Here is a 57671-nt window from a genome sequence, read left to right on the forward strand (position 1 = left end):
CGACAGATGCCGAAAAGGCATCAATGCGCACGAATTTTGATGCTTTTCAAAGCGCAACGCAATGGCTCAAATTCCCTTAAAAGGGAGCCGACCAAGGCTTCCTTCGGTTAAAAAGGGGAACTGCCGACCATGTTGAAAGCACTGACGAAGACGCAATTCCTGAGCTGCCTCGGCCTTGCCGCGATGCTTGCAGCCGCCTCGCCGGCGCTTGCCCTCGACAAGGTGAGCTACGGGACGAACTGGCTTGCCCAAGCTGAACATGGCGGCTTCTACCAGGCCGTCGCCGACGGCACCTATGCGAAATACGGCCTCGACGTCACCATCGTCCAGGGCGGCCCGAATGCGGCAAACAGCGCGCTCCTGATCTCCGGCAAGCTCGATTTCTACATGGGCGGTCCGCAGGGAGAAATTTCCGCCGTGGAGCAGGGCATTCCGCTGGTCGATGTCGCCGCGATCTTCCAAAAGGATCCGCAGGTGCTGATCGCCCATCCGGATAACGGCGTCGACAAGTTCGAGGACCTCGCCAAGCTGAAGACGCTGTTCCTCAGCAAGGACGGCTACCTCACCTATTTCGAATGGATGAAGGCCAACTTCAAAGGCTTCAAGGACGAGCAGTACAAACCCTATAACTTCAGCCCCGCCCCCTTCCTCGCAGACAAGGACTCCGCCCAGCAGGGCTACCTGACATCGGAACCCTACGAGATCCAGAAACAGGCAGGCTTCGAGCCGAAGGTCTTCCTGCTCGCCGACAACGGCTACTCGCCCTATTCGACGATGATCACGACGACGCAGGCGATGATCGACGGCAAGCCCGATGTGGTGCAGCGCTTTGTCGATGCCTCGATCGAAGGCTGGTACAACTACCTCTACGGCGACAACACCAAGGCGAACGAACTGATCAAGAAGGACAATCCTGAAATAACGGACGGCCAGATCGCCTATTCGATCGCCAAGATGAAGGAATACGGCATCATCGAATCCGGCGACAGCCTCGACAAGGGCATCGGCTGCATCACCGACGCCCATTACAAGAAGTTCTTCGACGAGATGACCGCCATCAAGGTGTTCAAGACCGATACCGACTATACCAAGGCCTTTACGACGAAGTTCGTGTGCAAGGGCACCGGAATGGCGCTGAAGAAATAAGCCTCCCAGGCCAGGTCCGCCGCCTGCCTGGCGGCGGACCGCATCCCTTCGACAAACGAGCGAGAATATGTCCCTAGCCGAAATCAAGGCGGTGCCTTCGAAGGAAACGAAAAAGCGGCCGCTGGTTGTCATGCAATCGGTGTCGAAGGTCTTTTCCAGCGGCACGACAGCCCTTTCAGGCATGTCGCTGACGGTCGAAAGCGGCGAGTTCGTCAGCCTGCTCGGCCCTTCCGGTTGCGGCAAGTCCACGGCGTTGCGCATCATCGCCGGCCTTGGAGACATCACCGCGGGCAAGATCGACTGGCCGAGTTCACGCATCAATTCGAAAGGCCTGCCCGAGGGCGATATCGGCTTCGTCTTCCAGGAGCCGACGCTAATGCCGTGGAAGACCGTCTTCGGCAACGTCTACCTGCCGCTGAAACTGCGGGGGATTTCAAAGGCGGAAGCCCGTGACCGGATTGTGGAAGCGCTGGCGACCGTCGGTCTTCAAGATTTTGCCGATGCCTATCCACGAGAACTTTCCGGCGGCATGAAGATGCGCGTATCGATCGCCCGTGCGCTGGTGACGAAGCCGAAGCTGCTGCTGATGGACGAGCCTTTTGCGGCGCTCGACGAAATCACCCGCCAGAAGCTCAACGACGACGTGCTGCGGCTGTGGCAGACGACGGGTATCACTGTGATCTTCGTGACGCATTCGGTGTTCGAATCCGCTTACCTCTCCAACCGGATCGTGGTGATGAAGGCGAGACCCGGCCGCGTGCATGCCGATTTTCCGCTGATGACCAGCCTCGAGCGGGATTCGCATTATCGAACCTCGGAACAATATCGGCAGGCCTGCGAGACGGCATCGCGTTCGTTGATCGAGGCGATCGGCGGATCGGAGGAGCACTGATGAGCGTCGAAAGCATCCAAACTGCCGAAGTCGCATCCCTGTCCGTCGCCAAACCGGCGAACGTCGGGCGGCGCGACCTGGCACTGCGCATCGCCGTGCCTTTCCTGGTCATCACCGTGCTCATCATCATCTGGGAGCTTTACGTGGTGCTCTCGGGCGTACCGCCTTACATCCTGCCCGGACCCGGCGCCGTGGCGGCAGCCTTCGTCAATGATTGGGGTACGCTTGCGCCTGCCCTCTGGGTCACGACCCAGATTACCTTCATCTCGCTGATACTGGCGCTGATCGGCGGCGTGGGGTTTGCGATCTTTCTCGTGCAATCACGCTGGATCGAGATCGCCTTCTATCCGCTCGCCGTGATCCTGCAGGTGACGCCGATCGTGGCGATCTCGCCACTGATCCTGATCTACGCTCCCTCCACGCAGGTGGCGCTGCTCATCTGCGCCTTCCTCGTCGCATTCTTCCCCATCCTGTCAAACATGGTGCAGGGCCTGAAGAGCGTCGACCATAACCTCATCAACCTCTTTGAACTCTACGGCGCCTCGCGCTGGCAGACGCTGATCCATCTGAAGATCCCAGCCGCCCAGCCCTATTTCATGACCGGTCTTCGCATCGGCGGCGGCCTTGCGCTGATCGCCGCCGTCGTCGCCGAATTTGCCGCGGGCTCCGCCGGCGCCGGCTCCGGCCTCGCTTTCCGCCTGCTGGAAGCGCAGTACCGGATGAACATACCGCGGCTCTTCGCTGCGCTCTTGATGCTCTCCATGCTTGGGGTCGCCATTTTCGGCCTTACCACCCTCATCGCCTGGCTGAGCCTCCACCGCTGGCATGAAAGCAGCATCAAACGGGAAAACTGATGACCTATTCCTTCATATCCCCGCCAAATGCGGCCCGCTTCGTGCTGAGCAATGCGACGGTGCCCGCCGTCACCGTCGAGCCTGTCGACGTGCCGGTTACGGAAGGACTCGCCACGGTCGATATCGTCATCAGCGACGGTACGATTGCCGCCATCCGGCCGGCTGGCGCCGCACCCGCCGATTATGCCAGGATCGATCTCAAGGACGGCATGGTCTGGCCCTGTTTTGCCGATATCCACACCCATCTCGACAAGGGCCATATCTGGCCGCGTCAGGCTAATCCCGACGGCAGTTTCATGGGCGCGCTCGATGCCGTCAGGGCCGACCGGGAAGCCAACTGGTCGGCCGCGGACGTGAAACGGCGCATGGAATTCTCGCTGCGCTCCGCCTATGCCCACGGCACCAGCCTGATCCGCACCCATCTGGATTCGCTGGCGCCCCAGCACCGCATCTCCTTCGAGGTCTTTGCCGAAATCCGCGATGCCTGGAAGGAGAGGATCGCGCTGCAGGCCGTCGCCCTCTTCCCGCTGGACGCCATGGCGGACAGCTCCTTTTTTACCGATCTCGTCACCGTCGTCCGGCAAACAGGCGGCCTGCTTGGCGGCGTCACGCGCATGGGGCCGGAGCTCATCTGGCAGCTCGACACGCTCTTCAGGACTGCCGCAGAGCATGGGTTGGATGTCGATCTGCATGTCGACGAGACGGATGATCGCGGCGCCGAGACGCTGAAGGCGATCGCCGAGGCCGTGCTGCGCAACGGGTTCGAGGGCAAGGTGACCGCCGGCCATTGCTGCTCGCTCGCCCGCCAGGACGAAGACACCGCCGCGCGCACGGTCGAGCTGGTCGCCAAGGCAGGCATAGCGGTCATCGCGCTGCCGATGTGCAACATGTATCTGCAGGACCGCTATGCCGGCCGCACCCCGCGCTGGCGCGGCGTCACCCTGTTCCACGAGCTGGCCGCCGCCGGTGTCGCGACCGCGGTCGCCTCCGACAATACCCGCGACCCCTTCTATGCCTATGGCGATCTCGATCCGGTGGAGGTCTTCCGCGAGGCCGTGCGGATTCTGCATCTCGACCACCCGCTCGATACCACGGCGCGTGTCGTCACCACCTCGCCCGCCGCCATCGTCGGACGGCCGGACAAGGGCCGCATCGCCGCCGGCGATCCGGCCGATCTCGTGCTCTTCAGCGCGCGGCGTTGGAGTGAATTCCTTTCCCGTCCGCAGTCTGACCGCGTCGTGCTTCGTCGCGGCAAGGTGATCGACCGCAGCCTGCCGGATTACCGTGAACTCGATAGCGTCGTTGGAGCCTGACATGGCCGATTATCAGAAGATCAAAAAGGAACTCGAAGGCATCGCCGTCGAAGACAATCCGGCGCTCGTGCGCCAGAAGAGCCGGGATTTCTATTGGTACTCGCCGATCCTGAAGGCGCAGCTCGACAATGTTTCCGCCGATCTCGTCGTCACGCCGAAGACCGAGGACGAGGTCATCCGGACGCTGAAGATCGCCTATGCCCACGACGTGCCGGTCACGCCGCGCGGCGCCGGCACCGGCAATTACGGCCAGGCCATGCCGCTTTCCGGCGGCATCGTGCTGAATCTTGCCGCCATGGACAAGATCAAGGAGATCCATCCCGGCCGCGTCGTCTGCGAACCCGGCATCGTGCTTGCCCAGCTCGACAAGCAGACCAAGGCCCATTCCGGCCAGGAGTTGCGCTTCCACCCCTCCACTGCCCAGACGGCGACGGTCGGCGGCTTCATCGCCGGCGGTTCGGGCGGCGTCGGCTCGATCACCTGGGGCGGCTTGCGCGACCTTGGCAACATCCTGCGCCTGCGCGTCGTCACCATGGAGGCCGAGCCACGTGTGCTCGATCTCACCGGCTGGGATCTCCAGAAAGTCAGCCACGCCTACGGCACGAACGGCATCATCACCGAGATCGAGATGCCGCTTGCGCCTGCCTATGACTGGGTCGATGTGCTGGTCGGCTATGACGACTTCATGGACGCGGTGCGCTTTTCCGACGCGCTGGCCAAATGCAACGGCATCCTCGTCAAAGAGATCGCGCCGATCGCGGCTCCCATTCCTTACGACTATTTCACCCGCCACAAGCCCTACATCCGTCAGGGCCAGTCGATCGTCGTGCTGATGATCGCGCCGCACTCCCTGGATGCCTTTCTTGCCTTCACCGCGGCGCAGAAGGGCGAGATCATGTTCCGCTCCGACACGGTGGAAAGCATGCGCGGCATTCCGCATGCCTATGAGCTGGCCTGGAACCACACGACATTGCGCGCCCTCAAGGTCGATCCGAATTTCACCTATCTGCAGGTGCAGTATCCGGGACCGGACCATGTCGCCAAGGTGCGGAAGATGGTGGAGATCTTCGGCGACGAAGTGCCGGGTCATCTCGAATTCATCAAATTCGACGGTCAGATCCAGTGCTCCGGCCTGCCGCTAGTGCGCTATACCACCGAGGAGCGGCTGGAAGAGATCATCAAGATCCACCAGGACAATGGATGCCCGATCTTCAACCCGCACCGCTATACGCTTGAGGAAGGCGGCATGAAGCGCACCGACACGGTGCAGCTTGCCTTCAAGCAGGAAACCGATCCGAAAGGCCTGCTCAATCCCGGCAAGATGATTGCCTGGGAAAATCCCGATTTCGATTTCAACGCCGGCAAGAACTATCTCTTCCCCGGTCTCGCGGCCCTGATGGAGGCTTCATGAGGGTTCTCGTCCTCCACTCTCACCCGGTCGAGGAAAGTTACGGCAAGGCGCTCTACCGGCAGACCGTCGAGAGCCTTGAGAAGGCCGGGCATACGGTGGATGGCTGCGACCTTTACGAAGAGCAGTTCGATCCGGTGCTCTCACGCCGCGACCGGCTCGTCTATCACGACTATCCGGAAAATCTGAAACTGGTGGAATCGCATGTCGAGCGGCTGAAGGCGGCCGAGGGGCTGGTGATCTGCACCCCGATCTGGAATTTCGGCTTTCCGGCAATCCTGAAGGGATATTTCGACCGCGTATGGCTGCCGGGCGTTTCCTTCGAACTGGTCAATGGCAAGGTGGAATCGCGGCTGCGCCACATCCGCAAACTCGCCGCCGTCCTGACCTACGGCGCAACGCCCTTCCGCGCTTTCGCCGCCGGCAACCCGCCGAAGAAGATCGTCAAGAGAGTGCTGAGGGCGCAGATCAATCCGGTAAGGCCGGTGACCTTCCTCGCCCATTACGACATGAACAATTGCACGCCGGAGACGCGGGCAAAATTCCTCACCCGCGTCGGAGACGCGATGGAGCGCTTTTAAAAAATCTTCGCCGCCGTCACCTCGACCTCCACGAAGAATTCCGGCCGCGTAAAGCCGCCGACGACGATCAAGGTGGAAACCGGCTTCGGATCGAGGGTATAGCGATCCCGCACGGCCATATAGGCCGGAAAGTCTTCGCGCCGGGTGACGAACCCCGAAATGCGGATGACATCGGCAAAACTCATCTCCGCCTCTTCGAGGATCGCCTTGATCGCCTCGAAGCAGAGTTCCGCCTGCGCGGCCACGTCGCTCGGAACAGTATCGTCGAGACCGATACCTAACTGGCCCGAAGTGACCAACAGCGATGCGCCGGGCGGCACGAGCAGGCCGTGATTGTAATTCCCGAAAGGCCGGCGCACCGAGGCCGGATTGAAGGTCTTCTTCATCGATCGCTCTGAAATTTTCTCATAGGCCTGCAAATACCGCACCCTACAGGACGCGGCGGGATATGAGAATATCGCCACCGCCCATTATGTCTTGTGACAAGGCAGGATGAATGCCTTGAACGGATACTAGCCCTTGACAGCACCCGAGATCATCGAGCCGGAAATCTGCCGATACATGAGGAGGCCTAGAAAGGCTGGAGGCAGCGCGCCGAGGATCATCACGGCCGATGCCGTCCCCCATTGTACGCCGCCGCCGCTTGCCGCAAAAAAGAAGGAAGCGCCAACGGTCATCGGCACCGCCTTGTTTGTCGTCAGCATCAGACCGAAGAGGAACTCGTTCCAGGCGGTGATAAAGCCGAAGATAAAGGTCGTCACCAGTGCAGGACGCACGACCGGCCGAATGATGCGGATCATGATCTGAAACGAATTCGCGCCGTCCACCTTTGCCGCTTCGTCCAGTTCGAGCGGGACGTCGGAAATCGCATTGACGAGAATGACAAGCGCCAGCGGTGTGTTGACGATGGTCAGGATCAGGCCGAGACCGAGCTGGGTATCGAGCAAACCGAGCCATTGGTACATCATGTAGAGCGGGATGGCGAAAATGATCAGCGGCACGGCGCGCAGATTGACGATGATCGGCAGCAGCGTGTGCTTGCCCGCTTCGCTCCTGGCGATCGCATAGGCCGCGGGAAAGGCGAGCATGATCGCAAGCCCCGTGCCGATCAACGAAGCGACGGTGCTGTTCCAGAGGTAGGAATAGATATTGAAACGGTCCGTCTGCGTTAAAACCCGCAGGTAGTTTTCGAGAGTCGGCTGGCTGATCCACAAACCAGGATTGACCGACAGTTCGCGGGCGCTTTTGAACGACGTAACGAGCGTGACGATGATCGGAAAATTCATCGCAAGAGCTGCGGCTGCAAAAACAATCCAGCGGAGTGTGTTCATCATCGCTCACGTCCTCCTGCGGCCGGCCAGCCAGTTGAGGCTATAGAGCACGAGCAGCGAGGCAAGGAAGAGAACAACGGAAGCCGCCACCGCCTTGCCGATCGCACCCTCCTTGAAAAATGCCTGATAGATATAGATCGACAGCGACATGGTCGAGCCGCCCGCACCGCTGCCGGTCAACGCGTAGACGTTGTCGAAAACACGAAAGCCGTCGATGAAGCGAATGAAGAAGGCGATCATGAGTGTCGGCAGCATCAGCGGCAGTTCGATAAACCAAAGCAGCTTGATTGCCGACGCGCCGTCGAGGGCGGCCGCCTCGCGCACGTCGAGCGGCACGGCGACATAGGCCATGTAAAACAGCAGAAAGGCAAACGGCGTCCATTGCAGCGTTTCGACCACGGTCAGCGTCCAGAATGCGTGAGCGACGTCGAGGAAGGCCGGGCTGTCGCCGAACCACTCGAAGAGATAATAGGGCACCGGCCCGGCAAATTCGTGCAGCACCAGACGATACATCAGTCCGATCATGGCCGGCGCCACCATGAGCGGCAGCATGAGGGGCGCCATAAGGACCGAGCGCTTTGACAGAAGAGGCGCCAGAAAAATCGCAAGAAACAGGCCGAGCAGGCATTCGATAAGCGCCGTCAAGATGCCGAAGCGCAGCGAAAAGAAAATGGCGCGCCAGAAATCCCGATCGGCAAGCACCGCCAGGTAATTGCCGAAGCCGCTCAGCGTCGGACTTCGCAGGGTCTGGAAATCGACCGTCGAGACGGAATAGATGATGTTGATGACTGCGGGAAATCCGAGGAACAGCAGCAGGAAACCCACGAGCGGCGTGAGATAGGCTCTTCCCTCGGCACGTCTTACTATGGCCATTTCGATCCGCCGGCTGGGGCCGGATGCCCTGCAAAAGACAGGGCATCCGGCGAATATCACTTCTTCAGGAGGTCCTGCATGCCAGCCTTCGCATGAGCCAGCGCGTCATCAAGGCTCTGCTGGCCCGACCAGTAGCCGGTGAACTCTTTCGCCTGCAATTCGTAGACGGAGAGTGCGTTAGCCGAAGTCGCACCGTTCATCACGTAGCCGTACCTGCTGGCAAACTCGCCGAGTTTGACGAGATCAGGACGTTCCTTGGCGACTTTCGCCACCACGTCGGGCGCAAGAGCCGGAGAGCCGCCGCTGCGTGCATAGAGCAGGGCCGCATCCTCGGTCGCCAGCCACTTCAGGAATTTGACGGCGCCGTCCTTGTTCTTGGCGTTCTTGTTGAGGCCGAGACCAAGACCGTGAATATGGTCGGCGCGTCCGTTCGGCCCGGCCGGCGGTGCCACAATACCGGTGACGTCGCCAACTGCGGGGGTTTTCTCGGCATTGGTGAGATCCGCCGCAGCGGCATTCCACTGAAGTGCCGTGGCAGCCTGCCCGGCACCGTAGGCGGCATTGGTCTCGGCATATTCATAGCTCAGCGAATCCTTAGGCGAAGCGCCGGCGTCGTAAAGCTTCTTGTAGAGTTCAAGGCCAGTCTTGTAGGCATCGGAATCAACGGTGACATTGCCGTCCTTGTCGGTCCAGTCTGCGCCATAGGAGCGCGGCAGCGACTGGAACACCATCATGTTGAAGAGCAGGTTCTTCATCTGCAATACGGTGCCATAACGCACGGGGCTTTCGGAATTCACCTGCTTCGAGAAGTAGAGAGCCGTTGCCGCCCAGTCGTCCCAGGTCCAGTTATCCGGGTCCTTCGGCTGCAATTCCTTGCCGAGATACTGCTTGGAGATTTCAGCATATTTCGCCTTTGCCGCATCGTCCTTCATCAGCGCATCGATCAGATCCTTGCGATAATACATGAAGTGCAGCGACAGATCTGTCGGCACTCCATATTGCTTGCCGTCGAACTGCATGGTCTTCAGCACGGATTCGCCAAACGTCTTTGCGGCATCGCTACCGAGGTCGACTGGCTCCATGTACGGCGCATAACGGCCGATCGAGTAGGTGGCAACGAGGTTGATGTCAAAGGCAGTCGACCCCGCTGCCATGTCGGCCTGCAGCTTGTCGTAGAAGCCCTCCCGGTTGAAGAATAAGAGTTCGACCTTGTCGGCGTCGCTGATGCCTGCAGTGGCGTTGTAGGCTTCGGCGGTCGCACGAAGCGCCGTTTCTTCCGAACCACCCGGCCAGCCAAGAACGGTCACTGTCGCATTCGAGGTGCCCGGCAAAGCAACGCTTGCGAGAAGCAGGGCAAGGGCTGATAAGGACGTTCTGTTCAATGTCATCGTAGTTCCCTTTCTCTTATTGTTACGTCTGAATCCATGTTTTCTGGAATTATTCAGTCACGTCGCACTGCCAGGCTCGCCACGCCGACGATGCCGGCACGGCTGCCCAGCCTGGCAGGTACGAGAACGGGCGTCAGCCGGGCGTCGATACCCGCAAGGCAATCACGAATCCGGTCGAGGTAACCCGCTGCAAGGCCGATGCCGCCACCGATGACGATATGCTTGGGATCGAGCATCATTTGGATATCGCAGCAGAGCGTCGCTGCGCGGAATGCCGATTGCGAGATGATCGCCTCGGCCCAGGCCTCACCGCTGTTGGCATGCTCGAAAACCTCGGCGGCGGTCGCCTGATGCCCGGCCTTTGCAGCCTCGGCCGCTATCCAGCGGCCCGACGTCTGGTCTTCCAAAGGCGACTGCCCGGCGGACGGACCACGGATCAGCCCGAAATGACCGGCAAGCCCGGCAAGTGGGCGCCCGTTGACGATGATGCCGCCGCCGATGCCGGTCGAGATGGTGAGGAACACCAGATCGCCGCCATCGCCGGCACCAAACCTGTATTCTCCCCAGGCGGCCGCCTGCGCATCGTTGACGGCAAAAACCGGTTTACCGAAGGTCGCCGTCGCCTTATCGACCAGCGGATAGCGATCGGGAATGCCGAGCGTCGCCGGATTGAGCGCCGACCAGCATCCATCCTGAATGAAGCCCGTCACCGCGATGCCGACACGCGAATAGCGATCCGTCCATGATCGGATAGAGTCGGCGATCATGGCAAGCCAGGCATCGGGGCCCGTATCCCGCACCGTCGGCACCGTAATTTCAGCCAGCACTTCGCCGCCCCTGACCAGAGCCACCATCGTCTTCGTGCCGCCGATATCGATTGCAAGCGCCGTTTGGGTATCGTCGGCATCATAGGCCGCAGCGACGGCGTCGCGAAACCACGACGTCACGTGCTCGGTGCGCGTGATCGCCGAGCCTACGACGACGGCAAAAGCCCCGGCCTTGGCTGCGGCGGCAGCCTGCTCCACCGTGCGGATACGACCCTCGGCTATGACATAAGGCGTCAGCGCGTGCATGGCTGTGATCAGGCCGATATCCGGATCGACAGGCTCAGGCCCGCCGACATAGCCGGACAGCGTGGTGCCGACGAAATCGACGCCGGCCGCCAGGGCGTTGCGCGCATCTTCGAGGCTCGAACAGTCGGCCATCGTCAGCTTGCCCCTTGTCTTAATCGCCTGCACCAGCTTCTGGACGGAGACGGGACGCAGGCGATCCGTGGCGTCGAAGGCGACGATATCAGCGCCCGCATCGAGCAGCGCTTCGGCATCGGCAACGAACGGCGTGATACGCACCGGACTGTCATCGAGATCGCGTTTGACGATGCCGATGATCGGCACGTTCACGGCCGGACGAACGGCCTTCACATAGGCGATGGATTCGATCCGCAACGCTCTTGCGCCGGCATCGACGGCGGCCTTGGCGAACCCCGTCACGAATTCAGCCGTGTCCGTAGGACCGCCCGGAACCGGCTGGCAGGAAACGATAAGGCTCTTTTTGATGTCGTCGCGCTGCAATCGTGACACTCCATTTCGGCATCACGATAGTTGGAAAATACCAGATTACAACCAGTTTATAACTGGTATTATCGCCTCAATTCGAAGACGAAGTCGTAAACGTCGCCCTTATAGCGGCTCTCGCAGTATTCGACGATCTGGCCATCGCCGAGGAAACAACGGCGCTCCGTCATCAGCAACGGCGCTCCGGCGTCGCAGTGGAGATGCTGCGCATCCTCCACCGAGGCCGCGCGTGAACGCATGCGCTGTACGGCGCGTTGCGGCAGGAAGCCCCGCGTTTCCAGCGTCTCGTAGAGAGAGTCGCCGACCATGTTGGCCGAAGGTATGAAGCGAACCGGCACCGTTGAGGTCTCGACCGCAATGGGCACGCCATCGGCGGTGCGGATACGCTTCATGCGCAGGATATTGCTATTGCCAGCAATGCCGAGCGCCATCATCTCGGTCGGAGACGGGCGGCTTATCTGCTTGGAAAGCCATATACATCCTGGAACGAGCCCCCGCGCGAGGATGTCTTCCGAAAAGCTGGTGAGCGTGGAAAGGGATTTTTCGACGCGCGATCCGACTTCCGTCTTGAAGCCGTGGCGGCGATTGAGGAAACCCTCTTCCTCGAGCAGCGCCAGCGCCTTGCGTATTGTCACCCGGGAAAGCGACAGCGTCTCGGCCAGAACACGCTCTCCAGGCAGAACGGCGCCGGCCTTAAGTGTATTCGAAAGGATCGCGGTTTCGATCGCCGCTTTCAGTCGCTTGTAGAGCGGCAGACCGGATGCTGACACCTGCAATTCCTTACCAATCGCTTCGATCAGTTCATCTGTCGCCATGAGTTCTCCCGATACCGTCCGCGGCACATTCAGTTTTTTCTGTGGAATACTCCTGGATCTATACTGGTATTAGAATGAAAGGGCAATCGCCAGGCAGCGGACCAGTTCCGCACTGCGATGCAAACCTGCCCATTTGACAGATATCCTACAAGTGGATATGTAGACTTTATCATATGGGCGAAACCAGAAGAAGACCGGGGTAAATGACATTGAAATCGATGAAGCCGCTGACGCGCGCCCCGCTGTTGCACGTATCGGTCCAGGAAAGCCTGCGCGCCTATATCGATGATAATGGCCTGGCGCCCGGAACCCTGCTTCCGGCCGAAGGAGAGCTCGCTACCCAGCTCGGCGTCAGTCGCAATTCGCTGAGGGAAGGCATCAAGGCGCTGGAATCGGTCGGCGTGCTGGAGACGCGGCGCGGCGTCGGCATCTTCGTCAAGGCCTTTTCCTTCGAGCCGCTTCTCGACAATCTCGCTTACGGCCTCGGCGGCGCCCTGCGGCAGATCGAGGAGGTCCTCGAAATCCGGCGCACCTTGGAAGTGGGCTTGATCGGCAAGACGATCGAGGTGATCGCAGAGGAGGACATCGCCGAACTGCGCGCCACCGTCAACCGCATGCGCGCCCATGCCGAGCGCGGTGAAACCTTTGCGACAGACGACCAGCTGTTCCACCGACTGCTGTTTCGCTGCCAGGACAATGAGACGCTCGTGCGGCTGATCGATGTCTTCTGGCTCGCCTTCTACAAGGCATCGGATTTCGTCAACCTTGAAAATACCGATCCGATGGCGACGTGGCGCGATCACGCCGCGATCGTCGATGCGATCGAGGCAAGGGATCTGGAGGAGGCGCGCAGACGCCTGGATCGTCACTACGAGGGCATTGCCCGGGTGATTGCCAACAACAAGACAAGTTCAAACATGGGAGGAACACATGAAAAGACTGTCTAGATTATCCGCCATCGCGCTTGGCGCCATGCTGTCGACGGTTGCCGTGCCGGCTCTTGTCGTCTCGGGCGCTGCAACAGAGGCTCAGGCCGCCACCCTGTCCGGCGGTTTCGATGTCGGCCCCGGCGGCTTCCAGGGCAATTTCAATCCGCTTGCCGCGACCGCCGGCTTCACCTGGCTCAGCATCTACTACGAACCGCTGGTCAGCTATGACGAGACGCTGCAGAAGGTGGTTGGCGCACTGGCAAGCTCCTACGAGGTCAGCCCGGATCAGATGACCTACACGTTCAAGCTCGCCGATGCCAAATGGCATGACGGCAAGCCCTTCACCGCCAAGGACGCCAAGTTCACCATCGGCCTTGCGATGGATGTGAAATCCGGCTCGGTGCTCGCCGCCCGACTGAAGGGCATATCGTCCGTCGAGGCGCCGGACGATCACACCGTCGTCATCAAGCTCAGCGCACCCAGCAGCAGTCTTCTCGACACGATGACCAAGGTGATGATGCTGCCCGAGCATGCGCTCTCCTCCATACCGGCCGACCAGCTGGCGAAGAACACCTGGTGGTCCACCACCCCGATCGGCACCGGCCCGTTCAAATTCACCAAATACGTCTCGGACCAGTATGTCGAACTTGCCGCAAACACCGATTATCGTGGTGGCAAGCCCGCCCTGGAACGCGTCATCAATCGCTATTTCGCCAACCCGGCCGCAGCGATCGCAGCGCTGAGATCCGGTGAAATCCAGTTCACTTACGTCGATTCCAACGATGTGCCGACCTTCAAGGACAACAAGGACTTCAAGGTCATCGAAGGTGACTCTTTCGTCGTCAACTATCTCGGCTTCAACCACGATTCCCCGCTCTGGAAGGACGTGCGTGTCCGCAAGGCGGTGATGCACGCGATCAATCGCGATGCCATCATCCAGAGCCTCTACGGCGGCGCGGCAAAGCCCGCCAACTGCGCCTATGTCGCCGAACAGCTGATACCGCCTGATATCGACACCTATGCCTATGATCCGGAGCAGGCCAAGCAGTTGCTGACGGAAGCCGGCTGGGATCAGATCAACGGCGCCAAGCCGATCACGCTTCTGACCTATTACACCACCCCGCTGGCGACCAACGTCCTTGCGGCAGTCCAGGCAATGCTTGCCCAGGTCGGCATCAACATCGTCCCGCGCGCCGTCGATGCCCCGACCTATAACAGCATCGTGCTCAATGCGACGCCGGATATCGCCCAGTTCCAGATGGTCTATGCCGGGCTGCAGAACGGGCCGGATGCCGGCAGCATCAACGTCGGCCTCAACGAGAAGCAGATCCCTCCGGCCGGACCGAACGTTGCCAGGGTTCGCATGCCCGACCTCACCAAGGCACTCGATAGCGCGCTTGCCGAGCCTGACAGCGCCAAGCGGAATACGGCCTACCAGGACGTCTGCAAGGTGATGAACACGAACCTGCCCTGGGCCACGCTCTGGGTGGCAAACCGCTACGGCATCGTCTCGACCAAGGTGAAGGATTTCGTCTGGACGCCGGCTCCGGGCGGCGGCCCCTACCAGGCCGACCCGCAGAAATGGTCGATCGCCGAATAGGCGTTTTCCGCAAAGCCTTGAGGGTGGCTTCGGCCACCCTGACAAGACGGCCTGACAAACGGCCCGACAATACGGATTGCCGATGCTCCGATACAGTCTCAGACGCCTGATCATGGGAATGGGCATGCTCGTCGCCCTGAGCATGCTGATCTTCCTGCTGCTGCGCCTGACGCCAGGCGATCCGATCGATGCCTATATCGATCCGAACCTGCCGATGTCACCGTCGGATCTTGCCGATCTGCGCAGAAGCCTCGGGCTCGATCAGCCCTTGCCCGTTCAGTATCTGGGCTGGCTGCAGCAGGCGGTGACGGGCAATCTCGGCTATTCGATCAAGCGTCTCGACCAGCCGGTTCTGGGTCTGGTGCTATCGCGGATCGGGCCGACAGTGCTGCTGATGGGCACAGCCCTTGTCTTCGCCATTGTCGTCGGCATCGCCTGCGGGGTGATCGGCGCCGTTCGCCGCAATTCGCTCGCCGACCTCTCCCTATCGGTGGCTGCGCTTGCCGGCATTTCGAGCCCGGCATTCCTCAGCGCACTGCTCGGCCTTTATCTTTTCTCCGTCCGCCTGCACTGGATGCCGTCTGGCGGCATGCTGACGCCGGGCGAGACGTTCTCGGTGGGCGATCTCCTCCACCATCTGATCCTGCCGGCGGCACTTCTATCCGTCGCGCAAGCTGCATTGATCATGCGCTACATGCGCGCTTCGCTGCTCGAAGTCCTGAACCAGGATTACGTGCGCACGGCCCGCGCCAAGGGCGTGCGCGAATTCTGGGTCATCACCAAACACGCGTTGCGCAATGCGCTGCTTCCGATCGTCACCCTGATCGGCTCCACCATCGGGCTTGCCATCGGCGGCGCCATCTTCATCGAGAGCGTCTTCAACTGGCCGGGCATGGGTCTTTTGCTCGTCGATGCCGTGCAGACCCGCGACTACCCCGTCATCATGGGGGCGACGCTCGTCATCGGCACTTGCGTTATCGTCATCAATCTTCTGACCGACATCACCTATGCGGTCGTCGATCCGCGCATCAAGGTGGGCTGAGCATGCTGGCACGCTCCCCGCAACGCCGCAGCCCGGGGCCGCTTGCCCGCGCTTTCGACCGCTTTCTGCTCAACCGCGCCGCCGTTGCCGGCGTCGGCATTGCTCTTCCGATGCTGCTGTTGATCCTTTCCTATCCGCTGTGGTGGGCTTTCCGCCCGAACGACATCGATCTTCTGGCGATGAACAGCGGCCCGACGGCAAAGCACTGGTTCGGAACCGACGGCGTCGGCCGCGATGTCTTTGCGCGCGTGCTCGAAGGCGGTCGGATTTCGCTTCTGGTCGCCGTCGCATCGACCACGCTTTCCGCGATCATCGGCTTTCTCTTCGGGGCCATCTCGGCGCTTGCAGGGCGCTGGGCGGATGCCGTCTCGATGCGCTTCGTCGATCTGGTGATGACGCTGCCGCCCGTCATCTTCCTGCTTGTGCTCGCCTCGATTGCCGGCACCGGCATCTGGCCGACCGTCCTCGTCATCTCGCTGCTCTCCTGGCCGCTGCTTGCGCGCATGATCCGCTCCCGGCTGCTGGAATTGCGTGAGCGCGACTTCGTCTTGGCCGCCCGCGGCATGGGCGCCGGCATCGGACATCTGCTCTTCCGCCACGGCCTGCCGAACTCGATTGATATCCTCGTGGTCTATGCGACGCTGCAGATCGCCAATGCCATCCTGCTCGAGGCGGGCCTGTCCTTCCTCGGTCTCGGCATCGCTCCGCCGGCGGCAAGCTGGGGCAACATGCTGAACGCGGCCCGATCAACGGCCGTGCTCGAACAATATCCGTGGCAATGGCTCTTCCCCGGCGCCGCGCTGATCCTTGCGGTGCTTGCGATCAACTTCATTGGCGATGGCCTCAGAGATGCCTTCGACCCGCGTGCCGAACTGAACTGACAATCGAGAGAAGCGAAAATGACCAAATTCAAGGGGGTCGTCCCTCCCGTCGTAACACCGCTCAATCCGGATTTTACCGTCGACTATCCTTCCTATACACGCGTGCTCGAACATCTGATCGGTGCCGGCTGCCATGGCGTATTCGTCCTCGGCTCGACGAGCGAGGTGATCTTCCATGACGAGAAGACCCGGCGCGAAATCATCGAACATTCGGCCAAGGTGGTGAATGGCCGCGTGCCGCTCATCGTCGGCGTCATCGACCCGACCACGGATCGCGTCATCGCCCATGCGAAAGTCGCAAAGGCCGCCGGCGCCGACGCGGTGGTGGTGACGGCACCATTTTATACCGTCACCAGCCAATCCGAGATCCTCGATCATTTCTGTTATGTCAGAGACGCGGTGGACGTTCCGCTGGTCGCCTACGACATTCCCGTTTGCGTTCACGTCAAGCTGCAGCGCCAGACCGTCGTCACGCTTGCCAGGGAAGGCGCCATCATCGGCCTCAAGGATTCCAGCGGCGACGACGGCAACTTCCGCTATGCGCTTCTCGACCTTGCCAAACACAAGGACGTCTTCCTGATGACCGGTTCCGAGATCGTTGTCGACAACGCCCTGCTGATGGGCGCCCACGGCGTCGTTCCCGGCATCGCCAATGTCGATCCGCACGGCTATGTCCGCCTTTGGGATGCTGCGCAGCGCGGCGACTGGGTCGCCGCGAGGAAGGAGCAGGAGCGTCTCTGCCGCCTCTTCGAAATCGTTTGGGTTGCACAGAGCCGCGTCAGCGGCGGCGCCGCCGGCATCGGCGCCTTCAAGACCGCCATGCGAAGCCTCGGCATCATCGACACCGCCGTCATGCCGCGGCCGCGTGCCTCCCTGAACGATGCGGAAACGGCGCGGATCGACGAGATCCTGCGTGCGACCGGCCTGCTGAACTGAGACGGCTGATGGAACAGACCGCCGAACCCGTACTCGACATCAGGGGATTGCGAACGATCTTCCGCGTCCGCGGCGGCGAGATCACGGCGGTCAACGATATTGACCTCAGCATTGCCGCAGGCGAGACGCTGGCACTCGTCGGCGAATCCGGCTCCGGCAAGTCTGTCACCAGCCTGTCGGTCATGCGGCTGCTCACCCGCGGCATCGGTGCGATCGCCGCGGGTAGTATCCGCCTGACGACGCGCGGCGGCGCGGCCCAGGATCTTGTTGGCCTCGACGAAGAGAGCATGCGCAGGATCAGGGGCGACGACATCGGCATGGTGTTCCAGGAGCCGATGTCGAGCCTCAATCCCGTTTTCACGATCGGCGACCAGATCGCCGAGCCGCTCCGCGTCCATCGCGGGGCGGACCGCAAGAAGGCGATGGACGCAGCCGTCGCGCTCCTTGAAAGCGTCGGCATTCCGGACGCCCGACGCCGTGCCGGCCAATATCCGCACGAACTCTCGGGCGGCATGCGGCAACGCGCCACCATCGCCATGGCGCTCGCCTGCGATCCGGCGCTGCTGATCGCCGATGAGCCGACCACGGCGCTCGACGTGACGATCCAGGCGCAGATTCTCGATCTGCTTCTCAAATTGCAGCGTGAGCGCGGCATGGCCATGCTCTTCGTCACCCACAATCTCGGCGTCGTCGCCGAAATCGCCCATCGCGTCGCGGTGATGTACGCCGGCCGCATCGTCGAAGAAGGGCCGGTCGGCGAGGTTTTCCGCAATCCGAAGCATCCCTATACCATGGGTCTTCTCGCCTCCATGCCTCGCCTCGGCGACGCCGCGCGGATGAAACAGGCCGGCGAAAAGCTCGCCGCCATTCCTGGCATGGTCCCGAGCCTGATGAACATGCCGAGCGGCTGCGCCTTTTCCCCGCGCTGCACATTCGCGATCGACGCCTGTCGCGCCGTCGTGCCTGGGCTCGAACAGGTCAATCCGCAGCACCGCAGCCGCTGCATCAGGTGGCAGGAGATCTAGATGAGCGCACCGCTGCTCTCCGTCCGCGACCTTTCGAAACACTATACCTCCCGCGGCACGCGACTGAACATTCTTCAGGGTATTTCCTTCGACATCGGCAAGGGTGAAGTCGTCGGGCTTGTCGGCGAATCCGGCAGCGGAAAGACCACGATCGGGCGTTCCGTCCTGCGGCTCGTCGAACCGTCTTCCGGCAGCGTCCGCTTTGACGGAACGGAACTCACCACGCTTTCGGCCTCGGCGCTCAGACGGCAAAGGCCGCGCATGCAGTATATTTTCCAGGACCCCTTCGCCAGCCTGTCGCCGCGCATCACGATCGGCGAAATCCTGACGGAGGGACTGAAAATCCAGGGGATCGGCAGCGTCGGCGACAGGCTCGATCGGGCGCTGTCGGCCTTGGCCCAGGTCGACTTGCCTGCCGAGGCGATCAATCGGTACGCGCATGAATTTTCCGGTGGTCAGCGCCAGCGCATCGGGATCGCCCGCGCTTTGACCTTGTCGCCCGAATTCATCGTCGCCGACGAGCCGGTTTCGGCGCTCGACGTGTCGATCCAGGCGCAGGTGATCAACCTGCTGCGCGACCTGCAGCAGCGGCTTGGCCTTACAATGCTGTTCATCTCGCATGACCTCGCCGTCGTCGAATATATCTGTAACCGGGTGATCGTACTCTATCTCGGCCGTATCATGGAGATCGCGCCGAGCGCCGATCTCTATGCGAGACCACAGCATCCCTATACGCGCGCCCTGCTCTCGGCGATCCCATCGCCCGATCCGGATGCCCGTCGCGACAGGCAGATCCTGAAAGGCGATATTCCAAGTCCGGCCAATCCGCCGAGCGGGTGCGTCTTTCGCACGCGCTGTCCCAGTGCTCTCGAGGCCTGCGCCGGCGCCGTTCCGCAATTGCGTGAGGTCGCGCCCGGCCACTTCAAGGCCTGCATCCGCGACGACCTCGATTGATCCGTCATTCATTGGGGAAAACAGATGAACGCAAAGATGCCGCGTGCCGCCATCGGCGGAAACTGGGCGAGCCTGCTTCTGCCGATTGCGGCCGGTGACAGCATCGAATTCGACAAACTCGCCGAGGAGATCGACATCCTCATCGAGGCCGGCGTCGACGGCATCTATTCCAACGGCACAGCAGGAGAATTCCACAATCAGACGGAGGAGGAATTCGACAGGATCCAGGAGATGCTGGCTGGACGCTGCAAAGCATCCTCAACCCCCTTCGTGATCGGGGCCTGCCAACCGGACCCATCGATCATGCTCAACCGCGTCCGCCGTGCCGCCTCGCTCGACCCCCGCGCCATTCAGGTCATATTGCCGGACTGGTGGCCGCTCACCAATGCCGAAGCGATCGACTTCTTGAATCGCGCTGCCAATGCTGCCGACGGAATTCCGCTCATCCTCTACAATCCGCCGCATGCGAAACGCGTGCTGACGCCAAAGGAACTCGGCGCGGTCTGTGCGGCCGCCCCTGACGTGATCGGCATCAAGCTCGCCGACGGCGACGGCCTCTGGTACGCAGAGGCGCGCCGGCATCTTTCCGCTCTGTCGCTTTTCGTTCCCGGTCATCATCTCGCAACCGGCATCAAAGAGGGCGTCGCGGCCGGTTCCTTTTCCAATGTCGCCTGCCTTAGCCCCCGCGGTGCGCAGAGCTGGACGACATCGATGCAAACCAATATCGATGCCGCACTCGATCTGGAACGGCGCATCCGCGCGTTCATGGACCTGCATATCGTCCCCTTCCGCCAGGAATTCGGCTATTCGAACGCCGCTCTCGACAAACTGTTGTCTGCCATCGGCAATTGGGGACCCGTGGGCACCCGTCTACGGTCTCCTTATCGCTCGATAGACATGGCGGAAGCGATCAGGCTGCGGGACATTGCACGCTCGGAACTTCCCGATCTTTTCCGCTGAGTGTGCTTAAGCAACCGGGCATGGGCGGTTTCGCCCACTGGATTGAAATCCTTCTTCGCGCTACAGCGGGGAAGATATTTTGGTTGCCGAGCCCATCCCTTTCAGGTGCAATTTCATGACGAAAAAAGTCTATCTCGCCGGTCCGGAAGTCTTCCTTCCCAATGCCCGTGAAATCCTCGACCGCAAAGCGGCACTTGCCCGTGAGGCGGGACTTCTCCCGCTCTCGCCCGGCGATCTGGAAATCCCGCAGACGAACTCGAAGCGCGAGCGGGCCGCGGCGATCAACGCGGTGGACGAGAAGATGATGATGCAGGCTGATGCGATCATCGCCAATCTGACGCCCTTTCGCGGCATTGCCGCCGATACGGGGACGGCTTTCGAACTCGGCTTTATGTGCGCAAGCGGTAAGCCGGTCTTCGCCTACACGAATGTGGCCCGCGACCACAGCGGACGCGTGAGCGATCTTTATGGCGGCGCCGTCGCCTATGATGCGGAAGGCCGATTGCGAGACCCGAACGGGATTGCGATCGAGGATTTCGGCCTGGCCGACAATCTGATGCTGCATGCCGGAATTGAGCGGCGCGGCGGTGTCCTGATCATCGGAGACGCGTCGCCGGATGCACTCTATACCGACCTTGCCGCGTTCAAGACATGTCTTGCCATCGCCGTTGAGAAACTGCGCTAAAGTCATCAGTTCCGGCACTTGATGGAGGCGAACCGTTGGACAAGGCCGGCAAGCACCTGCCTGCTTGCCAATCGGTCCGGGGGACAGATACTGGATCCATGCAGCAACCAGAAAACCAACCTGCCGGCATCGAAATCACGCTCTGGCCGTATTCCAGGAATGAAGGCGACTGGAACCGCTGGCTGCAGTCGCTTTCGCAGGATGAACAGGAGCGCGCCGCGACCTACCGGTTCGAGCGGGATCGCGCCTCGTTCATTGCCGGCCGCTATCTCTTGCGGCGGCTATTGAGCGTGCATACCGGGACAGCGCCGGGCAAGGTCGCATTGTCTCCGGACAAACACGGCAAGCTGAGAATTGAGAGGCGTGATAGCCCGCAATTCAGCCTTGCCAATGCCGACGGACTGGTGACGGTCGCTGTCGCGTCAGGATGTGATTACGTCGGAATAGACTGCGAGCGTGCCGACGCCGAGATCGAAGAGGCGGCATGGGATAGCTATTGCAGCGCAGACGAACGGCGCTGGCTCGCGCAATTGCCTGCGCAGGAACGCGCGCGCGGGGCCATTGCACTTTGGACGCTCAAGGAGAGCCATCTGAAGGCACTCGGCGTCGGGCTGCGCGAGGATCCCTGCAACATCGCCTTTTCCTGGAAAGATGGCATCCCTGTCATAACAGGCGGCGATCGCGATCGGCGATGGCAGCACCGTCTGATCGAAAGCGGCAGCCAGCACGTCGTCGCGCTGGCTGCCTGCTCTCAATCCGGCCTCCCTGGCATTTCTACACGGCTATTTCAGGACGATAGCAGGCCATCCGAATAACCGGCCCGGAACTGATGAGGCATTGCGGAAGCGGTCTCCGTCGCCCAGGCCAGTTGCGCATTGTCGGGTTCCGCATCGAAATGCTGCCGGCCGAGAAGCGTATTGACGATCATTGCACTGCGCCAGGCCATGAGGCTGAGCTGGGAGTCGGCGATACCGTGCGAGTACCGGCCCGCATTCTGCGCGAACAGCCGGTTGCCCCTCGGCCCCGTCCACTGCATCGTGTAGTCGTCGTTGAGAATGGGATAGCCGTTTCTGTCGAGCACTATCCGTTCACCCAGCGAACCGAGAGCCTCCGGCAACCGGAACCGGTAGCCGGTTGCCAGAACCACCGCATCTGCATGCAGCACCTCGATTCCGCCGTCGAATTGGTTCCTGACGATGAGCCGGTAGGCATTGCCGTTCCTCTCCATCTGGATCACATCGCGATTGGGCGCCAGAGATGCGTTGAGCGTGCCCGGCTCGAGATAGCGCAACGCATAGAGGCGGCGGTAGATCGAATGAATCGTCGAAATCGACAGGCCATCGCTGGTCAGGATCGAGTTCTTCAAGGCTGCCTGCTTCTGCTCGCCGCCGAGCTTCAGATAGGCCTGCACGTATTCCGGCGAGAAAACCTGGTTCGAAAACGGGGTGTCGTTGATCGGCTCGAAATTATGACGCCGGCTGATCCATGTCAGCTCATTCATGGAACCGGGATCGGCAAGCAAGGCTTCGACGACCTCGCCGCCGCTTTGACCGCCGCCGACCACGACGATACGGGCAGCACCGAGACCACTGAGACGCGATTTGGCCTCGCTGTTGTGAAAGCAATCGGCGCCCAGAAACGGTTTTGCCCAGTCGGGCACGAAGGGCGAAGATCCGGTGCCGATCACGAGATTGCGGGCTTCTTCCTGCCCATTGTCGAACCGCAGGAAGAAGCGGTCGTCGCGGTGCTCGACGTCGCGAATCTCGGTTCCAAAGCGCAGGCCGTCCAGGCCGTTGGCGACCCAGGCGAGATAACGTGCAAATTCCTGCCGGGGAACGGCGTCATAATTGGCGTTGAGGAAGGCGTAGAGCCTCTTGTGCGCCACCAGATAGGAGACGAACGACCAGCGGCTGGTCGGCAGGACCGGGGTGACGAGGTCCTTCAGAAAGGACGATTGCAGCTCGACGCCCGGCATCATCATGCCGGGATGCCAGTCGAAGGAGTCGCGCCGTTCGAAGAAGCGGCTCCTGATCTCCGGCACCGCCTCGAACAGGCAGGCGAGGCTCAGATTGGAAGGGCCGATGCCAATGCCGGCGATATCGAGCGGCTCGTTTATGGCATCCCTGCGGGCAAAAGCGACGGTCATGCGATATCCTTCTCTGTTTCCTTGAGACGCAGGGCAAGCCTTGAGTGGAAGGCGGGAGACCCGATCATATGCAGATGGTTGGTGCCGGTAATGATTTCGGCGGCACGCGCCCGTGGCGACAGGCGGCGCCAGTCGATCAGGTTGAGGCCGCGGTTGAGGCTGTCGTCGGCAGCCCAAGGATAGATCGGCACATCGTGGGGAACGAGCCGGTGCTTGCGGAAGATCAGGGCATTGTCGATCAGTACCCAGAACGTATGTTCGCGGCTACTGATGTCAGGCCCGTCGTTCGGAAGCGGATCCTTTTCGTCGCCGACGAAGCGCAGGAACTGATCGTAGGTATCCGCATCCATCGTCGACAGCAGCCGGTCCCATTCGGGACGCATCGCGGTTCGTCCAAGCCACGCCTGCACATCTTTATGAAGCGCGTCGCGCTCGCCCGGCCGGAAGCGCGGCTTGGCGCCGATCGCAAATTCCGATCCGAGGTCGCAAACGTCGACCATCGCCATCATCCTGACGTCGACCTCGTTGCCGAGGGTGCGGGCGGCCTCGTAGGCCAGAAGCCCGCCCCACGACCAGCCGAGGAAATAGCAGGGCGCGCCTTTGTTATGCGTCCTGATATAATCGACGTAGCTCTCGATAATCTCTTCGATCGGAGCGCCGACTTCCTTCTTCTCGGACAACGAGTGGCAAATGAAGCCGGTCGCCGGTTGATCGGCGCCGAGATAATCGACGAGCTTCACATATTCGCGGGTGCTGACGAGAAGCCCCGGGAAGCAATAAAGCCGCGGCTTGGCGCCGGAAGCGCGCAGCACGATCACCTCAGACAGATCCCGCTGATCCCCCTGCTCCATCACGCCGGCAAAGGAGCGAATGGTCGGGTTGTTGAAGATATCGGCGACGATGAGCGGGGTTTTCGGCCGGCGCTGCCGGAGCAGCGAAAGGATGCGGATCGCCCCGAGCGAATTGCCGCCGATCGCGAAAAAATTGTCCTCGACGCTGATCGCTTCCAGCTTGAGAACCTGACGCCACACATCCAGCACCTCCTCTTCGAGAGCCGATGCCGGTTCCACGATGGCGCGCTTGATCGGTTGCGGCGCCGGCAGCGCAAAGCGGTCGAGCTTGCTGTTCGGATTGGTCGGCATTTTTTCCAGTTCGACCACCGCGGCCGGCACCATATAGGAGGGCAGGCTGCGTTCGAGGCCGGCGCGGACCATCTCGACGTCAAGCGTCTCGTCCTTCTTCGGGACGACGTAGGCAACGAGCGCCTTTTCGCCGCCGGCATCGTCATCGCGCAGAACCACAAGGGCCTCGCCGACGCCGGGTTGCTGCAGGAGCGCCGCTTCGATCTCGCCGAGCTCGATCCGGTAGCCGCGAAGCTTGACCTGATGGTCGACGCGACCGACGAATTCGACGGTTCCGTCATCACGCCAACGCGTCAGATCGCCGGAACGATAAAGCCTGCCGCCCTCCGAGGAGAACGGGTCGGGAATGAAACGGTCCGCCGTCGTGTCCGGCTTGCCGAGATAACCGCGGGCGACGCCCTCGCCGCCGATATAGAGCTCGCCGGTGACGCCGATCGGGCACGGATTGAGGTCGGGGTCGAGCACATAGACCCGCCTTAGCCCGACGGCACGGCCGAGCGGAGCATAGACCCCCTGGAATTTCGTGCCGGCCCTCACCTTCCAGACCATCGGCGTCATGATCGTTTCGGTCGGCCCGTAGCCGTTGATCAGCCATTCCGATTTCAGCGCCCGCGACAATAGATCGAAGGTTGGCTGCGCCAGCCCTTCGCCGCCGAAGGAGTAAAGCCGCATCGGCGGCGCCCCATCTGTTATATCGGCCCACTCCGCCAGCTGCTGCAGATAGGTTGTGGGAATGCTGGCATTGTTGGCGCCATGCTTGCGCATGGCCGTCAACGTCTCTTCCGGCGTCCACAACGGCTGATCGGGAAGAATGATACTGCCGCCTTCCATCAGCGGGTTCATCCATCGCTCGTGCCCGCCATCCGAACTGAAAGGCAGGAACGGCAGCTCGCGGGACGCCGAGCTCATGCCATAGACACGTGAGGTGTTTTGCAGATGGTGCGTCAGCGGCCCGTGCTCGACGGCCACGCCCTTCGGCAATCCCGTCGATCCGGAGGTGTACATGACATAGGCGAGTTGATCCTTGTGGATCGGCACATCAAGCGGTGTATCCGGCTCGCCGTCGAGATCGATCTTGTCGAGTTCGAGGATAATGGTGTCGAGCTCTTCCGGCAGCCGATGGCGAAGCCAGCTGTGGGTCAGAACGATCTTGACGCCGCCGTCGCGCAGAATGTGATGGTTGCGCACCGGCGGGTGGTCGGGCTCGACCGGGATATAGGCGCCGCCCGCCTTCAGCGTCGCGAGAATCCCGACGATGGCCTCCGGCGAGCGTTTGATGAAGATGGCGACCGTCACCTCGGCTCGAACGCCGAGATGCCGCAGCCGATGTGCGAGACGGTTGGTGTTGGCTTCCAGCCAGCCATGGCTCCATTCCTCGTCGCCGTAGACGATCGCCGTCTTGTCAGGCGTCTGGCGCGAATGGGCTGCGATCAACTCGTAGACCGGCCTGTCATCGTTGATGACGTCGTCTTCGTAGGGCGCAGACAACCAGTCGAGCTCGCCGCTGCCGACGAGTTCGATATCCTTGATCCGCACATTGTCCCGCGCGACGATCTGCTCGAGCACCAGGCCGAAATGCCGGGAGACACGGGCAATCAGGGAGCTGTCATAGAGATCCTGCGCATAATCGATCAGCCCGGATGCGGCCCCATTCAGATCTGCCTCGATCACCAGGGAAAGCTCGCTGTCGGCGCGCGCACCCAGTGGCTCCAGATTTGTTGCGTGCGCGGGGATCGGATACGGCTCGCGGAATTCGAACAGGGCCTTGACCACGGCTTCCTGGGCAGCCGCTTCGTCGACCACCAATTCCTGCGTGATTCGCTCCAGCGGCACGAGCCGGCGAAGCCCCTCCTCGGTCGCCGATGAGATCGCAGCAATGACATCGTCGAGAGAATTTCTCGACGTCAGCGACAGGATGAGGGGAAGGACCTGTTCGGCACGGCCACGGTCGGCAAGGTGCTCCATCTGGGGCCGCGCGATGAGCAGCCCGGTCAGCAAGGCATAGTTGCCGCTATAGCGTGCCAACAGGGCGCAAAAGGCGGCATGAAGCACGCGCTCGACCGGATATCCCTTTTGCTGCGCATGCTGCTCGAGCTTTTCCCAGAGATCGGGCTCGATCGAAAATTCGTGCTGAGCACGTGCCACGCCTGCCAGTCCACCACTGTTGAAGCGGGTGGGAAAGGTCGAGGCTGCGTAATCGAGACCGATCGTATCCCGCCAATAGGAGAGGGATTGCTGCGCCTCTTCCGTCTGCAGCCACTCAGCCTCCCGCGTTCCGGCCAAGATTTCTGCCGGCTGCGTCTCACCGGCGGGCCTGCCATCGAGAATTCGCGTCAGGGAGCCGGCAAGAACCGACTTCTCGCGGTCGTCTGCGATAATCGGATGAAGCACGATCGTCAGAAGCGATTGGCCGCCGGCCAGCAGGGCAATCTGAACACGCGCCGGCGGACCGGCAAGAAGATCGAAGCGTCTGTCGCGAAAGGCTTTCTGTGCGGCCAGTGCATCCGGCTCGTCAAGAACAGCACCTTCGCCGACAATCTCGATCGGCACAGCATTTGGTGTGCCGCGGTACTGCTCGACGCGGCCGCCCGCAAGCCGCCGGAAGCGGATGGCGAGAGACGGATGTTGCGCCGCGAGCGCCCGGCAGGCGCCGGCAATCGTCTTGACGTCGACCGCAGGGCTCAATCGCAGCCCAATGAGCTGATCGGGAAAGACCGTGTAGTTGCCGATCTGCTCCAGTGACCAGATACGCTTCTGTGCGATCGTCAGTGGAAAGCTCTCGAAGACCGCGTCCGTTGCCGCATCGGTCGGGTGGGCATCTGCAAAGTTTGTGATCTGCTTGTTCATCCGTGCCATCCAGCCGTTTCAGAGACGCGCATCTGCTGATATCGCCAAGCGCAAGGAGAGCGGACGCGGATCCGCCCAGACCTCACGGATATGCGCCAGGCATTGCTGGCGCGAACCGGCAAAACCCGCGGGCTCCCAGCCGATGGGAATCCGCTTGTCCTGCGGCCAGACCGAGTAGCGACGCTCGGTGTCGATAACGGCGATCCAGAGATCGTCGTGGGGCTCAAGATTATTCATTCGCAGCTCCTGCGGTGATGATGGTCATGCGCAAATGACGGATCCGGCAGGCCGCAGTTTAGAAAATTGATGAGAATTTTTTTCTTCGCTTATCCCTAAATTCGGCGGGAGATGGATCGTCATTCTACCAAATCGGCGCAAGAGCTCGCTTCATGCTCACAGCGCCAAAGGCCCGACTCGGCAAGGAGAACATCATGGATTTCGACGCCGACAAACAAAGGCGCGCTCTGCAGTCGCGCAGCTACGTCAGTCTCGCGCCCAATCTCATTCACCTCAAGACCGCCTATGGCCACCACGAAGCCGCATTCGAGGTGGAGGCCGGCGTAGCGTCGGTGACCTTCTACCATGGGGATCCGGTTCAATCGCCGGAGCTTCTGATGGCGGCGGCCGAAGCGGTGACGGCAGAAGATCGCTCGATCACCTCAGTCGTCTTCGAAGGGCATCAGACAAGCCTTCCCGGACACCTTGCGGACGCAGGCGGAGGGCTCGATTCGGCGATCCTGTGGCAGTGGCCCTCGCTCTGGCTGCCGCAGCTATCCTATCCCCTGCCGCCCGTGCAGGAGATGACTGCGGGCCGCTATCATCCGCGCCGGCCGGCAAAGCCGAAGGGCACCATCTACAGGCGGTTCATCCCCTGGCTGGAGCGGGATATCACCTTCACGGTGGCCGATCCCGAGACCGATCTTGCAGTCTTTCATCGCTGGATGAACGACGAACAGGTCAACACGATCTGGGAGGATGCCGGCTCGATCGACAAACATCGGGAGATCCTGGAAGAGAGGATCGCCGATCCACATGTCCTGCCGCTGATCGGCAGTTTCGCAGATATCCCCTTCGGCTATTTCGAAGTCTACTGGGCCAAGGAGAACCGGCTCGGTCCCTTTTACGATGCCGACGACTATGATCGCGGTTGGCATGTCGCTATCGGCGAGCCCGATTATCGCGGCAAGAAATGGATCAGCGCCTGGCTTCCGTCGCTGATGCATTTCATCTTCCTGGACGATCCGCGCACCAAGCGCATCGTCGGCGAGCCGCGCGCCAGTCACGAGCAGCAGATCCGCAACCTCGATCGTTCCGGTTTTGCCAAGGTCAAACATTTCGATTTTCCACACAAGCGGGCGCTGCTGGTGATGCTCGGCCGCGAGCGTTTCTTCGGTGACCGTCTCTGGGTGCCTGCGTCATGAACGACATGAGCGACGCAAGCGGCAGCTTCCGGAGACGGCGGCGCCTCGCACCGGAGGACCTGGCCAATCCCCAGCTTCTCAGGCTGCTGCTTCGGTTGGGACTGCCGGCCATGTTCGGCCTGTCGATCAACGCCGCCCATCACACGATCAACATGGTCTTCGTCGGAATGATCGGGGAAGACCAGATCGCGGCGATCATGATCGTCCTGCCGATCCTGATGCTCATCGCCGCCTTCGGCGAAGGGATCGGCGTCGGTGTCGCAACAGAGGTCGGGCGGATGCTCGGCGCCGGCAACCGATCCCGGGCCGGCATCATCGCCTCGATCAGCCTTGCGGCCGGTGTCGTCTTCGGCGCGGCCAGCGCTATTGCGATCGTCGCATTTCCGGATTTGCTGCTGTTCGGTGCCACGCCTGCCCTTCAGCCGCTCGCGCAGCATTATCTGATGATCATTGCGATCTCGGTGCCGCTGACGATGGCGCAGATCATTCTCGATTTCCTGGCGATCGCAGAGGGCAATGCCCGCTTCAGCATGTGGACGCTGGTCGCCTGCTTTGCGCTGAACATGATCCTCGACCCGATCATGATCTTCGGCTTCGGTCTCGGCCTGCAGGGCGTTGCAATCGCAACCATCCTGTCCCAGCTCGTCGCGCTTTGCATCTATGGCGCCTACCACGCCAGGCGGCTTGGAACGGTCAGGCTGACGCTTGGCTGGCGGTGGAGAGATATCGGCTCTCTCAGAGCGGTTCTTGCCGTGGGCGCGCCGACGACGCTGACCAGTCTCGCAACCGCAGGCGCGATTGCGGCAATGGTGTCGCTCGCCGGCACCTATCACGGAGAAGCCGGCATCGCCGGCGTTGGCATTGCCTTGCGGCTGCTTGCTGTGGGAACGCTCCCCGTCATCGGCATTTCGCTCGGGGCCCAGTCGATCCTGAGCTTTGCCTGGGGTCGAGGCGATATGGCCCGGGTGCTGTCGGCAACCCGCATCCTGACAGTGGTCACCAGTGCAGTGAGTGGCGCCTATGGGCTCACCGCACTCGCCTTCTCCGAACAGCTTGCCTCCTTCTTCACCGACGATCCCACGGTGATTGATATTGCGGGGCAAGCGATCATCTCAACCCATCTTCCGCTTCTGCTGTTCGGTCTGCGGCAAACGGTGCTGATCCTCTTCCAGGCTCAGGGCAGACCGAAAGCGGCGGTTGCCATCGGCCTGGCGCAGAATGGGTATCTGCTTTTTCCGCTGATGGCGCTCCTGCCGCCCTTTTTCGGCTTTTCAGGTCTGCTGGCAGCCATATTCCTGGCCTCGGCCCTGACCGGCTTGCTGTCGGCCATCTGCCTGATGAGCGCACTTCGAGCGCTGCGGCAGCGCTCCGCCGACCATCTGACCTCCATCCGTCCATATCCCAGCTTTTGTCCATGAGAGGATGACCATGAACCAGTCGATCAACCCGCACGACCTTGGCGCCCATGCGACCGCCGACGATCTCTTTACGCCTGTCGATCCGGCAGCATTCAACGCCGTGTCTCCGCCGATCTTCCAGACGTCCCTCTTCACCTACGACAGTTACGAGGCGATGGAGGATGTCTTCGCCGGTCGTACCCGCAACTATATCTATTCGCGCGGCGACAATCCGACGGTCCGCGAATTCGAACTCCTGGTCGCCCGCCTCGAGGGCGCAGAGGACGGACGTGCCTTCTCGAGCGGAACGGCCGCCATCACATCGACAATTCTGAGCCTCGTGCAGGCGGGCGACCGGGTCGTTGCGGTCCGTCACCTCTACAACGATGTTTACCGCCTTCTGGTGAAGCTGCTCGGCAGGCTCGGGGTCGCGGTGGACTTCGTGGATCCTGCCGACCACGACGAGGTCCGCAAGGCGCTGTCGGGCGCCAAGCTGCTCTACCTCGAAAACCCCACATCCTTCGTCTTCGAGCTTCAGGACATTGCGGCGCTGTCGGCCATGGCAAAGGAGGCCGGCGTTACCACCGTCATCGACAATTCCTGGGCAACGCCGCTGTTTCAGAAACCGATCCAGCATGGCGTCGACATCGTCATTCACGCCGCCTCGAAATATCTCGGCGGTCACAGCGATACGGTCGCCGGCATCGTCGTCGGCTCGAAGGAGGCCATCGCCAGGATCAATGCCACGTCCTACCCCTATGTCGGCGCCAAGCTTTCACCGTTCGAGGCCTGGCTGCTGCTGCGCGGCATGCGCACGCTGCGCGTGCGTCTCAAAGAGCACGAGCGCAGCGGGCTTTTGCTGGCCGGGCGACTGAAGGAGCATTCCGCGATCGCACGCGTTCGTCATCCGGTGTTCCAGGACCATCCCGGCCGGGCAACGCTCACGGGTTATGCGGGGCTGTTCGCCTTCGATCTCAATCCCGATATCGATGTTGCACGCTTCGTAAACAGCCTTCGCGACATCCGCCTCGGCGTCAGCTGGGGGGGACCGGAAACGCTGGTGGTCCCTGCCAAGGTCGCGCTGCAGATCCCCGACCGGATGACCTCTTTCATCCGGTTCGGCGTGAGCGAGCAGACGGTTCGTTTCGCCGTTGGCCTGGAAGAGCCGGAACTGCTGTGGAGCGATTTGCAGCAGGCGCTGCACGCAGCGAAACGGTAGGATCCTGTCGGCTCGCATGATCAGGGCGGGAGGCAGGTTCTATGATTGCCAGATGGCAATGTTCCTCCGCCGCCTTGATCATGAAGTTGACGAGGGTCCTTGAGACGCCGAGTTCGGCTGCGATGTCCTTCTGCGGCACGCCGTTGAGGCGATGACGAATGAAGGCGTCATTGGTTCGCTTCGGCAGCGCCTCGAGCGAGGCAAGCACATTGCGCAAGGTCTCGGCGGCGACCAGTTGGTCGAGCACGGTGGGGATGGGAGCCGTCATCTCCTGAACCTGGTCTATCGACCTATAGTTGTTCATCTGCTGGCGTCGGCGGCGGCTTTCGTCGAGTGCGAGATTATAGACCATCCGGAAGGCGTAACCGATCGGGCAGCGAATGCCGTCGGTCTTGACCCCATAGGCTTTAATGACTCCGTCCTGAAAGATATCCTCCGAATATGACTTTGATTTGACAACACTTTCAATCGTTCTAAGGAGCTTGTCCTTGTTTTCGATCATGGCGTTGACAACGGCATTTCCGTTCACATCACGATGCAATGCTTGCATTGTCCTGTACCCTTTTACAAATGGAAAATCAGGCTCTGTCGTTGCTGGTCGGGTGCGGTCTTGGCGGGCCTCTTCGAGAGAAACTACACGATTTGATTGCAGTGTCTATTTTAAGGTGATAACAAGAGTCAAGTTTAAATCGACCTGATGAAAGCGAGAAAAAATGGGAAGGACAGTGGAGATCCTGACGGGCAAGGCGGAGCTCTGCCGATCGATCATGGGGGCTTTGCCCGACTGGTTTTCAGAACCTGAGGTTATCGAAGCGAGCGCCCGGGCGGTCGAAGACCTGCCGGTGTTCGGCTATATCGAAGGAGATGTCGTGACGGCGTTGATGGCGCTTAAGCCGCACCCGCCCGGCGCCGTCGAGATCGCGCTGATTGCGACACGACCCGAACACCAAGGTCGCGGCGCCGGACGACATCTCATCGATGCGGCCGAACGCTTCGGCCATGAATCGGGCGCCCGGTTGCTGACAGTCAAGACGCTCGCCCCGCGCGGCTGCGACGAGCCACAATTCGAGGCGACGCGGCGTTTCTATGACCGGAACGGCTTCGTGCGCGCGGAGGTCTTTGCAAAGCTCTGGCACGAGGACCATCCGTGCCTGTTCATGGTCAAGCCGCTCGCCGACGTCCCGGAAGGTGCGGCTATGCGTTGAGACGACGAGGGCGGCCGAAGGAGGCAAAGGCTTTTCTGCCTGCCCTGGTCGGAGCCCCGATGCGGCTGATCAAGCACAATAGGAGGATTGAAAGTGTTAGAGCGTCCTTTGTGCGCCCAAAAGTGCGCGCGGCGCTCTAATGGCGCCCGTCCGGCAGCGGGCAGGCTTCACCGCAGCCACCGACTCCCGGGAGGTTATAGCGCAGGCAGCAGACTTTCCGGCGGGCGAATTCGAGGCCGCATTGCTGTCGTGCGATGCGGATCATGCCGAACATCGGATTGCGCCCACCGCACGGCCATGTAGCCTCTTCCATCAGGGCCATCCCGCCTTCGACGAGGCCGGGCTCGTGGCGATGGGCGATCTCCTTGAGAATCCAGGAGAGATACGCCGCAACATTGTTCCAGAGAAGCTTCGGAGCGACGGCGGCATTGGCGGCGATCGCCGCGATTACCGGCTCGACATGGCCGCGCATCAGCCAGTGAAGCTCAGCGGCCGGATCGGTGGTCGCCTCAGGCCTTTCGGACATCACGAATGCCTCCGGCTCGCCCGTATGTTCGTTGCAGACGAGGGAAAGCCGATCGATCTCCAGCGGCAGCCCGATCCGATGCACGAACATGTGGACGCTGGGAGCGATCGTCAGCATGCTGAAATAGTAGAGCGTCCACATGGAGACGATCGCGCGGCGGTCGCTGCCTGGAAACTTTTGCGTATAACGGCCGATGATCTCGTCGAAGATCGCCCGGTCGCAAAGATCCCTGCAGGGAACGACGATGCCTGTCTGCGGTGGCGCGCCGAGCAGCTTGCCGCGGCAATAGGAGAACGGGCTGTCGCCCACCAGGCCGTCGAGGTCGACGGCCTGGTGGGCGACAGAATGATCGGCGATCGAATTCCGGCGCCGAGATGCCCCGTTCGTCGCTGCCGCCACGCCTACCACCGATACTTCAAGGTGGCTGTCATGTTGCGGCCCTGGCCGAGATAGCAGAAGCCCTCGTTGCAGACCGTGTCGCGGTGGTCGGCAATGTTGCGGATATTGAAGGCAGCCGTCAGGCCCTCGTATTTCTTGTCGACCGCCCCGAAATCATAGGCGGCGGATGCGTCGACATAGAAGCTCGACGGGTTCTTCGAGGTGTTGGCCGTGTCCGTCCAGTTGTTGCTGATGTAGCGGACACCTGCGCCGAGCGAGAGGCCGTTGAAGGGATTGGTTTCCTGGAAAGTATAGTTGGCCCAGAGGCTTGCGACATGCGCGGGCGTGAAGGCCGGCGTGTTGCCCTCATTGTCGCCTCCGGTCACCTCGGAATGGTTGTAGGTGTAGGCCGCAATGATGTCGAGGCCGTCGGCAACTGCCGCACGGGCTTCAAGCTCGATGCCTTTTCCCGTCACTTCGCCGAGCGAATCATAGGCAAGGGTCAGCGGATTGACCAGCACCGGCTTGTTCTTTTCGACGATGTGATAGGCGACCGCCGACAGCAGGATGTCGGTGCCGGGCGGCTGGTACTTCACGCCGAGCTCGTACTGTTCGCCCTCCGTCGGCTCCAGGATCTTGCCGGATGTCGACCGGTTGGTCACCGGATCGAACGAGGTCGCGTAGGAAACGAAGGGCGCAATGCCGTTGTCGAAGAGGTAAAGCGCACCGGCCTGCCAGGAGAAGGCATTCTTGTTGACGTCTTCCGAGTCGTTCAAGCCGAAAGAGGGGTAGGTCGTGTCGCGCGTCTGGTTCACCCAGGTCTGGCGGCCGCCGAGGTTGAAGCGCCAGTTTCCAGCCTCGATCTGGTCCAGGGCGTAAATGCCGACTTGGCGCATATCGGCATCGGCAACGATGAAGTTATAGTCCGGTGTAGCGCCCGAAACACCATAGGTCGGGTTGGCAATATCGAAATCGAATGCCGAGTTCACCGCCCCGATGCCGTAACCCCAGTTCGACTGGAGATTGGTGTAGTCGAGCCCGAACAGCATCGTATGGGCAAGCGGGCCGGTATCGAACTTCGCCTCGAGCTGGTTGTCGACCTGGAAGACGTTCATCTCGTCCCGGATCGAACTGGCGTTACGATGGGCGACGGTGCCGGTCCAGCTGGAAACGCCGAGGTAACGAGCCCTGAGATCGAGATGCGAATAGCGCAGGTTCTGGCGGAACGTCAGGCCGTTGTCGAATTCGTGCTCGAACTGATAACCGACCTGCTGCTGCTTGACCTTCTGGTAGTCGTAATCGGGATCGCTCTGCCTTATGTCGAGAATCTTGCCGTCGACGGTCGTAATCGCGCCGACATTGGCATCGGTCTCGTCGGACTGCGCCAGGCCGTACAGCGTGAAGGACGTGCCTTCGTCGGGCTTCCAGGTGAAGGACGGCGCCAGGAAATAGCGGTCGTCGGCAATATCGAAATTGTTGTCGCCGTGGCGTGCAAGGCCGACGATGCGATAGAGAAAATCGTCGTTCCCTTCGCTGATCGGCCCACCGAAATCGAACATCGCCTGAGCCCGATCCTTGGTGCTGTAGGAGATACCGACTTCGCGGATCGGCTCTTCGGTTGGAAGCTTCGATATCTTGTTCACCAAACCACCCGGCGATCCCGATCCGTAGAGAACGGATACCGGCCCCTTGATCACCTCGACGCGCTGCAGTTGATATGGATCGGTGCGGAACATACCGTAATTGATATAAGGCTGGCGCAAGCTGTCGCGATAGTCACCGACCGTCGTGATGTTGAAGCCGCGAATGAAGATCTGATCGAAGCGCGGATCGAAGCCGTTCGGTCCGGTCGTCACGCCGGCCGAATAACGCACGGCCTCGATGATGCTCTGCGCGCCGCGCTGCTCGATTTCCTTCTCGGTGGTCACCGAGACCGAACGCGGCGTTTCGATGAGCGGCGTGTTGATTTTGGTCGCAGCCGAGCTTTTCTTGGCAGCAACGGACGTCCGGTCGGTCTTGCTATCAGAGGATGCGCCGCCTTCGATGACGATCGGATCCAGCGCTGTCGCATTGGCATCGGTGGAGGCGCTCTGGGCTGCGGCCGGCGATGCTGCAATGCCGATCAGGACGATCGCTGTCGTGACAAATAGGCTATCTCTATAAATTCTCGATACATTATTAGAAACATTCAAAAAAACACGCGCCATTGCTTGGTCCCTACCTCTCGGATGCGGGCGGAAACTATGGACCGAAAGAGATCTTGTCAACATAAGGTGATTATTTTAGTCACCTTTTATTCGATAAAAATTCGTGCTTCCGACACTACCGAGTAGGTTGCACGCAACATCGGGGCCAGCACGTTCTGCGCAGAGGTAAATTGCCACCGGAATCGGCAAAGCGTCATCGAGGACGTTGACGCATCGCAGGTATTTTTCGACGCAGCATCGGGACTGTTGACAGCTGTCCTATCCGTTCAAGGGATCGGTACGTCTGTTGGGCGTAGCATCGTCCTCCTGGAGTAACGATCAGAGCAATACAGCTCCTTGAGACCGAGAACTCGATCTCTGTCTTTAAGGAGGAAAAGAATTTTCTGTTGTCGCAAATGAAAAATCTGATTTACTAATACTCCGCTGCTGGCTTTAAGGGGGATATTGCCGATGGTGGGGACCCGCAGGAATATTTTGCTTGGTGGCTTGGCGTTACTAGGTGCGAGTGCGATCCGGAAACCCGCATTTGCCGCTGCGTCTTCCTATTTTGCCGGCACCATTGTCGACAATGGCGTGACGTTCCAAAAGACCAACTTCGCCAAGATCGACAAGAAGTGGCTCCGCCAGGTCGTCAAATATTTCAGCAGCGAGCCGATCGGCACCGTCGTCGTCGATACAAGACACCATTTTCTCTACGTGATCATGGAGAACAAGACCGCCATTCGCTACGGCGTCGGCGTCGGCCGCGAGGGCTTCAAATGGTTTGGCCGGGCCACGATCGATGCTAAATCGCTTTGGCCGCGCTGGACGCCGCCGCCGGAGATGCGCAAGCGCCATCCCGAACTGCCGGAATTCGTGGCCGGAGGCTCGCCAAAGAACCCACTCGGGCCCCGCGCCATGTACCTGCATCGCGACGGCGTTGACACCGGCTATCGCTTCCATGGCACATTGGAGCCGTGGAGCATCGGCAAGGATGCCTCCAGCGGATGTATCCGCATGTTCAACGAAGACGCCATCGATCTTTACCAGCGTTGCCCCATCGGCACCGCTGTACAGGTTCTGCCGCATATTGCCGATCAGGCTGAAAGTGCAGCTCAGGTCAGTCAAGCAACTCCGGTCCAATAAGGAATATCCCCTGATGTCTGCGATGACCGGATATACGAGGCGCCTTCTCGCCGCGGCCATGCTCCTGGCGCTTGCCGCCTGCTCCACCACCAAGATCGCCTCCCTGGAAGAACCAACGGCTGCGCCGATGACCGGCCAGACCAACGATCCCGCGCCCGGTTTCGAAAATGTCGCGGCTGGCAGCGAGGAGGATTTCATCCTCAATGTCGGCCGACGGATCTACTTCACGCAAGATTCCGCCACGCTCGATTCCGTCGCCATGGCAACGTTGGATAACCAGGCCATCTGGCTCAACAAGAACCCGACCTGGCTGCTCAAGCTGCAGGGATTTGCCGACGATTCCGGCTCCGCATCGAAAATGCAGACGCTGTCGCAGAAGCGCGCCGATGCGGCGATGGCCTATCTCGTCTCGAAGGGCGTGGACGCCAGGCGCATGTGGGCCAAGGGCTACGGCAACGACCGCGAAGTCCGCGACTGCACGGAGCGCTCCTGCAGGGTGCAGAACCGGCGCGTCGTCACCAATCTGCGCACTCAGCCCGACGCGGCCTGATCCAGCTCCAGCCACTCAACGCCTGGCGCGGAGGCGTCAACCGCTATCGACCGTATCGGCTAGGCCCAGCTCAAATACGACATGGGCCGCCAGCCTGCCGTTAATACGAAGCCGGCAGCCGATACTCGAGTGGTGACGGCAGGTCGATGACGAACCTGATATCCGCGGCATTCGCCGCCACGACCAGTTGGTAGCCGCCCGCTTCGGCGCGGAAGACGCCGGCCTCGACGTCGAAATAGGCGAGGTCGCGCGGCAGGATCTTCAGGTCGGCCGTGCCAGTCTCACCAGGGAGCAACGAAAGCTTTGCGAAAGCGCGCAGCTCTTTGTCCGGCCGCTCTACCTTGGACTTTGGCGAGCGCACATAGAGTTGGATCAGTTCCGATCCGGCGCGGTCGCCGACATTGGTCACATCGATGCTGACAGTCAGGCCTTCGGGACCCATTTCGTTGGCCGAGAGCCGCGGCTCGCCCCAGTTGAAGCGGGTATAGCCAAGGCCGAAACCGAAGGGGAAGAGCGGTTCGACAGCGCGTGTGTCGTGATGACGATAACCGACGAAGACGCCTTCGGCGTAGCGCACGTGGCCATCCTTACCCGGATAGACGGCTGGATCGCCTGTGATTGCGGAATTGTCGGCAAGCGCCTTGGGGAATGTCTGCGGCAGGCGTCCGCCGGGCTCGGCATCGCCGAACAGGACATCGGCGACGGCGTTGCCCAGCTCCTGACCGGGATACCAGATCTGCAGCACGGCGCGGACCTTGCCGAGCCAGGGCATTTCCACCGGACCGCCCGTCTGCAGCACGACGACGGTGTTGGCATTGGCAGCCGCAACCCGCGCGATCAGTTCCTCCTGCCGACCCGGAAGCCGCATGTCGGGCAGGTCCAAACCTTCGGTATCCCATTCGCCGTCGCGGCCGACGAAGAGGAGCGCGACATCGGCGTTCAGCGCCATCTCGACAGCTTCCTGGATATCGGCCTCACCCAAGGGCTTTTCGACGCCGAACCGAATGGCCGTGAGATTGATCCCCTGCCCGTTCGCCAGCGGCGGGTCATATTCGACGGTCACGGCATGGGCTCGGCCCGCATCGAGCGTAACCATGCTGCGCTGTTCGTCATTGGCCGTGCCGAAATAATTCTCGCCGCGGGTCCAGCCGTCATGGCCGTCAACCGTCAGCCTGCCATCGACGAAGAGCCGCGCCAATCCGGCATTGGTCATGCCGAAGACATGATCGCCGCTCTCCTCCGGCACGAATTGCATCGTCATCCGGGCCGAGAAATCGGTGGGGTCGAGTTCGCCCGAAGGCAGCTCGAACCAGAAGAACTCGCCCTTGTCGACGGTCTCGACGTGAATGGGCGTGCCCTGGCAGCCGCGCCCCTTGAAATATTCGACGGTGATCTTTCCCTTGAACACTTCGACCAGACGGTTATGGCGGCAACCGACGGCGTGGCTGACGCTATTGGCGTTGGCAAGGGCCGCGCGGATTCCTTCGAGCGGACTGATCGTATAATGCGCCGCGATCTGCGCGCTGCCGCCGCCCATGACGCGCGCGCTCGCAGCGTTGGGTCCGATGACGGCAAGCCGGTCGAGCGAAGTCTTGGCAAGTGGCAGGATGCCGTCGTTCTTCAGAAGGACTGCGCCTTCTGCGCCGATGCGCCGGATCAGCGCCCGGTCCTCCGGCAGGTCGACCGCCTGCTCCGTGAGATCGGGCGTCGCCTCGAAGGCGCCCACCCGCTCGAGCAGACGCAGGATACGCCGCGCCGCCGCCCGCACGGTGGCGGCTTCGACCTTCCCCTCGCGGACGGCCGCAACCAGTTTCTCGCCGCGATCACGCGCCGGACCCGGCATTTCGAGATCAAGACCGGCATTGATCGTCTCGGCCGTCGAATGCGAACCGAACCAGTCGGACATGACGATACCGTCGAAGCCCCATTCCTGGCGCAGCACCTTGGTCAACAGCCACTCGTGCTCACTCGTATAGGTGCCGTTGAGGCGGTTATAGGAGGACATGACGGCCATCACGCCGGCGCGCCTGACAGCCTGTTCGAAGGGCGGAAAGTAGATTTCGCGCAGCGCCCGCTCGTCGATATCGGAAGACATGGTCTGCCGCTCGATCTCGGATTCGTTGCCGGCGAAGTGCTTGATCGTCGCCGCGATCCCCTGGCTCTGCACGCCCTTGATGTAGGCAACGGCGAGTTCCGCGGTCAGCATCGGATCCTCGGAATAACATTCGAAATTCCGCCCGTTGAGACCGGAACGATGGATATTCACCGTGGGCGCTAGCAGCACCGCGGCCCCCTTGCTCTTTGCCTGATGGGCAAGCGCCACGCCCATGCGCCCGACGAGATCGGGATTCCAGGTGGCGCCGAGCGCGATGGCAGTGGGAAAGCAGGTCGCCTTGACGCCGCCGACCAGCGAACCCGCGCCGCGCGCGCCATTCGGTCCGTCCGTCACCTTGATTTTCGGCACACCAAGACGCTCGACGGGAACCGTCGTCCAGAAATCGGCGCCTGATAACAGCGAGACTTGCTCCTCGAGCGTCATCTTGTCGAGAATGGAATCGATCACGCAAACCTCCCCTTGAACTGGAATTCGGGCGCTGTGCGGCGGCGCCAGGCGTGCGCGACTGCTCCGCGCCATGCAATTCTTAAACTTACCGATTACTCGGTATTTTTAAGATGTCAACCGCCTAAGCCTGATGTATGGATTGAGAGTGCCGAAGAGGAGAGACGATGGCAGAGTTTGCCGAATTGAAGTCTGGACAGGAGGAAAAGCGACGACGCAGATCCCGCAAGGGCGAGGCGCGCCGCGCGGAGATCCTGACGGCCGCGATGCGGCGCTTCGCCGAAGACGGCTACCAGAATGCCGCCATCGGCGATGTGGCCCGCGACGTCGGCCTGTCGCTGCCCGGCCTGCTGCACCACTTCCCGACCAAAGTCGATCTGCTGCTCGCCATTCTGGACAAGCGCGATCTCGAAAGCGAAAGCTTCATCGGCATCCATCGTGCCGACCTGCGTGGCCTTCTCAAAGGTATGGTCGAGGTCTTCCGCCGTAACGCCGAAATGGTCGAGGTCATCAGGGCCTTCGCTATCCTGAATGCCGAGAGCCTGATGAAGGACCACCCGGCCAAGGCATGGTTTCTCAATCGCGCCACCCAGTTGCAGAACGATATCGCCGCGACCGTCGACCGGGCTGTTGCCGATGGCTCGATAGACGGCAGGATCGATGGCAAGGCGATGGCGGCCGAGCTGATTGCGGTGATGGATGGCCTGCAAATGCTCTGGCTGCGCGATCCCGCGCGTTTCGATATGGTCGGCGGGTTGGAAGCCTATGTCAGCCGCCTGCTGGCGAGCCTTGGTCTGGAGGATTGAGCTTTGGCTTGCGGCTCTGTGCTCGGGAGCCGGTCGAGGATGACGCCCGATCGGCAGATCTATCATCCATCAAAGCGCGCCAACCAGTCGATAATTCGGCTTACCGCTTCGGAATACCTCTGTCCGACAAGCAGACCCGTATGTGTCGTACCCCGGAGCCCCAGGTACTCGCCGCCGATGTGGCGAGCCGTCGCCCGGCCTCGATGATCATCGGATTCATCGTTGACGGCGCAAATGACGAGGCTGGGACAGGTGATCCTCTCGCCTTCGACGGAAATCCCCTCCGCGCCGAAATGAAAGGAAAATGCGTCGAATGCCTTTGCAGATTCCATGGACAGGTACTTCCGCTGGAATGCGATATCCTCGAATGTTTCATCGATACTGATTTGCTCGTCGCGTGCGGGCGCGGGGACCACGAGGCCGGGCATTCTTAACGCGAGATCGCGATAGGGAACTTCGGCATGCACTTCCCTGCAAATGCTGGAATCGATCAGCGCCAGTCCGGCAATCCCCACGCTTTCCGCCAGCTTTTGGCTCAGGATTCCTCCCATGCTGAATCCGATCACGATGGGAGGAGTTCCACATTCTTCGACGATTTCGGAGATCACCAGCCGGATGTCTTCCAGGTAATCTTCAAACAGGATTTTTGTGAAATCCGCCGACCTGCTTTTGTAGTGGCCTCGCAGGTTGATGCAATAGCAGTTCCATCCCGCCGATATGAAATGCGGAATGTACTTGCTCCACATCCAGCTCCCGGTAAAGGCGCCGTGGACGAAGAGCAAAGGCGGCCGAACGGACTGCCTTGAATCACCGCGCCCATGAAATATTTCCAGAAATAAGTCATTCTCTCCGATGTATTTTTCCGTGTGCTCGGGTCGTTCTTTTGCATAGTCCCGCATATCGCTCACTCCTTTGATATTGGCTGGCCGCGCATTCAGACAGAGGATATTTCCTATGCAATATTGATCAATTACCGCTCCTGGACTTACATAAAGGACAAAATGTCTTCAATTGGGTGTTGATGTGGAGAGTCTCGCAGGCGTTGTCGCCTTCGTTTACGCCGCCGAACAACAGAGCTATGTCGCAGCCGCCAGGGTTGCCGGAGTTTCGCCGTCGGCGATCGGAAAAGCCGTGGCGCGCCTCGAAAGCCGGCTGGGCGTGCGGCTCTTCAACCGGACGACGCGCAGTATCAGCCTGACCGAGGAAGGAGCCGTTCTCTACGAGCGCTACAAACGCATCCTCGACGACATGGATGACGCAGAGGCTACAGTCTCACGAAGCCGGGAACGCCCAAGGGGACGCCTGCGTGTCAGCGTGCCGCATATCGTCGGACATCACCTTCTTATGCCGATCCTGCCGATCTTTGCCGAGCGATTTCCCGAGATCGAGCTGGACATCGATTTCGAAGACAGGGTCATAGACCTGGTCGCAGAGGGCCTGGATGTCGTCGTGCGCAGCGGTGAGCTTGCCGATGCACGATTGATTGCCCGCCATCTCGGCGATCAACATTTCGTCGTTTGCGGAAGTCCCGATTATCTCAAGCGCCATGGGCGACCGGAGACCCCGGATGATCTCTCCCGACATGCCTGCATTCACTTCAAGTACCCGTCCAGCGGTCGTGTCGCGCCGTGGGCATTCCGCCCGCCATGCGAGCGGCTGCTTTTGCCGAGAAGCCTGACATTCAACAACACGGATGCAGGTCTGCGAGCAGCACGGGACGGTTTGGGCCTTGCGCATCTGCCCGTCTACGTCGCAGAGCCCGATATGCGAACCGGAAATTTGGTCCCCGTCCTCACCTCCTTCATGGTGCCGTACGGTTCGCTCTCGCTCGTCTGGCCATCCAATCGTCAGCTTTCACCAAAAGTCCGCGCTTTCGTGGATTTTGTGGTTGCGAACTTTGCCGCCCGCCCTGACGCTTTTCGACCGGCGGCAATCACGGCAGCCGCCACGGCAACTTATCTGCCAAATGCGCCTGCCAGCCTCTGACCGAGCGCGCGCGCAGGAGAGATCGCCGATCTGCTTTCCGACGTGACGGCGCGTGGGGCTACTTGAGCGGCATCCAGTTTGAAGCGGGCGATCAATCGGGCGAGATTCGCCGCCTCGTCCGCCAGCCGGTTCGTGGCTGCGGTCGATTCCTCCACCATCGCCGCATTCTGCTGCGTCACCTGATCCATCTGATTGACGGCAGTACTGACCTCGGAGAGGCCGGTCGACTGCTCCCTTGCCGCCGTGGCGATCGAGCGCACATGCTCGTCGATCTTGACCACCTGGCCCTGGATATCGCCAAGCGCCTCACCCGTCGCCGTCACCAGCTTCACCCCGGAATGGACTTCGCTGCTGGAGCGGTTGATCAGCACCTTGATGTCCTTGGCCGCATTGGCCGAGCGTTGCGCCAATTCGCGCACCTCTTGTGCGACGACGGCAAAGCCCTTGCCGGCCTCACCGGCGCGTGCCGCCTCGACCCCCGCATTGAGCGCCAGAAGATTGGTCTGGAAGGCGATCTCGTCGATAACGTTGATAATCTGGACGATTTCGCCGGAGGCCTGCTCGATCCGCCCCATGGCCGAAACGGCCTGGCTCACGACGGCGCTCGACTGCCCGGCGTTTTTCTTCGCCTCATCCACCATGTGGCTGGCTTCCAGTGCCCGCTCGGTCGAGTTCTTCACTGCGACGGTGATCTCCTCCAGGGCAGAGGAGGTTTCCTCCAGCGACGCCGCCTGCTGCTCGGTGCGTTTCGACAGATCTCCAGAGGCAATCCGCATTTCGCCGGCGCCGCCGTTGATGATGTCGACAGCGGCGCGCACCTCGCCGAGAACGGAGCGCAGGCTGACCATCGTCGCGTTGACGTTTTCCTTGAGCTCGCCAAAGGCGCCCTGGAATTCGCCCCTCATGTTCTCGGTCAGGTCGCCGTCGGCGAGCGCAGCAACCACGCGACAGGTCTCGGCGATTCCGCGGTTGACTGCCGCAACGAGGTCATTCACGCCCGATGCGAATTGGTTCAGGTCCTGATAGCCATATTCCACGACGGCGCGACGCGTGAAGTCTCCGGCAACCGCTGCGGTGATGACCGCGTCGATGTTCATCTGCATTTCAATGACCTTCGCCCGCTTATCCGCACCGGCAGCGTCCAACTCACGCACCTTGATGCCGTTTTGCTTGAAGATCTCGACGGCGCGGGCCATCTGGCCGATTTCGTCGCGCCGATTGGCGAAGGGGATTTCGGCAGCGAGATTGCCCTCTGCAAGCTTGCTCATGCTTGCGGTAATCCGGCCGATCGGCTTTGCAATCACGCGAGCGCCAAAGACCGCAGCGCCGATCAGCGTGGCGATGGTCGGCAGGCCGATGCCAAGATTGAGGCTTAGAACGAGAAGAGCGCCGGCATCCGCCTCTTCCTCAGCCTTTGTCGCCATCGCCTTCGCGGCGTCCACCCCTTCATCGATCAGCTGGGCTGTCTCGTCTGAAATTGCCAACAATTTTACCTGAACGTCCTTCTCCTTTGCGTTAAGCGAAGGATCGCCGGCCTTGAGGGCAAGCTTTGCCTTGACGATTTCGGCCATGTCGTCGGTGGCGGCATAAAGCCTGTCGCCCAACGCCTTGAGCTTCACGATCCGGTCCCTGTTGACCTGCAATCGCAACCCCTCCATGGCATCGTCCAGATATTTTATAACGGAGTGATGGCGTGCGGCGATGTAGTCGGCTGCCTTGGCAATCTCATCCGTGGAAGTGGCGAGACGCAGATCACGCACGCCGACCTGCAGGCCGCGCAACGACGCCTTGGCATCGACCAGATCGCGCGAGACGATCAACTGCTCGTCCCGGTATTTCGCGCGCTGAGCGACATGCTGGCCTCCCTGCCAGACGGTAAGGAGCATAACCGCAACCAGCAAAATGCCGATGGCGGAAAGCATGGCCAGTTTGGTGCTGATGCGCGAAAAAATACTTGCGGGCATGTGTCAGTTCCTGCTTAGCGCAAACAGGAGTCCTCATATCCCCTGCCGGCTACGGAATGGGTGATCGACTTCATTCGATCGCCACCTATGCGACCGACGTTCCGAGATCACCTTCGCTTTCGAGGGGAGCCTTTTTGTCGTGGCCACAGCCGACTAACAGCCGATAAGAAACTAATAAAAAGTTCCATTTTCGCCGCGCTTGGGACTTGTCTGCGCGATCGGGATAATGAATGCTGAAAGCGGACATCGCTGGCGACCAGCCCGGTTGTACGGGCTGCGCCCGGTAACTGCTCCGCCGCAAACGAAGCGGCGGAGCGTGATCTCCCAGACAAGCGGCGTCAGGCTTTTTGCAGCCTCCAGGTCCTGACTTCGAACGGCATGATGTCGGCAGGTCCAATCCGCTCCATCGGCTCTTCGAGAATGTTCAGCGGCTGCGATGCCGCCCATCCGGAAGGCAGGCCGAGGGAGAGCCGGCCGCGCCGGCCGGCCGGTTCGTAGAGGCGCAGGATGAGGCCATCGCCTTCTTCCGCCGGCTTCAGGCCCGAGAAAGCGACGGGTGTGCCGTTGACGGTAAGCGGCGCGAAAGTGCCGGCGGAGAGGCCGCTGGCTTCGGCCGCGACGAGCGGCTGATTGAGATCGATCGCCTCGTCGAGAACACCGCCTTCATGCCAGGCACCCTCATGCGGCATCAGCGCATAGGTAAAGCTCTGCTCACCTTCATCGGCCAGCGGATCCGGATAGATCGGCCCGCGCACCAGGCTCATGCCGATCACATTGCCGCGGGCGCTATGGCCATATTTGGCATTGTTGAGCAGCGCGACGCCGAAGCCCGGCTCGCTGATATCGACGAAGCGATGGGCGACAGCCTCGAACATCGCCTGTTCCCAGGAGGTGTTCGTATGGGTTGCCCGCTCGACGACGCCGAAAGCGCATTCGAACGTCGCCTTCCGGGCCTGGACGGCGACCGGGTTCAGCGTACGCAGAAGGGTGCGGCGGTCGTGCCAGTCGATCGTCATTTCGATATCGAGCCGCCGGGCATTGGCCGTCAGCACATAGGTCTGCGTGACGCTTGAATTCCGGTAGCGGTAAATGACGCGGATCGCTGCGCGGTGCGGGCCTTCTTCGACGAGGGCGATGCTCTCCGGCGCATCGAGGCGAATGGCCTTTTCGGCATAATCGGCATCGATGTCCCAGGCGTCCCAATTGCGCGGCTTGTCGGCCGGATAGACCCAGAGCTGATTTGCCGAGCCGTCGATCGCTTCCCGGCCCGTTGCCTTGTGGATGAGACTGACAACCGCGCCGTCCCCGCCGATGGCGACGGAGATGTGGTCGTTTTCGAGACGGTCGGAGCCTGCCCTCAGCCCGCCCGCCGGCTTGAGCGCGCGCTTGTCGAAGACCGCGACGGACAAGGGGGCGACGAGATCGGCGGCCGCGACGACCGTGCCATCGGAGAGCGTTGTGCTGAGCGGCCTGGCCGCAAGAGACGGATTGACGACGACGAGGGCGTCTCCAACCCCGCCCTTCGGCAGATTGGCCGACAGCGCCTGCAATGACTTTGCCTGCTCGGCCTTGGCATGGTCGATGACCCCACCCAGTTCCTGCTCGGCATCCTGATAGACCTCACGGATGCTCGAGCCCGGCAGAATGTCGTGAAATTCGTTCTTCAACACCACGCGCCAATCGGCTTCGAGGCTTTGGGGCCTGCCTGCTCCGAGCATATGCGCCAGCGAAGCGATGGTTTCCGCGGTGATCAGCGCACGTTCGGCCTGGCGATGCCTGCGCTTGACGCCGCTTTGCGACGTCAGCGTGGCGCGGTGCAGTTCGAGATAGATTTCACCGTCCCACACGGGAAGGGTCTTTTCCCCGGCAGTGCGGTGCGCCTGCTCGTAATAGCTTTTGACGGTGCCCCAGCGTGCCTGCGGGATCGCTGGGAAATCGCGCAGCTGCACTTCGCGCTCGACCATTTCCGGCGTGACGCCGCCGCCGCCGTCGCCGTAGCCGACGGCCAGAAGCGACGTATGGTGCTGCGTCTTGCCGCGGAAATTCTTCCATGTCGGCACGAAGCAATCGGGCTGCACGAAGCCGTTGTAACCCTGCATCGGATTGTCGAACGTATGGGTCAGCACCCGGCTGCCGTCGAGCCCCTTCCACCAGAAGAGATCGGAGGGAATATGGTTGGTCTCGCTCCAATTGACCTTGATCGTGAAGAAGCTGTCGATGCCGCCCTGTCTCAGGATCTGCGGCAGCGCGCCGGAGAAGCCGAAGCAATCCGGCAACCAGCAAACCGTATGGCGCGTGCCGAAGGTCTTCTCGAAATAACGCTGGCCGTAGAGAACCTGACGGGCGAGACTTTCACCGGTCGGCATGTTCGTATCGGGTTCCACCCACATGCCGCCGACGGTTTCCCACTTACCTTCGGCGACCTTCTGCTTGATGCGCTCGAGAAGGTCCGGGTCTTCCTCCTCCATCTGCGCGTAATAATGGGCGGTCGATTGATTGAAACGAAAATCATCGGAGCGCTCCATCAGCGACAGCGCCGTATTGAAGGTGCGTCGCATTTTCCGCCGCGTCTCGCGATAGGGCCAGAGCCAGGCGAGATCGATATGCGCATGCCCCGTGAGCAGCAGTTCTCCATTCGGCGGAAAGCGCTTCTGCAGCTCCTTCAGCCGGGCCGTCAGAGCCTCGAAGGCCGTAGCTGCCGAAGCGCTTTGCTCGTCCGTGAGGCCCGCCGGATTAGCTTCAAGCTCCGGCAGTTCCCAGATTTTCTGCTGCATGACCGCGCCTGACGTGCGGGAGATGTAAGCCGCCGTGTCCGACGGCCAGTCGAGGCTGCGCAGCGCATGCTCGGCGGCATCCATCAGATGCGGCACGACTTCATGCTCGCCGAGCACCTCGATCGCCTCGGCAACCTGCTTCAACAGGAGATGCAGACGGTGAGCGGGACCGTCGAGCCAAATAAACCGGGCCTTGTTGAGCCGCGGTGCGCGATTGGGCTCGCCGAACGGAAAACGGGCGACGGTTTCCGTTGCGATTGAAAAGCGGCGGCCCTTCAGCGGGAATTCCTGATGATAGGGATCGAGACCGAATGTTTCCGTCTCGCCGTCGGGATAGCTCAGCGTAATCAGGCTCTCGCCACCGAGATCGAGCTGCAGGCGAATATCGTCGAGAGGCCACGCTTCGGGTGCCTCGACGGTTGCAGCAAAATGCACCACCCCCTGGCGGTGCGGCCAATCCTGGTGATGTGCGATCGGCTCGCCCTCGAAGGTCCAGCCGTCGATCGCAGCACTGTGTCGATCCCGCCAATGAGCGAGCTCGGCAATGCGGACTTTCAGACGATCGAGACGCTGGGCAATGGTCAGAGGCATGGCTTATCCTGTTGAAAATCGACGGCGACAATCCGTGGTCATAGTTTTGGGAGATGAAGATGGTGCGACCGGCATCGCGATTTGCCCGGTCTCCTCCTCCAAGCAATTCCGAGAGCTTTAGATTAAGTAACTTTGATTTCCCGTCAAGCCCGTAAGAAATTCATTGCGGTGGACGCAGGCGTGATACACAAGCTTCATGTAGCTCTAAGGACGGCGACCATGCGGTATCTTCGATCAGGGCCGCGTCGGCTTCAAACCCAGGACACGGGCGCCCCGCGTGCCAAAACAGTCGGTCTGCGATCCGGTGAAATCGCCGATCGAAACATTCGCGTCATCCTGGAAGCCATCCGCCGCCATGGTCCGCTGACGCGGATGGAGCTTGGCCGCCATTGCGGCCTGACCGGCCCGGGCATTACCAATATTCTCCGCCGATTGGCCGAGGAGAAGCTGGTCACCTCCAACCGCCGCCACGGCTCGGGTGGCGGAGCGACTGCGACCGAATTTGCCCTGCGCCCGGAAGGCGCTTTCTCGATCGGCGTCAAGCTTCGCCACAGGCGCGGCGAGATCGTCCTCATCGATCTTAGCGGCCAGGTGCATGACCGGGTCTATTTCGGCCTGGATCCAGCAGACAAGGTCAAGCTGGTGCACGCGGCCGTCAGGGACATGGTCGATCGCCACGCGATGTTGCCGATCATCGGCCTAGGCATCGCCGCCAACGACTGGACGGACGAACAAAGCGATCAAATCGCCGCCATGTCGACGATTGCGCGTCCCTATGTCGAGAACGAATGCACGGCGAGCCTTCTCGCCGAACGCACGATCGGCAGCTCCGCCAGGGAAGGCGGACTGGCGATGATCATCATCGATGACGACATCCAGGCCGGTTTTCTCATCCGCGGCATTCCTTATTCCGGCGTGCATGGCAGGGCGGGCAGCATCGGCGAAATGTTGACCGGCCCGGACAATGTTCAGCTGAACACCGTCGTCGGTTTCGAGTCACTGCGATCGCGGATCGGCGACCAGGACTTCACCCGCCTGCTGAAGGGCGAGGAAATCTCCTCGCCATCGCTGTCGCAATGGATACGGGAGGCCGCCGGCCATCTGCTCGATCCGATCATCGCCATGGCCGGCTTCCTTGCCCCGAGCGTCGTCATGATCGGCAGCGATCTGCCGCAGGGCGTGATCGAAGCGCTGATCCATCAGCTTTCGATCGAGCGCCGCGACACCTCCACGAGACCGTTGCTGACACCCTGGATTTCGCCGATGAAACCGGCGAGCTTCAGCGGCGGCGGCGTTGCGCTGGGGGCTGCCCTCCTGCCCTTCCTCAACACTTTACTGCTGCCGCCGGCTTCCGCTTGAGAGCCGGCTCAGCCGAGCGCTTCATCGGTGTGGCTAAGATCGGAGGCCAGCGCCTTATCCAGGACTTTCTGGATATTGGCGGCGCGGCGGAAGGACGGTTCCTGCGTCCTGCCCGCCCGCACAGCTTGGACGAAACGCTGGTAATTCGTCTCGACCGGATCGAACGGCACGTCGCGCCAGGTCGCCGTGTGCACGTCTTCGCCGAGGCAGGCGCGAAGCGTCGACTTTCCGGTATCGTAAATCATCTCGATCGAGCCGGTTTCGCCATAGACCCGGAGACGCAGCTGATCCATCTGTCCGGCCGCCGTGCGCGTCGCCTGGATCGTCCCGATCGCGCCATTGGCGAAATCGACATTCATCGTGAAGCTGTCATTGGCGTCTAGATCATATTCGCCGATCTTGTGCCCCGGCGCCTTGTCGAAGGTTTTCAGCCGCGCGAAGACATGGGCAACGTCGAGGCCGGAACCGTAGGAGGCGAAATCGACGATATGGATGCCGATATCGCCGAGCGCGCCGTTCGATCCATGCTTCTTGCTCAGCCGCCACAGCCATTTGCTTTCGCTCTTCCAATCGCCCCAGTGACGGCCGACCAGCCAGCTTTGCAGATGGGACGCCTCGACGTGGCGCACGTCTCCTATTTCGCCGGCGAGCACCATCTGCCGGCCTTTCTGGAGGGCGGGCGAGTTGCGATAGGTGAAATTGACCATGCCGACCTTGCCCGATCGTTCGATCGCCTCGGTCATCTCCATGGCCTTGAGTGCATCGGTGGCGAGCGGCTTTTCGCAGAAGACATGCTTGCCAGCGGCGATCGCCTCAAGCGTCGTCGGGTGGTGGATGCTATCAGGCGTGACGTTCGCCACCGCATCGAACTCGCCCCAGGCGAGCGCCTCTTCAAGAGACGTGAAATGGTTGGCGATGCCATGTTCGGTGCAGAAGGCGGCAAGCCTTTCCGGGACGACGTCGACGCCGCCCACGACGCTGACGCCTTCGATCGCCTTGAAGTTGGCGGCATGCTGGTTGGCCATGCCGCCGGTACCGAGAATGAGTAAACGCATCTTATCCTCCCTTGGCGCGTCCTATCGGACGCGGGTGTGTCAGAGCTGATTCCGGCAGCGCGGCCGGGCAAAATCGCACTCCTGCCATCGCGGCCATCCGCGATCGCCTCGTCCTCTTCTTCAGGAAAATTTCGGTCGATGCGCCACGCGCCCGACAGCACGCTCCATCGCTTTAATGGCGCGGATCCTTTTCCAGAAATCGATCTCGATTTTCGGAAATTATGCGCTAGCTGCTGTTGATTGTCGCCAGCATCTCAACCTCCCAGGCTCTGGCCTTCCAAGCTGTGGCTTGACATCAAATCAAAGTAACTTAATCTAATTAATGCAGCACGGAATTGAGGAGAGGTCAACCGACCGCCAGGCTGTATTCGTTCAAATGGGGAGGAGACCCATCATGAAGAGCGCCACCGTCAGCGCATTTGCGCTGAGCACAATGTTATTTTCAGCATCCACGTCATTTGCCCAGGAACTTGCCACCAAGGACAGGATCGGCCTTGCCGATGCGCCAAAATCCCTCGTCGTCCGCCTGACGAACGATAGTCCGAACAATTCGGATCCGGCCATCGCCGAGGGCTATCAGAAGCTCTTCGTCGATTTCATCAAGAAGCATCCCGACTGGAAATTGCAGATGCAGTTCATGTCGTCGGATATCGGCACGGAACAGGCCAAGATGCTGGAGCAGGCCAAGGCCGGCAACGCGCCCGACTGCGCCGCGGTCGACTCCTTCGTGCTCTCGCAGTTCATGGTCAATCACGTGCTGGCGGACTTCACGCCGTATTTTTCGAAGGAGGAAGTGGACGACCTCTTCCCCTTCATCCGCAGCGGCATCACCGATAAGGACCAGACGGTCCGCGCATGGTGGTGGGATACCGATCTTCGTGTGCTCTACCGCAACAAGTCGATTGTATCAGATGCGCCGCAGACCTGGGACGACCTGAAAAAGGCTGCGCTCGCCTCCACCAAGGAAGGCATGGAAGGCGTTCTGTTCAACGGCGGACGCTGGGAAGGTACGACCTTTGACTGGCTGGCGAACTATTGGGCGCTGGGCGGCAAGCTCGTCGACGATAGCGGCAAGCCTGTGTTCGGCGAAGGCGAGAACAAGGAGAAATTCCTGAAGGCGCTGAATTATTTCAAGGATCTCGTCGATTCCGGCGCCGCGCCCAAACGCGTCACCACGATCGCGAATTATGACGACATGAATGCTGCGGCGGCAGCGGGAACGACGGCACTCTTCATCGGCGGCAACTGGCAATATGCGCAGCTGAAGACGACGCTTGAAGAAGACGAGTTCAAGAATTGGACCTTCTCACCGATCCCCGGCCCCGCGGCCGATCAACTCTCGACCGGCACGGGCGGCTGGACGATCGCCTCCTTCAGCAAGGACAAGGACAAGATCGAGATGTGCGCAAACCTTGCACGCGAGGTCTATATGGGGCCGGCAAATGCGCTACAGCAGCAGCTGCCGACCAGAAAGTCGCTCTTCGACAAGTATGAGGTCTTCTCCACCGAAGCCAACAAGACCTTCGCCAAGGCTCTGGTCGACGGCCAGGCGCGCCCCGGCGTACCGATCTATCCCGAGATCTCCAACCAGATCCAGATCATGATGGGCGACGTGCTCTCGGGGACCAAGACACCGGAAGACGCTTTGAATGCCGCCTTCAACGCCGCATTGGAGGCCTACAAGCGGCTGTAGTGCCGGGCGTCCGTGACGCTTCCAATCGCGACGGCGCCTGCCCTCAGGCGCCGTCGACATTGCCAACCCGGACAGAGAGGCCCAATGAGCCCCATTGCCATCGAGGCTGACAGCCCGCCTCAAAGCAGAACGTTCATGCGTCGTTTCGCCGGCGCGCCCCTGCCCTGGATCATGCCCGTGATCGTCGTCATCGGCATCTTCTACCTCTATCCCGTCATCGACGTTTTCCGACTCTCCTTCACCAATGCGACGCTGATCGGCGACAATCAGGAATATACGCTCGGGTCGATCACCAATGCGCTGAGCTCACCGCAGCTGCCCGACATTCTCTGGGCAACCCTGATCTTCGTCGGCGGCAGCGTGATCGGCCAGCAGATCCTGGGCCTGGCGGTCGCCGTCACGGTCATTCGCGGCGAAAAGCGCGGCCTGTTCGGCACCACCATCCTGAGGACGACAGCGCTCGTCGCCTGGGTCGTGCCGGGTATTGCCGGCGGCATCATCTGGCAGATGCTCTTTTCCGAAGCGCCTTACGGCGCGCTGAACAGCATATTGCGGCTGATGCATCTGCCTGTTGTCGCCTGGCTTTCCGATCCGGCCATGGCGCCATGGTCGACGCTGATATCGAACATCTGGCGCGGCACGGCCTTTTCGATGGTCGTCATGTATGCGGCACTGAAGGCGATCGATCCCTCGCTCTACGAAGCGGCGGAGGTGGACGGCGCAACCGCATCGCAGCAGTTCTTCTTCGTCACGCTTCCGCAGCTGCGCGCCGCAATCCTCGTCAACATGATCCTCATCACCATCCAGACCGTGAATACTTTCGATGCGATCATCACGCTGACAGGCGGCGGACCGGGGCGCGCGACCGAGGTGATCTCGCTCTACGTCTTCAATATCGTCTTCAGAAACTACGACCTCTCCGGCGGCAGCGTGCTTTCCGTACTTATGTTGATCATCAGCCTCGGACTTGCCTTCGTCTACGCGTCATTCCTGCCGAAGGAGGAAGAGCAATGAGCGGACGGACAGGAACGCGGCTCGGCGATTTCTTCAGCTATCTGTTCATGCTGGCGATGTTCGTATTCTTCGCCGGGCCCCTCACCTATCTCTTGTCGATGGCGATGCGTGACAAGCGCGAGATCTATCGCGGCGTGGCGCGGTATATTCCGAACAATCCCACCATCGACAATTTCATCACCGTCCTGAACAACAGCTATTTTCCGCTCTATCTCTGGAACGGCCTCAAGCTTGCAGCCTTGAGCGGCTTCGGCGTGCTGATCGTGGCATTGCCCGCAGCCTACGCCTTTTCCCGGTTTCAATTCCGCGGCAAAGGCCTGTCGATGATGGCGCTGCTTCTCTTCCAGATGATCTCGCCGCTTGTCATCATGGTGCCACTCTACCGCTACATGAACCGGCTCGGCCTGCTGGATACGCATTTTGCCGTCGTCATGGTCTATATCGCGCTCGGCGTTCCGCTGGCGACATGGCTCTTGAAGAGCACGGTCGACGGCATCCCGCGCAGCCTCGACGAAGCCGCCATGATCGACGGCTGCAACAGGTTTTCGGTGTTCTGGCGCATCATCCTGCCGTTGTCGGCGCCGGGCATCGCCTCGGTCTTCATCATCACGGTGATTGCCGGCTGGTCGCAATTCCTGGTGCCTTTCCTGCTGCTCACGAAAAATGACCTGATGCCGATCGGCGTCGGAATCTTTAACTTCCGCGGCATGCAAACCGACTCGTCCATTCAACTGCTTGCCGCCGCCTGCCTGATCTCGGTCGTTCCGGCGATCGTGGCCTTTCTGTCGCTGCAGCGGCTGATCCTCGGCGCGATGACCAGCGGCGCCGTCAAGGGATGAGGGTCGGTTCGGTCTCCATGCGCGATGAAGGATTTGACCCGATGAACCAGACACTCGGCGCCAGGCTGTCCCCGGATCTGACCGGCGCCAATGTCGAAGATGCCGGCGAGCATAACAGGGCGGTCGTCCTGCGCTGCATCCATCGCCAGGCGCCGATTTCGCGCGCCGAAATCGCCAGGCGGACGGGTTTTACCAAACCGGCGATCGCCCGGATCGTCGATCGCCTGCTGGACGAAGGCCTGATCATGGAAGCCCGCCGGCGACACGGCCTGCGCGGCCAGCCGGCAATCGAACTCGAGATCAATCCGGATGCCTGTTTTGCCATCGGCATCAACATCGATCGCGACCATCTGACGATCTTGGCCGTTGATGCCGTCGGCAATGTCCGTGCCCGCGTGCATCACGAAAAGCGCTTCATCCTGCCGGCGGAATTCCTGCAGCTCACCGCCGATGCGATTTCGCATTTCCAGCGCAGCCGCCTGATCGACGACGCGCGCCTGGCCGGTATCGGTCTCGCCATGCCGGATTGGCTCGGCGAGATTTCGCTCCTCGGCAAGCCCGACACCTATCAGGAATGGACTTCATTCGATGTGCGCGCTGCTTTGGAGAACCTGACGCAGCATCCTGTCTTCATCGAAAACGAAGCCAATGCCGCGGCCCTTGCCGAACTCGATTACGGATTGGGTGCTGAAAGCAGCAGCTTCTTCTACATCGCCATCAATGCCTGCCCGGGCGGAGGCCTGGTGCTTGACGGCAACGGTCATCGCGGCGCCATGGGCCTCAGCGGCGAGATCGGCTGGCTCCCAATTGCCGATGACCGGGACGAGAAGGCACACAAGGTCCAGCTTCTCGGCGAGATATTCTCGCTGTTTTTCCTCTATGATTTTCTTGCCCGGCACGGCGTCGAGGTCAGCGTTCCCCACGATCTGCTGACGCTGGATGCACAGGGCAGGCGCCTGGTTTCACAGTGGCTGAAGGAAATGAGCGCGCATCTGGCCGTCGCCGTCAAGCATATCGGCATGATCGTCGATCCCGATGCCGTCCTTGTCGGCGGCCGGCTGCCGATCCGTATCGTCGACGAGCTGCTTCGGTATGTGCACGAGCATCTCGACGCCGAGGACACCAACCTCCCCTCGCTTCACCGTGCCTCGCTCGGAGAGGATGCTTCGGCCATGGGGGCGGCGGTCATGCCGATGGCGGCGGCCCTGATGCTCGCATCGGCCGATGCTGCTCAACGCACACGTTCGCCACTCAAGAATATGGATCGCCTGAACAATTGAAACGGCCAGCTAGGCCCCAGGGATTTTGGTGAAGATCGGAGAACTTTGGTGAAGATCGGCTTTTACACCTCGACATTCAATGATCGTCCCCTGGAGGAAGTGGTGGAATTCGCCGCGTCGGCCGGTTTCGACGCAATCGAGATCGATGTCGGCGGCCATATCAAGACACCCGATCAGGTGACGGGCGCCGTCGCGCTTGCACGCGGCCGCGGCCTCTTCGTGTCGTCGATCACCTATTTCGGCAACCAGCTCGATGCCGACCCGACAAGACGCCAGGAACTTCGAGCAAAGACCGCCGAATTTGCCAGTGCGATTGGAGAAGCGGACGTTCCGATCTTCGTGATCTTCCCGGGCCGGGACGACACGGCCAGCGACGAAGCCAATTATGATGACTTCGCCGAATTCGCAAACCGGCTGATTGCGCAGACGCAATCGAGCGGCCTCACCTTCGCGATCGAGAACTGGCCGGGTCCGAAGGACAATTTCATCGGCACGACACCGAAAGGGTGGCTGGAGCTTTTTCGGCGGATCGACAATCCCCGCTTCGGCCTGGAATTCGATCCCTCGCACCTCATCCGCATCGGCGTCGATCCCTATCAGGCGATGGAGGCGGTGAAGGACCGCATTGCCATCCTTCATGCCAAGGACACGGCCATCGATCCGGAGATACTGCAGGCTGTCGGCTATCACGGCAAAGGCTGGTGGCAATACAAGCTGCCCGGGCTCGGCCTCATCGATTGGCCGAGGTTCCTGCGCCAGGCGCGTGGCTCCGGCTTCGATGGCACGCTGTCCATAGAACACGAGGATGCCGCCTATGGCTGGCCAGGCAAGGACTTAGCCGCGCGAAAAGAGGGCGAGCGCTTCGGGCTCGATTATTTGAGAAATGTCCTGAACGGACTTTGACGGCAATTTCTGGAGGACTGTTATGGCCCATGTTTCGGTCAACAATGCGCGCAAGGACTACGGTGCGTTCAAAGCCATCAAAGGCGTATCGGTCGACATCGGCGACGGCGAGTTCGTCGTGCTGGTCGGCCCCTCGGGCTGCGGCAAATCCACGCTTCTGCGAATGATCGCAGGTCTCGAGGGCATCACTTCAGGGCAGATTCAGATCGGCAAGCATATCGTCAACGAGCTTGCGCCCAAGGATCGGGATATCGCCATGGTGTTCCAGAATTACGCGCTCTACCCGCACATGACCGTCGCGAAGAACATGGGCTTTTCGTTGCGGCTGAAACGAATGCCAAGGACGGAGATCGAACAGCGGGTCGGCAATGCCGCCAAGATCCTCGGTCTCGAGAGCCTTCTGGAAAGATATCCGAAACAGCTGTCCGGCGGCCAGAGGCAGCGGGTGGCGATGGGGCGGGCAATCGTGCGGGATCCGGCCGTCTTCCTGTTCGACGAGCCTTTGTCGAACCTCGACGCCAAACTCAGGGTGCAGATGCGCTCGGAGATCAAGGAGCTGCATCAACGGCTGCAGACGACGACCATCTATGTCACCCACGATCAGATCGAAGCCATGACCATGGCCGACAAGATCGTCGTCATGAAGGATGGGCTGATCGAGCAGTCAGGCTCTCCGCTGGAATTGTACGATCGTCCGAACAATCTTTTCGTTGCCGGGTTCATCGGCTCCCCGGCGATGAATTTCATCGCGGGCAAGATGACGGAAGACGGGTTTCGAACTGCCGACGGCCTGCTGCTGCCGAGCGAGCGACGTCCGCCCGCAGCCGTGACCTACGGCATTCGTCCCGAGCATATCCAGTTGGACCCCGGCGGGATCGAGGTCACGACGGTGGTCGTCGAGCCTACGGGTTCTGAGACGCTGGTCATCGTCCGGCTGGGAACGCAGACGCTGACCTGCGTCTTCCGGGAACGGATCAGGGCGGCACCCGGCGAGGTGCTGAGGATTGCGCCGATCCACGATGCGGTTCACTTGTTCGCCGCAGACGAACAGCGGATCACGTCAGGCGAAGCCGCGCTGAACTGACCCGGCCGATTGCCCCTCCCCTTCGGCCGGGCTTCGGTCGGGGGCGCGTTTTCCGCGCCCCCGACCCCGAATGCGCTCAAGCTGCGTCGCGATAGGTCCGCGTGTTGGCCTGCGCCCTGCCCAATTCGGTAACCCGGCAGAACGCCGCGATGGTGGAGGAAACCACAGCCGCCGGCCGCACACAGATATTATTCGCCGCGGAATACGATACTGTTCTATCGATCTCGTAGAATCGCCTTGCGCAAGAACGCGCAATGACTGCAGCCAGATATGGGGTGCTTTAGCTGACGACGTTCCTTTTGCCGAGGAGGGCCGCGCGGATCTGTTCGCTTTTGCTCAACAGGGGAGCGGGAACCGGTGCTGCCTGCTCTGGCGCGTCGGCTTTGCCGGTGATCTGTTTGAGACTCAGGAAA

The 57671-nt window shown here is 61.1% G+C and carries 49 protein-coding genes (1 of these 49 running past the window's edge); 31 read left to right on the forward strand and 18 right to left on the reverse strand.

Annotated elements, in window-relative coordinates:
• The first annotated feature begins 129 nt into the window (after positions 1–129).
• The 6 genes from FHT75_RS26925 (at position 130) to FHT75_RS26950 (ending at position 6194) form a co-directional block, all read left to right on the forward strand.
• The gene (locus FHT75_RS26925; protein WP_028756732.1) at positions 130–1146 is read left to right on the forward strand and encodes an ABC transporter substrate-binding protein; all 1017 of its coding nucleotides are present in this window, start codon (positions 130–132) and stop codon (positions 1144–1146) included.
• A 67-nt stretch (positions 1147–1213) separates the two neighbouring features.
• Positions 1214–2038 carry an ABC transporter ATP-binding protein gene (locus tag FHT75_RS26930; protein WP_183845267.1) on the forward strand — a complete coding sequence of 275 codons (825 nt, stop codon included), beginning with the start codon at positions 1214–1216 and terminating at the stop codon, positions 2036–2038.
• Positions 2038–2892 (forward strand): ABC transporter permease, encoded by an 855-nt coding sequence (locus FHT75_RS26935; protein WP_183845266.1) that lies wholly within the window; start codon positions 2038–2040, stop codon positions 2890–2892. The genes FHT75_RS26930 and FHT75_RS26935 overlap by 1 nt, the downstream gene beginning before the upstream one ends.
• Complete coding sequence (locus tag FHT75_RS26940) at positions 2892–4205, forward strand: cytosine deaminase (protein WP_183845265.1); 1314 nt, start codon at positions 2892–2894, stop codon at positions 4203–4205. The genes FHT75_RS26935 and FHT75_RS26940 overlap by 1 nt, the downstream gene beginning before the upstream one ends.
• 1 nt (position 4206) lies before the next feature.
• Complete coding sequence (locus tag FHT75_RS26945) at positions 4207–5616, forward strand: FAD-binding oxidoreductase (protein WP_047616731.1); 1410 nt, start codon at positions 4207–4209, stop codon at positions 5614–5616.
• Positions 5613–6194 (forward strand): NAD(P)H-dependent oxidoreductase, encoded by a 582-nt coding sequence (locus FHT75_RS26950; protein WP_028756728.1) that lies wholly within the window; start codon positions 5613–5615, stop codon positions 6192–6194. Before FHT75_RS26945 ends, FHT75_RS26950 begins: the two co-directional genes overlap by 4 nt.
• Here FHT75_RS26950 and FHT75_RS26955 read toward each other — a convergent pair.
• The 6 genes from FHT75_RS26955 to FHT75_RS26980 form a co-directional block, all read right to left on the reverse strand.
• Positions 6191–6580, reverse strand: coding sequence for a RidA family protein (locus FHT75_RS26955; protein ID WP_028756727.1), 390 nt, complete (start codon positions 6578–6580; stop codon positions 6191–6193). The genes FHT75_RS26950 and FHT75_RS26955 overlap by 4 nt on opposite strands.
• Positions 6581–6706: 126 nt before the next feature.
• Positions 6707–7528, reverse strand: coding sequence for a carbohydrate ABC transporter permease (locus tag FHT75_RS26960; RefSeq protein WP_028756726.1), 822 nt, complete (start codon positions 7526–7528; stop codon positions 6707–6709).
• A gap of 3 nt (positions 7529–7531) precedes the next feature.
• Positions 7532–8398: a carbohydrate ABC transporter permease gene (locus FHT75_RS26965; RefSeq protein ID WP_028756725.1), complete on the reverse strand. Its 867-nt coding sequence runs from the start codon at positions 8396–8398 to the stop codon at positions 7532–7534.
• Positions 8399–8454: 56 nt separating this feature from the next.
• Positions 8455–9786: an extracellular solute-binding protein gene (locus tag FHT75_RS26970; protein ID WP_063474063.1), complete on the reverse strand. Its 1332-nt coding sequence runs from the start codon at positions 9784–9786 to the stop codon at positions 8455–8457.
• Between the two features lie 53 nt (positions 9787–9839).
• Complete coding sequence (locus FHT75_RS26975) at positions 9840–11357, reverse strand: putative N-acetylmannosamine-6-phosphate 2-epimerase (protein WP_063474062.1); 1518 nt, start codon at positions 11355–11357, stop codon at positions 9840–9842.
• Between the two features lie 68 nt (positions 11358–11425).
• Positions 11426–12175, reverse strand: coding sequence for a GntR family transcriptional regulator (locus FHT75_RS26980; RefSeq protein WP_028756722.1), 750 nt, complete (start codon positions 12173–12175; stop codon positions 11426–11428).
• Positions 12176–12378: 203 nt separating this feature from the next.
• On the opposite strand from FHT75_RS26980, the gene FHT75_RS26985 reads away from it, so the two are divergent.
• From FHT75_RS26985 to FHT75_RS27030, 10 genes are all read left to right on the forward strand, one after another.
• Positions 12379–13122 carry a FadR/GntR family transcriptional regulator gene (locus FHT75_RS26985; protein WP_063474061.1) on the forward strand — a complete coding sequence of 248 codons (744 nt, stop codon included), beginning with the start codon at positions 12379–12381 and terminating at the stop codon, positions 13120–13122.
• On the forward strand, positions 13106–14704 hold the full coding sequence (locus tag FHT75_RS26990) for an ABC transporter substrate-binding protein (RefSeq protein ID WP_183845264.1): 1599 nt from the start codon (positions 13106–13108) through the stop codon (positions 14702–14704). The genes FHT75_RS26985 and FHT75_RS26990 overlap by 17 nt, the downstream gene beginning before the upstream one ends.
• A gap of 82 nt (positions 14705–14786) precedes the next feature.
• A complete protein-coding gene (locus tag FHT75_RS26995) occupies positions 14787–15746 on the forward strand; it encodes an ABC transporter permease (RefSeq protein ID WP_063474059.1) in 960 nt (319 codons plus the stop codon).
• A 2-nt stretch (positions 15747–15748) separates the two neighbouring features.
• Complete coding sequence (locus FHT75_RS27000) at positions 15749–16627, forward strand: ABC transporter permease (protein WP_063474058.1); 879 nt, start codon at positions 15749–15751, stop codon at positions 16625–16627.
• Between the two features lie 18 nt (positions 16628–16645).
• Positions 16646–17563 carry a dihydrodipicolinate synthase family protein gene (locus tag FHT75_RS27005; RefSeq protein WP_183845263.1) on the forward strand — a complete coding sequence of 306 codons (918 nt, stop codon included), beginning with the start codon at positions 16646–16648 and terminating at the stop codon, positions 17561–17563.
• 8 nt (positions 17564–17571) lie between these two features.
• Positions 17572–18588 (forward strand): ABC transporter ATP-binding protein, encoded by a 1017-nt coding sequence (locus FHT75_RS27010; RefSeq protein ID WP_063474056.1) that lies wholly within the window; start codon positions 17572–17574, stop codon positions 18586–18588.
• On the forward strand, positions 18589–19542 hold the full coding sequence (locus tag FHT75_RS27015; protein WP_063474055.1) for an ABC transporter ATP-binding protein: 954 nt from the start codon (positions 18589–18591) through the stop codon (positions 19540–19542).
• A 24-nt stretch (positions 19543–19566) separates the two neighbouring features.
• Complete coding sequence (locus FHT75_RS27020; protein ID WP_063474054.1) at positions 19567–20502, forward strand: dihydrodipicolinate synthase family protein; 936 nt, start codon at positions 19567–19569, stop codon at positions 20500–20502.
• 115 nt (positions 20503–20617) lie between these two features.
• Positions 20618–21187 carry a nucleoside 2-deoxyribosyltransferase gene (locus FHT75_RS27025; protein ID WP_063474174.1) on the forward strand — a complete coding sequence of 190 codons (570 nt, stop codon included), beginning with the start codon at positions 20618–20620 and terminating at the stop codon, positions 21185–21187.
• A 98-nt stretch (positions 21188–21285) separates the two neighbouring features.
• On the forward strand, positions 21286–22002 hold the full coding sequence (locus FHT75_RS27030; RefSeq protein ID WP_063474053.1) for a 4'-phosphopantetheinyl transferase family protein: 717 nt from the start codon (positions 21286–21288) through the stop codon (positions 22000–22002).
• Here FHT75_RS27030 and FHT75_RS27035 read toward each other — a convergent pair.
• From FHT75_RS27035 to FHT75_RS27045, 3 genes are read right to left on the reverse strand one after another with little or no spacing between them, the layout of a single operon-like run.
• The gene (locus FHT75_RS27035; RefSeq protein ID WP_063474052.1) at positions 21975–23333 is read right to left on the reverse strand and encodes a lysine N(6)-hydroxylase/L-ornithine N(5)-oxygenase family protein; all 1359 of its coding nucleotides are present in this window, start codon (positions 23331–23333) and stop codon (positions 21975–21977) included. The two genes, FHT75_RS27030 and FHT75_RS27035, sit on opposite strands and share 28 nt — an antisense overlap.
• On the reverse strand, positions 23330–27322 hold the full coding sequence (locus tag FHT75_RS27040; RefSeq protein WP_063474173.1) for a non-ribosomal peptide synthetase: 3993 nt from the start codon (positions 27320–27322) through the stop codon (positions 23330–23332). The genes FHT75_RS27035 and FHT75_RS27040 overlap by 4 nt, the downstream gene beginning before the upstream one ends.
• An 18-nt stretch (positions 27323–27340) precedes the next feature.
• Complete coding sequence (locus tag FHT75_RS27045; protein WP_028759240.1) at positions 27341–27559, reverse strand: MbtH family protein; 219 nt, start codon at positions 27557–27559, stop codon at positions 27341–27343.
• 194 nt (positions 27560–27753) lie between these two features.
• Between FHT75_RS27045 and FHT75_RS27050 the strand changes: the two genes are divergently transcribed.
• From FHT75_RS27050 to FHT75_RS27060, 3 genes are read left to right on the forward strand one after another with little or no spacing between them, the layout of a single operon-like run.
• Positions 27754–28743: a GNAT family N-acetyltransferase gene (locus tag FHT75_RS27050; RefSeq protein WP_088930327.1), complete on the forward strand. Its 990-nt coding sequence runs from the start codon at positions 27754–27756 to the stop codon at positions 28741–28743.
• A complete protein-coding gene (locus FHT75_RS27055) occupies positions 28740–30161 on the forward strand; it encodes an MATE family efflux transporter (protein WP_063474050.1) in 1422 nt (473 codons plus the stop codon). The genes FHT75_RS27050 and FHT75_RS27055 overlap by 4 nt, the downstream gene beginning before the upstream one ends.
• Positions 30162–30171: 10 nt before the next feature.
• Positions 30172–31359, forward strand: a complete 1188-nt coding sequence (locus FHT75_RS27060) for a PLP-dependent transferase (protein ID WP_063474049.1) — start codon at positions 30172–30174, stop codon at positions 31357–31359.
• On the opposite strand, the gene FHT75_RS27065 is transcribed toward FHT75_RS27060, so the two are convergent.
• A complete protein-coding gene (locus FHT75_RS27065) occupies positions 31250–31909 on the reverse strand; it encodes a sigma-70 family RNA polymerase sigma factor (protein ID WP_082849674.1) in 660 nt (219 codons plus the stop codon). The two genes, FHT75_RS27060 and FHT75_RS27065, sit on opposite strands and share 110 nt — an antisense overlap.
• Positions 31910–32072: 163 nt before the next feature.
• Here FHT75_RS27065 and FHT75_RS27070 point away from each other — a divergent pair, with 163 nt between their 5' ends.
• Complete coding sequence (locus tag FHT75_RS27070; RefSeq protein ID WP_063474047.1) at positions 32073–32564, forward strand: GNAT family N-acetyltransferase; 492 nt, start codon at positions 32073–32075, stop codon at positions 32562–32564.
• Between the two features lie 136 nt (positions 32565–32700).
• Here the strand turns inward: FHT75_RS27070 and fhuF are convergent, their stop codons facing one another.
• Both fhuF and FHT75_RS27080 read right to left on the reverse strand, forming a co-directional pair.
• Positions 32701–33489: a siderophore-iron reductase FhuF gene (fhuF, locus tag FHT75_RS27075; RefSeq protein ID WP_063474046.1), complete on the reverse strand. Its 789-nt coding sequence runs from the start codon at positions 33487–33489 to the stop codon at positions 32701–32703.
• A 2-nt stretch (positions 33490–33491) separates the two neighbouring features.
• The gene (locus tag FHT75_RS27080; protein ID WP_063474045.1) at positions 33492–35675 is read right to left on the reverse strand and encodes a TonB-dependent siderophore receptor; all 2184 of its coding nucleotides are present in this window, start codon (positions 35673–35675) and stop codon (positions 33492–33494) included.
• 450 nt (positions 35676–36125) lie between these two features.
• On the opposite strand from FHT75_RS27080, the gene FHT75_RS27085 reads away from it, so the two are divergent.
• Both FHT75_RS27085 and FHT75_RS27090 read left to right on the forward strand, forming a co-directional pair.
• Complete coding sequence (locus FHT75_RS27085; protein ID WP_097623196.1) at positions 36126–36800, forward strand: L,D-transpeptidase; 675 nt, start codon at positions 36126–36128, stop codon at positions 36798–36800.
• A gap of 13 nt (positions 36801–36813) precedes the next feature.
• Positions 36814–37350, forward strand: a complete 537-nt coding sequence (locus FHT75_RS27090) for an OmpA family protein (RefSeq protein WP_063474043.1) — start codon at positions 36814–36816, stop codon at positions 37348–37350.
• A 100-nt stretch (positions 37351–37450) separates the two neighbouring features.
• Here the strand turns inward: FHT75_RS27090 and FHT75_RS27095 are convergent, their stop codons facing one another.
• Positions 37451–39913: a glycoside hydrolase family 3 C-terminal domain-containing protein gene (locus FHT75_RS27095; protein WP_047616936.1), complete on the reverse strand. Its 2463-nt coding sequence runs from the start codon at positions 39911–39913 to the stop codon at positions 37451–37453.
• 164 nt (positions 39914–40077) lie between these two features.
• Here FHT75_RS27095 and FHT75_RS27100 point away from each other — a divergent pair, with 164 nt between their 5' ends.
• Positions 40078–40716 (forward strand): TetR/AcrR family transcriptional regulator, encoded by a 639-nt coding sequence (locus FHT75_RS27100; RefSeq protein ID WP_047616937.1) that lies wholly within the window; start codon positions 40078–40080, stop codon positions 40714–40716.
• 62 nt (positions 40717–40778) lie between these two features.
• Here FHT75_RS27100 and FHT75_RS27105 read toward each other — a convergent pair whose 3' ends face one another.
• Positions 40779–41615 carry an alpha/beta hydrolase gene (locus FHT75_RS27105; RefSeq protein ID WP_063474042.1) on the reverse strand — a complete coding sequence of 279 codons (837 nt, stop codon included), beginning with the start codon at positions 41613–41615 and terminating at the stop codon, positions 40779–40781.
• A 124-nt stretch (positions 41616–41739) separates the two neighbouring features.
• Here FHT75_RS27105 and FHT75_RS27110 point away from each other — a divergent pair, with 124 nt between their 5' ends.
• Positions 41740–42702 carry a LysR family transcriptional regulator gene (locus tag FHT75_RS27110; RefSeq protein WP_063474172.1) on the forward strand — a complete coding sequence of 321 codons (963 nt, stop codon included), beginning with the start codon at positions 41740–41742 and terminating at the stop codon, positions 42700–42702.
• Here the strand turns inward: FHT75_RS27110 and FHT75_RS27115 are convergent.
• Together FHT75_RS27115 and FHT75_RS27120 are read right to left on the reverse strand one after the other, a co-directional pair.
• On the reverse strand, positions 42672–44666 hold the full coding sequence (locus tag FHT75_RS27115; protein WP_063474041.1) for a methyl-accepting chemotaxis protein: 1995 nt from the start codon (positions 44664–44666) through the stop codon (positions 42672–42674). The genes FHT75_RS27110 and FHT75_RS27115 overlap by 31 nt on opposite strands.
• Before the next feature lie 338 nt (positions 44667–45004).
• Positions 45005–48031, reverse strand: a complete 3027-nt coding sequence (locus FHT75_RS27120; protein WP_063474040.1) for an alpha-mannosidase — start codon at positions 48029–48031, stop codon at positions 45005–45007.
• 219 nt (positions 48032–48250) lie between these two features.
• Between FHT75_RS27120 and FHT75_RS27125 the strand changes: the two genes are divergently transcribed.
• The gene (locus tag FHT75_RS27125) at positions 48251–49390 is read left to right on the forward strand and encodes an ROK family transcriptional regulator (RefSeq protein ID WP_063474039.1); all 1140 of its coding nucleotides are present in this window, start codon (positions 48251–48253) and stop codon (positions 49388–49390) included.
• 8 nt (positions 49391–49398) lie between these two features.
• On the opposite strand, the gene FHT75_RS27130 is transcribed toward FHT75_RS27125, so the two are convergent.
• Positions 49399–50445 (reverse strand): Gfo/Idh/MocA family protein, encoded by a 1047-nt coding sequence (locus FHT75_RS27130; protein WP_047616685.1) that lies wholly within the window; start codon positions 50443–50445, stop codon positions 49399–49401.
• 394 nt (positions 50446–50839) lie between these two features.
• On the opposite strand from FHT75_RS27130, the gene FHT75_RS27135 reads away from it, so the two are divergent.
• The 6 genes from FHT75_RS27135 (at position 50840) to FHT75_RS27160 (ending at position 57258) form a co-directional block, all read left to right on the forward strand.
• Complete coding sequence (locus FHT75_RS27135) at positions 50840–52138, forward strand: extracellular solute-binding protein (RefSeq protein ID WP_047616940.1); 1299 nt, start codon at positions 50840–50842, stop codon at positions 52136–52138.
• Between the two features lie 84 nt (positions 52139–52222).
• Positions 52223–53152: a carbohydrate ABC transporter permease gene (locus tag FHT75_RS27140; protein WP_047616681.1), complete on the forward strand. Its 930-nt coding sequence runs from the start codon at positions 52223–52225 to the stop codon at positions 53150–53152.
• Positions 53149–53991 (forward strand): carbohydrate ABC transporter permease, encoded by an 843-nt coding sequence (locus tag FHT75_RS27145; protein ID WP_063474038.1) that lies wholly within the window; start codon positions 53149–53151, stop codon positions 53989–53991. The genes FHT75_RS27140 and FHT75_RS27145 overlap by 4 nt, the downstream gene beginning before the upstream one ends.
• A 41-nt stretch (positions 53992–54032) precedes the next feature.
• A complete protein-coding gene (locus tag FHT75_RS27150) occupies positions 54033–55271 on the forward strand; it encodes an ROK family transcriptional regulator (protein WP_047616977.1) in 1239 nt (412 codons plus the stop codon).
• A 48-nt stretch (positions 55272–55319) separates the two neighbouring features.
• The gene (locus tag FHT75_RS27155) at positions 55320–56174 is read left to right on the forward strand and encodes a sugar phosphate isomerase/epimerase family protein (RefSeq protein WP_047616677.1); all 855 of its coding nucleotides are present in this window, start codon (positions 55320–55322) and stop codon (positions 56172–56174) included.
• 22 nt (positions 56175–56196) lie between these two features.
• The gene (locus FHT75_RS27160; RefSeq protein ID WP_063474037.1) at positions 56197–57258 is read left to right on the forward strand and encodes an ABC transporter ATP-binding protein; all 1062 of its coding nucleotides are present in this window, start codon (positions 56197–56199) and stop codon (positions 57256–57258) included.
• A gap of 280 nt (positions 57259–57538) precedes the next feature.
• Here FHT75_RS27160 and FHT75_RS27165 read toward each other — a convergent pair whose 3' ends face one another.
• On the reverse strand, positions 57539–57671 hold the final stretch of the coding sequence (locus tag FHT75_RS27165) for a ProQ/FINO family protein (protein WP_063474036.1). It continues 341 nt past the right edge of the window; 133 of the gene's 474 nt are visible here — the last part of the coding sequence; the start codon falls outside the window, past its right edge — the gene reads right to left on this strand; it ends in the stop codon at positions 57539–57541.

This window comes from Rhizobium sp. BK112 (assembly GCF_014193215.1).
Taxonomy (GTDB): Bacteria; Pseudomonadota; Alphaproteobacteria; order Rhizobiales; family Rhizobiaceae; genus Rhizobium; species Rhizobium anhuiense.

Coding starts and splice junctions, on each gene's coding strand:
- FHT75_RS27085 (WP_097623196.1), top strand. CDS start 36,126: ATGGTGGGGACCCGCAGGAATATTTTGCTTGGTGGCTTGGCGTTACTA.
- FHT75_RS27090 (WP_063474043.1), top strand. CDS start 36,814: ATGTCTGCGATGACCGGATATACGAGGCGCCTTCTCGCCGCGGCCATG.
- FHT75_RS26955 (WP_028756727.1), bottom strand. CDS start 6,580: ATGAAGAAGACCTTCAATCCGGCCTCGGTGCGCCGGCCTTTCGGGAAT.
- FHT75_RS26980 (WP_028756722.1), bottom strand. CDS start 12,175: ATGGCGACAGATGAACTGATCGAAGCGATTGGTAAGGAATTGCAGGTG.
- FHT75_RS27025 (WP_063474174.1), top strand. CDS start 20,618: ATGACGAAAAAAGTCTATCTCGCCGGTCCGGAAGTCTTCCTTCCCAAT.
- FHT75_RS26930 (WP_183845267.1), top strand. CDS start 1,214: ATGTCCCTAGCCGAAATCAAGGCGGTGCCTTCGAAGGAAACGAAAAAG.
- FHT75_RS27000 (WP_063474058.1), top strand. CDS start 15,749: ATGCTGGCACGCTCCCCGCAACGCCGCAGCCCGGGGCCGCTTGCCCGC.
- FHT75_RS27125 (WP_063474039.1), top strand. CDS start 48,251: ATGCGGTATCTTCGATCAGGGCCGCGTCGGCTTCAAACCCAGGACACG.
- FHT75_RS27010 (WP_063474056.1), top strand. CDS start 17,572: ATGGAACAGACCGCCGAACCCGTACTCGACATCAGGGGATTGCGAACG.
- FHT75_RS26985 (WP_063474061.1), top strand. CDS start 12,379: ATGACATTGAAATCGATGAAGCCGCTGACGCGCGCCCCGCTGTTGCAC.
- FHT75_RS27145 (WP_063474038.1), top strand. CDS start 53,149: ATGAGCGGACGGACAGGAACGCGGCTCGGCGATTTCTTCAGCTATCTG.
- FHT75_RS27150 (WP_047616977.1), top strand. CDS start 54,033: ATGAACCAGACACTCGGCGCCAGGCTGTCCCCGGATCTGACCGGCGCC.
- FHT75_RS27120 (WP_063474040.1), bottom strand. CDS start 48,031: ATGCCTCTGACCATTGCCCAGCGTCTCGATCGTCTGAAAGTCCGCATT.
- FHT75_RS26990 (WP_183845264.1), top strand. CDS start 13,106: ATGAAAAGACTGTCTAGATTATCCGCCATCGCGCTTGGCGCCATGCTG.
- FHT75_RS26950 (WP_028756728.1), top strand. CDS start 5,613: ATGAGGGTTCTCGTCCTCCACTCTCACCCGGTCGAGGAAAGTTACGGC.
- FHT75_RS27030 (WP_063474053.1), top strand. CDS start 21,286: ATGCAGCAACCAGAAAACCAACCTGCCGGCATCGAAATCACGCTCTGG.
- FHT75_RS27045 (WP_028759240.1), bottom strand. CDS start 27,559: ATGAATAATCTTGAGCCCCACGACGATCTCTGGATCGCCGTTATCGAC.
- FHT75_RS26965 (WP_028756725.1), bottom strand. CDS start 8,398: ATGGCCATAGTAAGACGTGCCGAGGGAAGAGCCTATCTCACGCCGCTC.
- FHT75_RS27160 (WP_063474037.1), top strand. CDS start 56,197: ATGGCCCATGTTTCGGTCAACAATGCGCGCAAGGACTACGGTGCGTTC.
- FHT75_RS27065 (WP_082849674.1), bottom strand. CDS start 31,909: ATGCAAGCATTGCATCGTGATGTGAACGGAAATGCCGTTGTCAACGCC.
- FHT75_RS26970 (WP_063474063.1), bottom strand. CDS start 9,786: ATGACATTGAACAGAACGTCCTTATCAGCCCTTGCCCTGCTTCTCGCA.
- FHT75_RS26935 (WP_183845266.1), top strand. CDS start 2,038: ATGAGCGTCGAAAGCATCCAAACTGCCGAAGTCGCATCCCTGTCCGTC.
- FHT75_RS27135 (WP_047616940.1), top strand. CDS start 50,840: ATGAAGAGCGCCACCGTCAGCGCATTTGCGCTGAGCACAATGTTATTT.
- FHT75_RS26940 (WP_183845265.1), top strand. CDS start 2,892: ATGACCTATTCCTTCATATCCCCGCCAAATGCGGCCCGCTTCGTGCTG.
- FHT75_RS27115 (WP_063474041.1), bottom strand. CDS start 44,666: ATGCCCGCAAGTATTTTTTCGCGCATCAGCACCAAACTGGCCATGCTT.
- FHT75_RS27050 (WP_088930327.1), top strand. CDS start 27,754: ATGGATTTCGACGCCGACAAACAAAGGCGCGCTCTGCAGTCGCGCAGC.
- FHT75_RS27100 (WP_047616937.1), top strand. CDS start 40,078: ATGGCAGAGTTTGCCGAATTGAAGTCTGGACAGGAGGAAAAGCGACGA.
- FHT75_RS27070 (WP_063474047.1), top strand. CDS start 32,073: ATGGGAAGGACAGTGGAGATCCTGACGGGCAAGGCGGAGCTCTGCCGA.
- FHT75_RS27040 (WP_063474173.1), bottom strand. CDS start 27,322: ATGAACAAGCAGATCACAAACTTTGCAGATGCCCACCCGACCGATGCG.
- FHT75_RS27140 (WP_047616681.1), top strand. CDS start 52,223: ATGAGCCCCATTGCCATCGAGGCTGACAGCCCGCCTCAAAGCAGAACG.
- FHT75_RS26960 (WP_028756726.1), bottom strand. CDS start 7,528: ATGATGAACACACTCCGCTGGATTGTTTTTGCAGCCGCAGCTCTTGCG.
- FHT75_RS26995 (WP_063474059.1), top strand. CDS start 14,787: ATGCTCCGATACAGTCTCAGACGCCTGATCATGGGAATGGGCATGCTC.
- FHT75_RS27130 (WP_047616685.1), bottom strand. CDS start 50,445: ATGCGTTTACTCATTCTCGGTACCGGCGGCATGGCCAACCAGCATGCC.
- FHT75_RS27080 (WP_063474045.1), bottom strand. CDS start 35,675: ATGGCGCGTGTTTTTTTGAATGTTTCTAATAATGTATCGAGAATTTAT.
- FHT75_RS27020 (WP_063474054.1), top strand. CDS start 19,567: ATGAACGCAAAGATGCCGCGTGCCGCCATCGGCGGAAACTGGGCGAGC.
- FHT75_RS26925 (WP_028756732.1), top strand. CDS start 130: ATGTTGAAAGCACTGACGAAGACGCAATTCCTGAGCTGCCTCGGCCTT.
- FHT75_RS27105 (WP_063474042.1), bottom strand. CDS start 41,615: ATGCGGGACTATGCAAAAGAACGACCCGAGCACACGGAAAAATACATC.
- FHT75_RS27015 (WP_063474055.1), top strand. CDS start 18,589: ATGAGCGCACCGCTGCTCTCCGTCCGCGACCTTTCGAAACACTATACC.
- FHT75_RS27055 (WP_063474050.1), top strand. CDS start 28,740: ATGAACGACATGAGCGACGCAAGCGGCAGCTTCCGGAGACGGCGGCGC.
- FHT75_RS26945 (WP_047616731.1), top strand. CDS start 4,207: ATGGCCGATTATCAGAAGATCAAAAAGGAACTCGAAGGCATCGCCGTC.
- FHT75_RS27060 (WP_063474049.1), top strand. CDS start 30,172: ATGAACCAGTCGATCAACCCGCACGACCTTGGCGCCCATGCGACCGCC.
- FHT75_RS27005 (WP_183845263.1), top strand. CDS start 16,646: ATGACCAAATTCAAGGGGGTCGTCCCTCCCGTCGTAACACCGCTCAAT.
- FHT75_RS27035 (WP_063474052.1), bottom strand. CDS start 23,333: ATGACCGTCGCTTTTGCCCGCAGGGATGCCATAAACGAGCCGCTCGAT.